50 protein-coding genes and 4 rRNA genes (2 of these 54 only partly in view) are annotated in these 56,575 nt (G+C 58.5%); 22 read left to right on the forward strand and 32 right to left on the reverse strand.

The genetic code is table 11. From position 1 onward, the window contains the following. A protein-coding gene (coxB, locus tag ACY4LX_RS01560; protein WP_123408477.1) for a cytochrome c oxidase subunit II crosses the window boundary here: on the reverse strand, positions 1-501 show its 5' end (the start). It extends 627 nt beyond the left edge of the window; the window shows 501 of its 1,128 coding nt (coding positions 1-501); the start codon lies at positions 499-501; its stop codon lies beyond the left edge, outside the window. Positions 502-873: 372 nt separating this feature from the next. Between coxB and ACY4LX_RS01565 the strand changes: the two genes are divergently transcribed. Continuing rightward, on the forward strand, positions 874-1,524 hold the full coding sequence (locus tag ACY4LX_RS01565) for a hypothetical protein (RefSeq protein WP_149661908.1): 651 nt from the start codon (positions 874-876) through the stop codon (positions 1,522-1,524). A 97-nt stretch (positions 1,525-1,621) separates the two neighbouring features. Here the strand turns inward: ACY4LX_RS01565 and ACY4LX_RS01570 are convergent, their stop codons facing one another. The 3 genes from ACY4LX_RS01570 to ACY4LX_RS01580 all read right to left on the reverse strand — a co-directional run bounded on the left by ACY4LX_RS01570 (position 1,622) and on the right by ACY4LX_RS01580 (position 5,274). Further along, positions 1,622-3,148, reverse strand: a complete 1,527-nt coding sequence (locus ACY4LX_RS01570) for a SulP family inorganic anion transporter (RefSeq protein WP_149661907.1) — start codon at positions 3,146-3,148, stop codon at positions 1,622-1,624. A 91-nt stretch (positions 3,149-3,239) separates the two neighbouring features. Beyond that, on the reverse strand, positions 3,240-3,971 hold the full coding sequence (locus tag ACY4LX_RS01575; protein ID WP_149661906.1) for a carbonic anhydrase: 732 nt from the start codon (positions 3,969-3,971) through the stop codon (positions 3,240-3,242). 244 nt (positions 3,972-4,215) lie between these two features. Beyond that, a complete protein-coding gene (locus ACY4LX_RS01580) occupies positions 4,216-5,274 on the reverse strand; it encodes a PA0069 family radical SAM protein (protein ID WP_149661905.1) in 1,059 nt (352 codons plus the stop codon). A 393-nt stretch (positions 5,275-5,667) separates the two neighbouring features. On the opposite strand from ACY4LX_RS01580, the gene ACY4LX_RS01585 reads away from it, so the two are divergent. Then, positions 5,668-5,973, forward strand: a complete 306-nt coding sequence (locus ACY4LX_RS01585) for a hypothetical protein (RefSeq protein WP_149661904.1) — start codon at positions 5,668-5,670, stop codon at positions 5,971-5,973. 60 nt (positions 5,974-6,033) lie between these two features. Here the strand turns inward: ACY4LX_RS01585 and ACY4LX_RS01590 are convergent, their stop codons facing one another. From ACY4LX_RS01590 to ACY4LX_RS01600, 3 genes are read right to left on the reverse strand one after another with little or no spacing between them, the layout of a single operon-like run. Further along, complete coding sequence (locus tag ACY4LX_RS01590; protein WP_463258989.1) at positions 6,034-7,338, reverse strand: c-type cytochrome; 1,305 nt, start codon at positions 7,336-7,338, stop codon at positions 6,034-6,036. Between the two features lie 12 nt (positions 7,339-7,350). Then, positions 7,351-9,135, reverse strand: coding sequence for a GMC family oxidoreductase (locus ACY4LX_RS01595; protein ID WP_149661902.1), 1,785 nt, complete (start codon positions 9,133-9,135; stop codon positions 7,351-7,353). 3 nt (positions 9,136-9,138) lie between these two features. Further along, a complete protein-coding gene (locus tag ACY4LX_RS01600; protein WP_463258990.1) occupies positions 9,139-9,879 on the reverse strand; it encodes a gluconate 2-dehydrogenase subunit 3 family protein in 741 nt (246 codons plus the stop codon). A gap of 305 nt (positions 9,880-10,184) precedes the next feature. On the opposite strand from ACY4LX_RS01600, the gene ACY4LX_RS01605 reads away from it, so the two are divergent. Beyond that, positions 10,185-10,832: a phosphatase domain-containing protein gene (locus tag ACY4LX_RS01605; protein ID WP_463258991.1), complete on the forward strand. Its 648-nt coding sequence runs from the start codon at positions 10,185-10,187 to the stop codon at positions 10,830-10,832. Between the two features lie 49 nt (positions 10,833-10,881). On the opposite strand, the gene ACY4LX_RS01610 is transcribed toward ACY4LX_RS01605, so the two are convergent. Together ACY4LX_RS01610 and prlC are read right to left on the reverse strand one after the other, a co-directional pair. Then, positions 10,882-11,169, reverse strand: coding sequence for a YheV family putative zinc ribbon protein (locus ACY4LX_RS01610; RefSeq protein ID WP_149661899.1), 288 nt, complete (start codon positions 11,167-11,169; stop codon positions 10,882-10,884). After that, positions 11,166-13,244: an oligopeptidase A gene (gene prlC / locus ACY4LX_RS01615; protein ID WP_463258992.1), complete on the reverse strand. Its 2,079-nt coding sequence runs from the start codon at positions 13,242-13,244 to the stop codon at positions 11,166-11,168. The genes ACY4LX_RS01610 and prlC overlap by 4 nt, the downstream gene beginning before the upstream one ends. 62 nt (positions 13,245-13,306) lie before the next feature. Here prlC and ACY4LX_RS01620 point away from each other — a divergent pair, with 62 nt between their 5' ends. The 3 genes from ACY4LX_RS01620 to ACY4LX_RS01630 all read left to right on the forward strand — a co-directional run bounded on the left by ACY4LX_RS01620 (position 13,307) and on the right by ACY4LX_RS01630 (position 15,175). Further along, positions 13,307-13,852: a gamma carbonic anhydrase family protein gene (locus ACY4LX_RS01620; RefSeq protein ID WP_149661897.1), complete on the forward strand. Its 546-nt coding sequence runs from the start codon at positions 13,307-13,309 to the stop codon at positions 13,850-13,852. A gap of 28 nt (positions 13,853-13,880) precedes the next feature. Further along, positions 13,881-14,531, forward strand: a complete 651-nt coding sequence (locus ACY4LX_RS01625; RefSeq protein ID WP_463258993.1) for an HAD family hydrolase — start codon at positions 13,881-13,883, stop codon at positions 14,529-14,531. Positions 14,532-14,716: 185 nt separating this feature from the next. Beyond that, positions 14,717-15,175, forward strand: a complete 459-nt coding sequence (locus ACY4LX_RS01630) for an REP-associated tyrosine transposase (RefSeq protein ID WP_463258994.1) — start codon at positions 14,717-14,719, stop codon at positions 15,173-15,175. Between the two features lie 105 nt (positions 15,176-15,280). Here the strand turns inward: ACY4LX_RS01630 and ACY4LX_RS01635 are convergent, their stop codons facing one another. After that, positions 15,281-16,372, reverse strand: a complete 1,092-nt coding sequence (locus ACY4LX_RS01635; protein ID WP_463258995.1) for an aminopeptidase — start codon at positions 16,370-16,372, stop codon at positions 15,281-15,283. A 60-nt stretch (positions 16,373-16,432) separates the two neighbouring features. Between ACY4LX_RS01635 and ACY4LX_RS01640 the strand changes: the two genes are divergently transcribed. After that, positions 16,433-16,855: a PA0061/PA0062 family lipoprotein gene (locus ACY4LX_RS01640; RefSeq protein ID WP_463258996.1), complete on the forward strand. Its 423-nt coding sequence runs from the start codon at positions 16,433-16,435 to the stop codon at positions 16,853-16,855. A 40-nt stretch (positions 16,856-16,895) separates the two neighbouring features. Further along, on the forward strand, positions 16,896-17,315 hold the full coding sequence (locus tag ACY4LX_RS01645) for a PA0061/PA0062 family lipoprotein (protein WP_463258997.1): 420 nt from the start codon (positions 16,896-16,898) through the stop codon (positions 17,313-17,315). Positions 17,316-17,320: 5 nt separating this feature from the next. On the opposite strand, the gene ACY4LX_RS01650 is transcribed toward ACY4LX_RS01645, so the two are convergent. Beyond that, a complete protein-coding gene (locus ACY4LX_RS01650) occupies positions 17,321-17,560 on the reverse strand; it encodes a DUF1161 domain-containing protein (RefSeq protein WP_463258998.1) in 240 nt (79 codons plus the stop codon). A 174-nt stretch (positions 17,561-17,734) separates the two neighbouring features. Then, on the reverse strand, positions 17,735-18,166 hold the full coding sequence (locus ACY4LX_RS01655) for an OsmC family protein (RefSeq protein WP_008152515.1): 432 nt from the start codon (positions 18,164-18,166) through the stop codon (positions 17,735-17,737). A gap of 240 nt (positions 18,167-18,406) precedes the next feature. Here ACY4LX_RS01655 and ACY4LX_RS01660 point away from each other — a divergent pair, with 240 nt between their 5' ends. After that, positions 18,407-19,408, forward strand: coding sequence for an LLM class flavin-dependent oxidoreductase (locus tag ACY4LX_RS01660; protein ID WP_133835140.1), 1,002 nt, complete (start codon positions 18,407-18,409; stop codon positions 19,406-19,408). A 64-nt stretch (positions 19,409-19,472) separates the two neighbouring features. On the opposite strand, the gene ACY4LX_RS01665 is transcribed toward ACY4LX_RS01660, so the two are convergent. Together ACY4LX_RS01665 and ACY4LX_RS01670 are read right to left on the reverse strand one after the other, a co-directional pair. Next, the gene (locus ACY4LX_RS01665; protein ID WP_463258999.1) at positions 19,473-19,697 is read right to left on the reverse strand and encodes a DUF1161 domain-containing protein; all 225 of its coding nucleotides are present in this window, start codon (positions 19,695-19,697) and stop codon (positions 19,473-19,475) included. 122 nt (positions 19,698-19,819) lie between these two features. Next, entirely contained in the window at positions 19,820-20,035 is a 216-nt protein-coding gene (locus ACY4LX_RS01670; RefSeq protein ID WP_054047931.1) for a dodecin, read from the reverse strand. 157 nt (positions 20,036-20,192) lie between these two features. Here ACY4LX_RS01670 and ACY4LX_RS01675 point away from each other — a divergent pair, with 157 nt between their 5' ends. After that, on the forward strand, positions 20,193-20,519 hold the full coding sequence (locus ACY4LX_RS01675; RefSeq protein ID WP_008027738.1) for an ElaB/YgaM/YqjD family protein: 327 nt from the start codon (positions 20,193-20,195) through the stop codon (positions 20,517-20,519). Here the strand turns inward: ACY4LX_RS01675 and ACY4LX_RS01680 are convergent. Beyond that, on the reverse strand, positions 20,516-21,409 hold the full coding sequence (locus ACY4LX_RS01680) for a LysR family transcriptional regulator (protein WP_149661889.1): 894 nt from the start codon (positions 21,407-21,409) through the stop codon (positions 20,516-20,518). The two genes, ACY4LX_RS01675 and ACY4LX_RS01680, sit on opposite strands and share 4 nt — an antisense overlap. Positions 21,410-21,521: 112 nt before the next feature. Between ACY4LX_RS01680 and trpB the strand changes: the two genes are divergently transcribed. The 3 genes from trpB to ACY4LX_RS01695 all read left to right on the forward strand — a co-directional run bounded on the left by trpB (position 21,522) and on the right by ACY4LX_RS01695 (position 24,146). Then, positions 21,522-22,742, forward strand: coding sequence for a tryptophan synthase subunit beta (trpB, locus tag ACY4LX_RS01685; protein ID WP_149661888.1), 1,221 nt, complete (start codon positions 21,522-21,524; stop codon positions 22,740-22,742). After that, positions 22,742-23,554, forward strand: coding sequence for a tryptophan synthase subunit alpha (gene trpA / locus ACY4LX_RS01690; RefSeq protein WP_123408454.1), 813 nt, complete (start codon positions 22,742-22,744; stop codon positions 23,552-23,554). Before trpB ends, trpA begins: the two co-directional genes overlap by 1 nt. A 121-nt stretch (positions 23,555-23,675) precedes the next feature. After that, positions 23,676-24,146: an anti-virulence regulator CigR family protein gene (locus ACY4LX_RS01695; protein WP_463259000.1), complete on the forward strand. Its 471-nt coding sequence runs from the start codon at positions 23,676-23,678 to the stop codon at positions 24,144-24,146. Positions 24,147-24,258: 112 nt separating this feature from the next. On the opposite strand, the gene ACY4LX_RS01700 is transcribed toward ACY4LX_RS01695, so the two are convergent. From ACY4LX_RS01700 to ACY4LX_RS01745, 10 genes are all read right to left on the reverse strand, one after another. Beyond that, positions 24,259-26,187, reverse strand: a complete 1,929-nt coding sequence (locus ACY4LX_RS01700) for a DUF7844 domain-containing protein (protein WP_463260668.1) — start codon at positions 26,185-26,187, stop codon at positions 24,259-24,261. A 29-nt stretch (positions 26,188-26,216) separates the two neighbouring features. Beyond that, positions 26,217-26,537, reverse strand: a complete 321-nt coding sequence (locus tag ACY4LX_RS01705) for a DUF2388 domain-containing protein (RefSeq protein WP_149661885.1) — start codon at positions 26,535-26,537, stop codon at positions 26,217-26,219. A gap of 27 nt (positions 26,538-26,564) precedes the next feature. Beyond that, positions 26,565-26,882 (reverse strand): DUF2388 domain-containing protein, encoded by a 318-nt coding sequence (locus ACY4LX_RS01710; protein ID WP_149661884.1) that lies wholly within the window; start codon positions 26,880-26,882, stop codon positions 26,565-26,567. Positions 26,883-26,989: 107 nt separating this feature from the next. Then, positions 26,990-27,307: a DUF2388 domain-containing protein gene (locus ACY4LX_RS01715; protein WP_149661883.1), complete on the reverse strand. Its 318-nt coding sequence runs from the start codon at positions 27,305-27,307 to the stop codon at positions 26,990-26,992. 312 nt (positions 27,308-27,619) lie between these two features. Continuing rightward, positions 27,620-27,835 carry a DUF1127 domain-containing protein gene (locus ACY4LX_RS01720; RefSeq protein WP_030129620.1) on the reverse strand — a complete coding sequence of 72 codons (216 nt, stop codon included), beginning with the start codon at positions 27,833-27,835 and terminating at the stop codon, positions 27,620-27,622. A gap of 319 nt (positions 27,836-28,154) precedes the next feature. Then, positions 28,155-29,648 carry an acetyl-CoA hydrolase/transferase family protein gene (locus ACY4LX_RS01725; RefSeq protein WP_463259001.1) on the reverse strand — a complete coding sequence of 498 codons (1,494 nt, stop codon included), beginning with the start codon at positions 29,646-29,648 and terminating at the stop codon, positions 28,155-28,157. Between the two features lie 179 nt (positions 29,649-29,827). Beyond that, positions 29,828-31,264, reverse strand: coding sequence for an NAD(P)(+) transhydrogenase (Re/Si-specific) subunit beta (locus ACY4LX_RS01730; protein WP_463259002.1), 1,437 nt, complete (start codon positions 31,262-31,264; stop codon positions 29,828-29,830). Beyond that, entirely contained in the window at positions 31,264-31,587 is a 324-nt protein-coding gene (locus ACY4LX_RS01735) for an NAD(P) transhydrogenase subunit alpha part 2 (protein ID WP_007947884.1), read from the reverse strand. The genes ACY4LX_RS01730 and ACY4LX_RS01735 overlap by 1 nt, the downstream gene beginning before the upstream one ends. Before the next feature lie 15 nt (positions 31,588-31,602). Then, complete coding sequence (locus ACY4LX_RS01740) at positions 31,603-32,724, reverse strand: Re/Si-specific NAD(P)(+) transhydrogenase subunit alpha (protein ID WP_463259003.1); 1,122 nt, start codon at positions 32,722-32,724, stop codon at positions 31,603-31,605. A 435-nt stretch (positions 32,725-33,159) separates the two neighbouring features. Next, positions 33,160-34,059, reverse strand: coding sequence for a LysR family transcriptional regulator (locus tag ACY4LX_RS01745; protein ID WP_463259004.1), 900 nt, complete (start codon positions 34,057-34,059; stop codon positions 33,160-33,162). 157 nt (positions 34,060-34,216) lie between these two features. Here ACY4LX_RS01745 and ACY4LX_RS01750 point away from each other — a divergent pair, with 157 nt between their 5' ends. The 7 genes from ACY4LX_RS01750 to ACY4LX_RS01780 all read left to right on the forward strand — a co-directional run bounded on the left by ACY4LX_RS01750 (position 34,217) and on the right by ACY4LX_RS01780 (position 44,686). Continuing rightward, positions 34,217-35,398, forward strand: a complete 1,182-nt coding sequence (locus tag ACY4LX_RS01750; RefSeq protein ID WP_133835126.1) for an acyl-CoA dehydrogenase — start codon at positions 34,217-34,219, stop codon at positions 35,396-35,398. A 13-nt stretch (positions 35,399-35,411) separates the two neighbouring features. Continuing rightward, positions 35,412-36,632 carry a CaiB/BaiF CoA transferase family protein gene (locus tag ACY4LX_RS01755; RefSeq protein ID WP_463259005.1) on the forward strand — a complete coding sequence of 407 codons (1,221 nt, stop codon included), beginning with the start codon at positions 35,412-35,414 and terminating at the stop codon, positions 36,630-36,632. 642 nt (positions 36,633-37,274) lie between these two features. Then, positions 37,275-38,813, forward strand: a 16S ribosomal RNA gene (locus ACY4LX_RS01760). A gap of 313 nt (positions 38,814-39,126) precedes the next feature. Next, a 23S ribosomal RNA gene (locus tag ACY4LX_RS01765) occupies positions 39,127-42,018 on the forward strand. 152 nt (positions 42,019-42,170) lie between these two features. Continuing rightward, positions 42,171-42,286 (forward strand): 5S ribosomal RNA (gene rrf, locus ACY4LX_RS01770). A 107-nt stretch (positions 42,287-42,393) separates the two neighbouring features. Beyond that, positions 42,394-42,509, forward strand: a 5S ribosomal RNA gene (rrf, locus tag ACY4LX_RS01775). The 16S, 23S and 5S rRNA genes sit together here, the layout of an rRNA operon. Before the next feature lie 296 nt (positions 42,510-42,805). Beyond that, positions 42,806-44,686, forward strand: a complete 1,881-nt coding sequence (locus tag ACY4LX_RS01780) for a methyl-accepting chemotaxis protein (RefSeq protein ID WP_149661508.1) — start codon at positions 42,806-42,808, stop codon at positions 44,684-44,686. Positions 44,687-44,743: 57 nt separating this feature from the next. Here ACY4LX_RS01780 and ACY4LX_RS01785 read toward each other — a convergent pair whose 3' ends face one another. The 5 genes from ACY4LX_RS01785 to ACY4LX_RS01805 all read right to left on the reverse strand — a co-directional run bounded on the left by ACY4LX_RS01785 (position 44,744) and on the right by ACY4LX_RS01805 (position 51,825). Beyond that, positions 44,744-45,211 (reverse strand): SRPBCC family protein, encoded by a 468-nt coding sequence (locus tag ACY4LX_RS01785; protein ID WP_463259006.1) that lies wholly within the window; start codon positions 45,209-45,211, stop codon positions 44,744-44,746. A 22-nt stretch (positions 45,212-45,233) separates the two neighbouring features. Continuing rightward, positions 45,234-48,644 (reverse strand): amino acid adenylation domain-containing protein, encoded by a 3,411-nt coding sequence (locus ACY4LX_RS01790; RefSeq protein WP_463259007.1) that lies wholly within the window; start codon positions 48,642-48,644, stop codon positions 45,234-45,236. A 13-nt stretch (positions 48,645-48,657) separates the two neighbouring features. Further along, on the reverse strand, positions 48,658-49,587 hold the full coding sequence (locus tag ACY4LX_RS01795; protein WP_463259008.1) for a diiron oxygenase: 930 nt from the start codon (positions 49,585-49,587) through the stop codon (positions 48,658-48,660). After that, the gene (locus ACY4LX_RS01800; protein ID WP_149661512.1) at positions 49,584-50,360 is read right to left on the reverse strand and encodes a DUF3050 domain-containing protein; all 777 of its coding nucleotides are present in this window, start codon (positions 50,358-50,360) and stop codon (positions 49,584-49,586) included. Before ACY4LX_RS01800 ends, ACY4LX_RS01795 begins: the two co-directional genes overlap by 4 nt. Positions 50,361-51,123: 763 nt before the next feature. Next, positions 51,124-51,825 carry a GntR family transcriptional regulator gene (locus ACY4LX_RS01805; RefSeq protein WP_149661513.1) on the reverse strand — a complete coding sequence of 234 codons (702 nt, stop codon included), beginning with the start codon at positions 51,823-51,825 and terminating at the stop codon, positions 51,124-51,126. 266 nt (positions 51,826-52,091) lie between these two features. Here ACY4LX_RS01805 and lapG point away from each other — a divergent pair, with 266 nt between their 5' ends. Both lapG and lapD read left to right on the forward strand, forming a co-directional pair. Continuing rightward, the gene (lapG, locus tag ACY4LX_RS01810; RefSeq protein WP_463259009.1) at positions 52,092-52,784 is read left to right on the forward strand and encodes a cysteine protease LapG; all 693 of its coding nucleotides are present in this window, start codon (positions 52,092-52,094) and stop codon (positions 52,782-52,784) included. Between the two features lie 14 nt (positions 52,785-52,798). Next, entirely contained in the window at positions 52,799-54,745 is a 1,947-nt protein-coding gene (gene lapD / locus ACY4LX_RS01815) for a cyclic di-GMP receptor LapD (RefSeq protein ID WP_149661515.1), read from the forward strand. 155 nt (positions 54,746-54,900) lie between these two features. Here lapD and ACY4LX_RS01820 read toward each other — a convergent pair whose 3' ends face one another. Together ACY4LX_RS01820 and ACY4LX_RS01825 are read right to left on the reverse strand one after the other, a co-directional pair. Beyond that, a complete protein-coding gene (locus tag ACY4LX_RS01820; protein WP_054050336.1) occupies positions 54,901-55,239 on the reverse strand; it encodes a hypothetical protein in 339 nt (112 codons plus the stop codon). A 148-nt stretch (positions 55,240-55,387) separates the two neighbouring features. Next, positions 55,388-56,575, reverse strand: the 3' portion of a protein-coding gene (locus ACY4LX_RS01825) for a retention module-containing protein (RefSeq protein WP_463259010.1). It continues 11,895 nt past the right edge of the window; 1,188 of the gene's 13,083 nt are visible here — the last part of the coding sequence; its start codon lies off the right edge, out of view; it ends in the stop codon at positions 55,388-55,390.

Below are 56,575 nucleotides of genomic sequence, written 5' to 3' on the forward strand. Positions count from 1 at the left end.
GTCGACCTCGAGCAAGTAGTGCTCGCCCTTGGCCTCCTTGTTATGGATCTGGTCCTGGGGCGTGGCCAGGTTGCTGAAGAACTCGACGTCCTGGCCCAGGTATTTGTAGTGCCACTTCCACTGATAGCCGGTGATCTGGATATCGATATCCGGCTCACTGGCGTCGTACATCTTGATCAGGGTCGCCGTCGCGGGAACCGCCATGGCCACCAAAATGATGAAGGGCACGATGGTCCAGAGGATTTCGACGGTGGTGCTTTCATGAAATTTGGCGGCCACCTGCCCGGTCGAGCGGCGGTGGACCATCATCGACCAGAACATGGCGCCGAAGACGATGATGCCGATCACTACACAGATCCAGAAGATGGTCATGTGCAGGTCGAATACTGCGTGACTGATTTCAGTCGCTCCCGGCGCCATATTCACAGTCCAGGCCGCTTGTGCCTGGCTGAAAATTGACCACAACAGGAGGCCCATCCAGACGTGTGGATGTCGCATCATTGCGGGTTCCCCTTATCGTTCTTGTTATCCCGCCGGCTTTCACCAACGGCAAGGGAGCGGCTTTTTCAGACTACGAACTTGAATTGCCGAGCCTTGCTGCGTGTGCAGTCGGGCGTCATCAGCTAACTCCATTCCCACCCGAGTATAGACAGCGACCGCTACCTCGCAACGTGAGGGCGTAAATGATCTGAAACAGCTGGGACTTGCGTTCAAGGGCACGAATGGAGAAGGATGCAGACGAGTGGTGGCAAAATAGATATAACTTCGAAGTATCAAGGATGAAATAATTATGACAAATGCGTCTTAGGAAATTTCCTACGCCAGCTAAGTTATGTCTTCCCTATTTCACAGCCTTTGTTTCCTGGAGTTTTCATGAACACCGCCGCATTGCGCGAGCAGATCCAAAAAGCCCAACAACACGAGGCCGAGACCGGCCTGTTAACTCGTCAACTGGAAACCCAACTGCCTCACCTGCACGCTGCCATCCAACTCCCGGATGTCGATGCCAAGGGCGTGATGACCCGTTTTGTGACGGCTTATATAGAACAAGTGCCGGACCTGTTGGACGCAGCCAATGATGTCGCACGGGAAGCGGGCATCGAATCGCAGATCAAACCGGTGCTGAAAATCGCCGAGCAGTTCTTCCTCCAGCCGCCAGCGATCATGACCGGGCATATCGGCCTGGACAGCCTGCTGGACGAAGCCTATCTGGCGCATCGGTTGGTCGAAGAGGTCAATGACCTGTACATCAAGCATTTTGGCCAGCCACTGATCCCCTTGGACATGACTGTCGCCAACCTGATTGCCCACCAACTGATCGGCGAGGAATTTGCCAACCAGCTGGATGAGGCGGTGCATCACGCCGTGGACGAGATGCTTAACGAAGACAGTTTCGCGCTGGAATCGGTGGAGGCCTACCGCGAGAAACTCAACAGCCCGGACACCGGTGCTGCGTGGAAACGCTGGCCGTGCCTGTCGCGCCAGTTGGGCGTGGGCCTGGAGCTGGATCAGCCCGCCGCCTAAACGACACATCCCCCTGTAGGAGCAAGGCTTGCCCGCGATGGCGTACTCAAGTACGCCAAAAGCTTCGCGAGCAAGCTTCGCTCCTACAGGTTACGTATTACCCGGCAGAACCTACGCCGGATGTGGTCCGTAAACGCCCTTCCAACCGACGCTTCAACCCCCGCGCTTCAATCACCAATTTCGAGCCCTTGGCCGCATTTGCCCGGCCCCACTCCTCAAGTAACTCCAGACACGAATGGTCGATGTAGCTCAGGTTATTGAGCGGCACATGCACCGTTGCGCCCGCAGGAATGGTCCCCAGTACCTGAGTCAGCGCCGGCACCTTGAGAAAGGTCGCCGCACCGATCAAACGCAGCTCCATTTCGCCGTCCTTGGGCAGGTCGATCAGGCTGATTTTCAGCCGTGACGCTTTCCAGGCCAGTTTGGCCAGGGTCAGGCCGAAGCCGATCAGCACGCCGGTCAGCAGGTCGGTGAAGATGATCGCCAATGCGGTCGCCGCATAGGTAAACATCGGCATCCGGCCGTAACGGCCCAGGCCGCGAAAGGCCTTGAGGTCCACCAGTTTGAACCCGGTGTAGACCAGCACTCCCGCCAGGCTCGCCACCGGAATGCTTTGCAGCACGCTGGACAGCAACAGCACGAACGCCAGCAACCACAGGCCATGGAAAATGGCCGAGTAGCGGGTTGTTGCACCGGCCTGGACGTTGGCCGAGCTGCGCACGATCACGCCGGTCATCGGCAGTGCGCCGAGCAAACCGCAGAGCATGTTGCCCACGCCTTGTGCCGACAATTCCCGGTCGAAGTCCGAACGCTCGCCGCTGTGCATGCGGTCCACGGCGGCAGCCGAGAGCAGGGTTTCGGCGCTGGCGATAAAGGCCACGGCGAACGCGGCGATCAGGATCGTCGGATCGGCCAGGTTGAGCAGGTCCGCCGGTTTCAGCCAGTCGATGGCTTCCGCCAGATTGGCCGGGACTTCCACGCGTTTGACCTGCAAGGCGAGCATCAGGCTGGCAACCGTCGCCAGACCGACACCCAGCAAGGCACCGGGCACGAACCGCAGGGAATGAGGGCGGAATTTTTCCCACAACCACATCACCGCAATCGTCGACAGCCCGAGCAAACCTGCCTGCCAGCCAAAGGACGGCAAGGCCTGGAGCACCGCCGCCGGAAAAGCCGCCAGGTTATCCAGCCCGGACGGTTTGGGCACGGCATCGAGCATCACATGCACTTGTGACAGCACGATCAACACGCCAATCCCGGCGAGCATGCCGTAGACCACCGCTGGTGCCGTCACCCGAAACCAGCAGCCCAATTTGAAGCGCCCGGCCAGCAGTTGCAGAAAACCCGCCAGTAGCAGGATCGGTCCGAGCATGGCGACACCATGCTGGCGCACCAGCTCGAACACCAACACCGCCAGACCCGCCGCCGGGCCGCTGACTTGCAGCGGTGAGCCGGCAATCCAGCCTACGACCAGGCCACCGATGATCCCGGTAATCAGGCCTTTGGCCGGCGGCAACCCCGAGGCGATGGCGATGCCCATGCACAAGGGCAGGGCCACCAGGAACACAACCACCGAAGCCAACAGCTCCCGTGGCAGAACAGCTTTCAGTTGCGCAGCACGCATAGGGAATCTCCCGAAGTTTTCTTCAGGCATGGCAAAGCCTGGCTGCTCAATCGGCAGCCTCGGCTCAACCACGCTGGGGATTTAGGAGGTTTTAGAAGCGCGCTTTAGGCGTCGCCACCGGAATCGGATGACTGCCATCCAGGGGCAGGAAACAGCCCTGATCGGCGTCATAGGCTTTGATTTCGCTGGTTTCGATGCTGTAGACCCAGCCATGGATAAACAGCTGACCGTTGGCCATGCGCGAGGCCACCGATGGATGGGTGCGCAGATGCTGCAACTGGGCGATCACATTCTCTTCGGTGAGGATGTGCATGCTTTCGCTTTCGTTAGCGCAATTGCAGTTTTCCTGGACCATGGTTTTCGCCACTTCGGCGTGCCGCAGCCAGGCTTTGACGGTGGGCATTTTTTCCAGGCTTTGCGGGTTGAGCACCGCGCGCATGGCGCCGCAATCGGAATGGCCGCAAATGATGATGTGTTGCACGCCCAAGGCCAGCACCGCGTATTCGATGGCCGTGGAAACGCCGCCGTTCATTTGCCCATAAGGTGGCACAACGTTGCCGACGTTACGGGTCACGAACAAATCACCCGGGGAGCTTTGGGTAATCAACTCCGGCACGATGCGCGAATCGGCGCAGGCGATGAACATCGCCCGTGGGCTCTGGGCCGTGGCGAGTTTCTTGAAGAGTTCTTCCTGCTGCGGAAAGACTTCGTGATGAAAATGCAAAAAGCCGTCAACGATATGCTTCAGCGCTGCATCGGCGGATTCCGCCTCGGGAAGCGCTTGCGCCGACGCAGCCAGCGGCTGTTTATCCTTGTCACTCATGATTCATCCTCTTTGACGGAGTTGGGGGAAGTTTCCCGTTTTGTCCGATATGAAGCCAGTGGCTGTTTAAAAAACGTCCAGGTCGAAGATCTCGACCCATCAGTCACTCGATGAACAAGGTAACTGCTGAAACTTAACTCAAACTGAATCAAACGCTCTAGAACGTGTGTTCCAGGTCACAAAAAACGTGACCGGCGTAATGGCGCAGTGCCTTTTACCCTACTCAACCTTAGGCCAATTGTCCTTAAATCAACGACATTTGGCGACCCGGCGGACAGAAGGCATCGCAGTCCAGATTAAACCCTTCGCGCCGATTGAGCCCCAGGCGTTTGATGGACTTGGCGAAGCGTTGGGCCAACAGGTCGGCGAACGGTCCTTCACCGCGCATCCGCGCACCGAAACGGCTGTCGTACAGCTCCCCCCCTCGACTCTGGCGGATCAGGCTCAGCACATGCGCCGCACGCTGCGGGTAGTGGGCGGCCAGCCATTCCTCGAACAGCGGCGCGACCTCCAGCGGCAGGCGCAACATCATATAGGCCGCGCTCTGGGCCCCGGCCGCGTGGGCTTCGGTGAGCAGGCTTTCAAGCTCGCTGTCATTGATCATCGGAATCATCGGTGAGCACAAGACCCCCACCGGAATCCCCGCTTCGCGCATCACCCGAATGGCCCGCAACCGCGCCTTGGGTGCCGCCGCGCGAGGTTCGAGGATGCGCTTGAGTTCATCGTCCAGGGTGGTGAGGCTGATCATCACCGCCACAAGGCGCTGTTCGGCGAGCTCAACCAGCAGATCCAGGTCGCGCAGGATCAGCGAACCCTTGGTAATGATGGTCACCGGATGCCGGTAACGCAGCAGCACTTCCAGGGTTTGCCGGGTGATCTTGTGTTCGCGCTCGATCGGCTGATAAGGATCAGTGTTGGAGCCCAGGTTGATTGGCGCACATTGATAGCCGCGTTTGGACAGTTGCTCCTCCAGCACGTCGGCGGCGTTGGTCTTGGCGATCAGCCTGGTTTCGAAATCCAGCCCCGGCGACATGTCCCAATAGGCATGGCTGGGTCGCGCGTAGCAATAGATGCAGCCATGCTCGCAGCCGCGATAGGGATTGATCGAACGGTCGAAGGGCAGGTCCGGCGAGTTATTGCGGGTGATGATGGTTTTCGCCGTCTCGATACGCACTTCGGTGCCCTGGGTGACCGGCGCTTCCTGATACCAGCCGTCATCCTCGGCCACCGAACGGTTCGGCGCGAAGCGGTTGTGCGGGTTGGTGGCGGTGCCGCGACCGCGAGGGGGCAATGGCGTGTGCATTAGATGATCCTGCGATGCTGTATGCACATACAGTATCGCAGGAGGCAATCGGCGACCAGTGCCGTTCGGCGTCCGGAGCGACGCCGTTTTCAAGTTAACAAGCGTTTCAGAGCTTGAGGTCCCTCATTGATCTGGAGGATTTTGCAATGACCCTGTAGGTCGGTTCATCTTTATGGTTGAACGGTTTTACCTTGAATACTTCGGTAACTTGCTCTTCTTTAAGTGCTGAAGATCTAATGATTAAATCGGTTAGGCTAAAGTTGTACTGGTGGCTATAAGCCCCGATTTGGTGAAATCACGAAACATATAATCAGTTGTCTGCCCGCTGATAGTCTAATTAAAATCCGCAGCACACGGATTCTCGTGTTTAACTTAATTAAATGGAATTAACCCATGTCGTTTTTTAATCAGCGCGGTATCTTTTTGCAGTTAATGGCCCCAAGTATTGTTAGCCCGAACGAGGTACAAGTCTCGATGCAACTTGCCCGCAAAGAAATGGGCTGGGACGCGGTCAATGAAGAACAGACCGAATCTCTGGTGGATTCCATCACTGTTACTGCGGTGTCCGGCGATGCCGGCCAGTCCTTCAGTATCAACACTGTCCCAAGCGATGTAGACGGTGACGGTGATATCGATGGCGCTGACAAGGCAAAGCTGTTGGCTCTGGCCAAGGCATACGCGGCCATCGTCAATCCTTGATACGCGGTTAGTTGATCAACCTGCATGATCACTCATGCAGGTTTTTATGCGCGTGACGATTTAGTTATGTTGCGTAAGTTGGCCAAGGTCATCGCTGGATGTTGTTTTCATATCGTCTTTGCGCAACTCCGCCACCTCGCCGGGTTTAACTATCGACCCTTTATTTCCCCAACTCGTACGGATGAAAGTTACGACTTCCGCCACTTCCTGATCCGACAAGCGCCAGGCAAACCCAGGCATGGTGAAGGTTGACGGTGCTGTATGCGTGGCCGGTAACGTACCGCCCTTGAGTACGATGTGAATCAGCGACGTCGCATCTTCCGACTGCAACACCGGGTTGCCCGCCAGCGCCGGGAACACCCGCGTATAGCCATGGCCGTCCGTCCGGTGACAGGCAGCGCAGTTGTCGATGTACACCGAGGCGCCCGGCTTGCTGTCATCACCCTTCCACAGTGCCTGGGCGACTTGCTTGTCGTACTGGTGCGGCTGGTCGTTAGGGTCGTTGGCTGGCAGGGACTTGAGGTAGCGGGCAATCGCGGTCAGGTCGGCGTCGGTCATGTATTGCATGCTGTGGGTCACCACATCGCTCATGCCGCCGAATACTGCACTGCGGTCGCTGCGCCCGGTCTTGAGGAATTGCACCAGTTGCTCTTCGCTCCAGCTACCGAGGCCGTCCTTGTGGTCGCCCCGCAGACTTTTCGCGATCCAGCCTTCCAGCGGCGCGCTGCCTGACAGAAACGTGCTGCCTTCGCTCGCATTCAGGGATTTTTCCTGCATGGTCAGGGCGCGCGGCGTATGGCAGGCGCCGCAATGTCCCAGGCCTTCCACCAGATACGCCCCACGGCTGACGACCGCATCGGCGCCGGGCGCTGCCTGGTAATCCGCCACGGCCGGGGCGAACAGCCAGCGCCAGCCCATCAGCGGCCAACGCATGCTCAACGGCCAGGGAATGTCGCTGGTCTTGTTCTCCTGGGCCACTGGCGCCACGCCGTGCATGAAGTAGGCATACAAGGCCTGCATGTCGGTTTGGTTGACGCTGGCGTAGGACGGATACGGCATCGCCGGGTACAAGGTGCTGCCGTTTTTGGCCACACCGTGGCGCACCGCTTTGTCGAAGTCTTCGAAGCTGTAGTCCCCGAGGCCGGTTTTGTCCGGGGTGATGTTGGTGGAGTAGATCGTGCCGATCGGTGTTTCCATCGGCAAGCCGCCGGCGAACGGCTTGCCGTCCTTGGCGGTGTGGCAGGCCACGCAGTCGCCGGCCCGGGCCAGGTATTCGCCTTGTTTGATCAGATTTTGATCAACTTCTGCGGCGCAGATCGAGCCACTGCCGAGCAGGGCGAAGGTCGCGATAACGAGTGCTTTCATGGTGATCGCTCCTTAAGCCTGAACCAGCGGGCCGGGGTTTTTCAGGTACTGCTCGCGGATCGCCCGGGCCGACCAGTAGGTCAACGCCGCCACCAGACCTGTAGGGTTGTAGCCCAGGCCTTGTGGGAAAGCGGATGCACCAGGGACGAATACGTTGTGCACGTCCCAGCTCTGCAAGTAGCGGTTCAGCGCACTGGTTTTCGGGTCGGTGCCCATGATCGCGCCACCGTTGAGGTGAGTGGTCTGGTAGGCCGCGGTGTTGAAGTGATCACCGACCTGTTTGCCGATCACCGCGATGGCTTTGGGGCCCATGGCTTCGGCGATCTTGCCCATTTTCTCGACCATGAAGCGGTTCATCTTGATGTCGTTTTCCTGCCAGTCGAAGGTCATCCGCAGCAGCGGCAAGCCGTAGGAATCGCGGTACACCGGGTCGAGATCGAGGTAGTTGCCACGGTAGGACTGATGCGCACCGTGGGCGTCCATCGACACCTGGTGGGTGTAGTAATCGGCGGTGGCGCGTTTCCAGGCACTGCCCCAGGCCGGTGTGCCCGGCGGGTTGGAGGTCCCGGCGATCGGTCGGCTGCCGGCCTGGTTGACCCACATCGGCGAACCACCGACGAAGCCATGAGGGCCGTGATCGAAGTTGTCAGCGTTGAAATCATCGATCGCCACGCCATTGCCGCCGGCTCCGATGAAGTTATTGGTGTGGGTGTCCTTGTCAAAGAACGCCTTGATCGTGGCCATGTTCTGGTAGGCGAAGTTCTTGCCGACCACGCCTTCGCCACTGATCGGGTCGTACGGCTTGCCAATGCCGGACAGCAGCATCAAGCGCACGTTGTGGAACTGGAAGGCGCCGAGGATCACCAGGTCGGCGGGTTGCTCGATCTCCCGGCCCTGGCCATCGATATAGGTCACGCCGGTGGCTTTGCTCTTGGTGCTGTCGAGATTGACCCGCAGCACGTGGGAGTTGGCGCGCAGTTCGAAATTCGGCAGCGGCTTGAGCGCCGGCAGAATGTTCACGTTGGGCGATGCCTTGGAATACATGTAGCAGACGTAACCGCTGCAAAAACCGCAGAAGTTGCACGGGCCCATCTGTGCGCCGTAGGGATTGGTGTACGGGCCGGAGGTGTTGGCCGACGGCAGGTTGTAGGGTTTGTAACCCACGGCTGTGGCGGCTTTCTGAAACAGTTGTGCGGAAACGGTGTTCTTCTGCGATTCCAACGGGAAAGGGTTCGAGCGATCCGGCGCGTAAGGGTTGCCGCCCTTGCCTTCACCGACCAGCTGACCGTTCACCGTCCAGGCCTGGCCCGAGGTGCCGAACACTTTCTCGGCGTAATCGAAAAACGGTTCCAGTTCTTCATAGCTGACGCCGAAGTCCTGGATGGTCATGTCCTTGGGGATGAAGTGTTTGCCGTAGCGTTCTTCGTAATGGCTGCGCATCCGCAGCTCAATCGGATCAACCCGAAAGTGCACGCCGGACCAGTGCAGACCCGCGCCGCCCACGCCATTGCCGGGCAGGAACGCGCCGAGCTGGCGGTTCGGCAAGGCGATGTCATTCACGCTATGGCGAATGGTCACGGTTTCTTTGGAGATGTCCTGGAAGAGTTTTTTCCGCACACTGTAGGTGAGTTCGTCGATCACCTGGGGATAGTTGCCGTCGGGGTAAGTGTCCTGCATCGGCCCGCGCTCCAGCGCCAGCACGTTCAGGCCCGCTTCTGTCAGCTCTTTGGCCATGATCGCGCCCGTCCAGCCAAAACCGACGATCACTGCGTCGACCTTCTTCATTACCGTTGCCATGGCTTATGCCCTCTCGCCGCGAATCGAAACTGCCGGGAAGGGGTATTGCTCGTTGCGTTCCACCCAATCCATGAAATCGGCGCGGGCGCCGGGGAAGCCGATCATGGTCCAGCCGACCATGCCTTTGTTGCCGCCGTGGATCGGGTCGCAGAAGAACCCTTCCTTGGTGTTTTGCAGCAGCAGGTTGAAGAAAATTTTCGACGGCACGCTGGCGAAATCGGGTTTTCCGGCCTCGAGTTGCTTGAGCAAATCATCTCGGGTAGCGCTGTCTTGCTCAGCAAATACTTTACCGTTGAAGGTTTTCGACCAAGCGTCCGTGGCGGCGATGCCCAGGCGATAGATCTCTTTGGGTACGAGTTTGCTCTGCCAGCCCATTTCCGCCGGGGCCTCGGCATTGAACGGACCCTGCATGAACCACAACGCGCCGGCGGCGTACGGGGTGTTCATCTGGCGATCGATGTATTCCGGCACGCCGGCTTCCAGGGCGCCGGGGCCTTGGGCATCGTTCGGGATCAGTTGAGCGACGGCGGCCTTGATGAATGCCCATTCTTCGGCGGTGAAGTAGCTGGGTTCATAGGTGCTGGCGCCGACGGGCGTCTTGCCGGGACTGGCAGGCGCCGCTTCGGGTGCGGCGAGCAGGACGGAACTGCCCAGCGCGGTGCTGGCGACGGTGACCACCGGGATCAAGGTCAGGGATTTGCGCAAAAACTCACGCCGGGGGTTGTCTCGATCTTGATCAGACATGGGGGTGCACCTCATCAGGCATTGATGGTTTTTTAGCCGTTTCGTGGAGCGGCTTTTCGTTTTGGCAGGAATGGGGACGATGGTTAATGAGTAAACTTCCCGCACTTCTGCAAACTTTGGTAACAAATGGTAGCAGCCTAAGTATCAAGAAAAACCGATTCAGCCTAAATAAACCGGGCTTTTGCGACGAAAGTCGCCTGCGGTACGATGGATTCACGATTCTTTGACAGGCGGCTCACGGCCCTTTGACCGCTCAAAGCCGAAGCTGACTGTCATCAATCCGCTTCCTCCTGCACGGTCCCAGCATGTCTAAAACCCGTCTTATCCCTGCGATGTGCCTGTCGCTGGTTGCCTTTTTCAACCTGTCGCTGGCCATGGCCGACGATGCCGTTTCACCTCGGCCTGCGGAATGGGCGCAGTCGGTGGAGACGAAGTACAACCTCTTTCAGATGTCCCCGACCCTTTACCGCAGCGCCTTGCCCGATAGCGCAATAGTGCCGCTGCTGGAAAAGCTCAAGGTTGGAACCGTTATCAACTTCCTGCCTGAATCGGACTCCCGCTGGCTGACCACGCCCGGCATCAATCAGGTCCAACTGCCTTACCGCACCAATCACGTGGATGACGCGCAGGTACTCGCCGCCCTGCGCGCGATTCAGACCGCTGAGGCCAAAGGCCCGGTGCTGATGCATTGCAAACACGGTTCTGATCGCACTGGCCTGATGGCCGCGATGTATCGGGTAGTGGTGCAGGGCTGGAGCAAGGAAGACGCGCTGAAAGAAATGACCGAAGGTGGTTTTGGCGACAGCACCCACTTCAGGGATGGCGTTCGCTACATGATGCAGGCCGATGCCGACAAACTGCGCACCGCACTGGCCAATGGCGATTGCAGCACCAGCCCGTTCGCCATGTGCTCGATGAAGAGCTGGTTCAAGTCGGCCAACGTCGAGAAGTAGTCAAGCGGCCCACCGTCCACACCCTTGCGGCATGGACGGCGGTATCGACTCAGTGTGGCTCGTCAGGCTTTTTCTTCAGCTTCGGGTTCGGGAAGAATTGCACTGCCTGAACCTTGGCATCCGGCGCTTTTAGCGCCGAAACGTTGACCCGCGTGCCCAATTCCTTGGGCACCGACAGGCCTTGTTCATTGAGCGTGTCGGAATAACCGCAGGCCACGCACTCACGGTGCGGGACCTCGTCTTCGTTCCACATCATCAATTTGTCCGGCTCGCTGCACGCCGGGCAGACCGCCCCGGCGATAAAGCGTTTTTTCGTGATCACAGGCCCCTCGCTCATGCTGCCGCGTCCTCACTCAGGCCGCTGTGGCGCAAGAGTGCGTCAATCGATGGCGCACGGCCACGGAAGTCGACGAACAGCACCATCGGTTCCTGAGAACCACCGCGGGCCAGGATCGCTTCGCGGAAGGCGCGGCCGGTTTCGGCATTCAGTACGCCGTCTTCTTCGAACTTGGAGAAAGCATCGGCCGACAGCACTTCCGCCCACTTGTAGCTGTAGTAACCCGCCGCGTAACCGCCGGCGAAGATGTGGGCGAAGCTGTTCGGGAAGCGGTTGTAGGCCGGCGGACGCATCACCGAGACTTCGTCGCGCACGCCTTCGAGCACTTGCGCCACACTTCGACCGTCGCCATGGGTTGCATGCAGTTCGAAGTCGAACAGCGAGAACTCCAGTTGGCGGACCATCATCAGGCCGGACTGGAAGTTCTTCGCTGCGAGCATTTTGCCCAGCAGGTCCTGGGGCAGCGGTTCGCCGGTTTCGTAGTGACCGGAAATCAGCGCCAGGCCTTCCGGCTCCCAGCACCAGTTCTCCATGAACTGGCTTGGCAGCTCGACCGCATCCCACGCCACGCCGTTGATGCCGGACACGCCAGCATGCTCGACGCGGGTCAGCAGGTGATGCAGGCCATGGCCGAATTCGTGGAACAGGGTGGTGACTTCATCGTGGGTCAGCAGCGCAGGCTTGCCGCTGTCGGCCGGGGTGAAGTTGCACACCAGATTGGCCACCGGGCTTTGCAGCACGCCTTCAGCGGTGCGACGACGGTCGCGGGCGCCGTCCATCCAGGCCCCGCCGCGCTTGTTGGCGCGGGCGTAGAGGTCGAAGAAGAAGCGGCCGACGTGCTGGCCGTTTTCCTTGATCTCGAACAGGCGAACATCCGGGTGCCAGGTGTCGAAGCCTTTCTGCTCGGCGATTTCGATGCCGTACAGACGCTGAACGATGGCGAACAGCCCGCCCAGCACTTTGTCGATCGGGAAGTAGGCGCGCAGGGCTTCCTGGGCAACGCTGTAGCGTTGTTCACGGAGTTTTTCACCGTAGAAACCGCTGTCCCAGCTTTGCAGGTCCGGGCAGCCTTGTTCGGCGGCGTAGGCCTTGAGCTGTTGCAGGTCCTGGGCGGCGAACGGTTTGCTGCGCTTGGCCAGGTCACGTAGGAAACTGAGTACCTGGTCGCTGGATTCAGCCATTTTGGTCGCCAGACTCAGCTCCGAGAAGCTGGCGAAACCCAAGAGTCTCGCAAGCTCCTGACGCAGGTCGAGGATTTCTTCCATCACCGGGCCGTTATCGTTCTGACCGGCATTCGGGCCTTGGTCCGACGCACGGGTGCAGTAGGCGGCGTAGACTTCTTCGCGCAGGGCGCGGTCGTGGGCGTAGGTCATCACCGCGTAGTAGCTCGGGAATTCCAGGGTGATCAGGAAACCTTCCAGGCCTTTGGCCTGTGCCGCAGCAGCCATTTGCGCCTTGGCCGAATCGGTCAGGCCGGCAAGCGCGGCTTCGTCGGTAACGTGTTTGGTCCAGGCCTGGGTGGCGTCGAGCAACTGGTTGGAGAAGCGGCTGCCCAGCTCCGACAATTTGCTTTGCACGTCGGCGTAACGCTTCTGTTCGGCTTCCGGCAGATCGATACCCGACAGGCGGAAGTCACGCAGCGAGTGTTCCAGGACGGTTTTCTGCGCCACATCGAAACCGGCGGCTTCCGGGCTGTTGGCCAGGGCTTCGAAGGCCTGGAACAGTTCGCGGTTCTGGCCCATCTCGGTGGAATAGGCGCTCAGGGCTGGCAGGCAGGATTCGTACGCTTCACGCAATTCGGCGCTGTTGCACACGGCATTCAGGTGGCTGACCGGGCTCCAGGCGGCGCCCAGGCGATCATTGAGTTCGTCCATCGCCAGCACCAGGCCGGCCCAGGTCGGTTGTGTGGCCTGGGTTTTGAGGATCTCGATGATGGCGGCGCGGTTGTCAGCCAGGATCTGTTCAATGGCCGGTTGCACGTGCTCGGCGCGGATCGCCGAGAACGGCGGCAGGTCGTAGGACTGCAAAAGAGGGTTGTTCACGCTCACGGTTGGCACCTTGGCTGGAAGAAACATGCGGCCATCTTAATTACAATCGACGCTCACCGCAGCTATCAGCGACAGAGAGAGAACCTATCGTGACCCTTCGCAAGTATCTGAACCACACGCCACTACTGGGCAAAGGCGCTTTTGTCGATGGCTCGGCGGTGGTGATCGGCGACGTCGAAATCGGCGATGACAGCTCCGTCTGGCCGCTGACGGTGATCCGCGGCGACATGCACCGCATCCGCATCGGTGCACGCACCAGCATCCAGGATGGCTGCGTGCTGCACATCACCCATGCCGGGCCGTTTAACCCGGATGGCTTTCCGTGTTTGATCGGGGATGACGTGACCGTCGCGCACAAGGTCATGCTGCATGGCTGTTCGGTGGGCAATCGGGTGTTGATCGGCATGGGCAGCATTGTCATGGATGGTGCGGTGGTCGAGGACGATGTGATCATCGGCGCCGGCAGCCTGGTGCCGCCGGGCAAGCGCCTGGAAAGCGGTTTCCTGTATGTCGGCAGCCCGGTGAAACAGATCCGGCCATTGACTGACAAGGAACAGGCCTTTTTCACCTACAGCGCGGCGAACTACGTGAAGCTCAAGGACCTGCATCTGGCTGAAGGCTACGACCAGCTCTGAACCGTCCCACTATTGACCAGGATTTTTCATGCATTACCAAACTGTTCTGTTCGACCTCGATGGCACCCTCACCGACCCGCGCGAGGGTATTACCCGTTCGATCCAGTTCGCCCTGGCCAAACTGGGCATCGATGAACCTGACCTGACCAAGCTCGAACACTTCATCGGCCCGCCGCTGTTGCAGGCGTTCATGCAGTTCTATGAGTTCGACGAGCCCAAGGCCTGGGAAGCGGTGAACTTCTATCGCGAGCGTTTCAAAGTCACCGGCCTGTATGAAAACCGCGTATTCGACGGCGTTACACCGCTACTGGAAACCCTGAGCGGGCAAGGGCGGCAGCTCTACATTGCCACCTCCAAACCCTGGGTGTTTGCCCGGGAAATCGCCCGGCACTTCGACTTCGCCAGGCACTTCAAAGTGATTTACGGCAGCGAACTGGATGGCACCCGCACCAACAAAGTCGAACTGATCGCCCATTTGATCGCCGAAGAAGGCCTCGACCCGGCCAACACCTTGATGATTGGCGACCGCAAACACGACTTGATCGGCGCCCGCAGCAATGGCCTGGACGCAGCGGCAGTGGGTTACGGGTTTGGCAGCCGGGAAGAACTGAGCGCCGAAGCACCGGCGTATCACTTTGAAACGCTGGAAGAGATGCATCGGGCGTTTTTGCGGCGTTAATCAATACGCCTTCGCGGGCAAGCCTCGCTCCTACAGGAAGTTCATTACATTGGTGTATCACCTGTAGGAGCGAGGCTTGCCCGCGAAGGCGTCCCAGCAGACACATCCTGACCAACTGTCCTCACTCCGATCCCTTCTGATCGTCCTAGGCTAAAAACCAAGGCCACGATCAAGGAGGATCATCATTGCCAGAGCTCAAACATGCCCATCGATTGCGCAACGGACGCTATTCGGAAACTGGGCAGATTTATCTACTGACAGCCGTAGTGCTCAATCGAGAACCGCTGTTCCACGACTTCAAGTGTGGGCGTTTGGTGGTCGACGCCTTTAGAACGGCTGAGCGAGAAGGCTTCGCGGACTCACTGGCCTGGGTCGTCATGCCGGACCATTTCCATTGGCTGATCGAGTTACAAAACACTCAACTGCCCACGTTGATGGCTCGGACCAAATCACGCATTGCAGTGACGCTGAATCGTGCGATAGGGCGCCAAGGTCCCGTTTGGCAACACGGGTATCACGATCGCGCAATCCGAAAGGAAGAGGATTTGCAGGCTGTTGCTCGATACATCGTGCGCAATCCGATACGCGCGGGATTGGTTTCGAAGGTTGGGGATTATCCGTTGTGGGATGCGATTTGGTTGTGATTTCAAAGACGCCTTCGCGGGCAAGCCTCGCTCCTACAGGTTCACGTCGATTTCGAAATCAACGCAAAACCCGTAGGAGCGAGGCTTGCCCGCGAAAGGGCCGGATTAGCCACCGCCAATTCCTGACCCTGCCAACGATTTCAACGCCGCCTTACGCTCAAGCACCGGCAACCCACCCAACCGCTCCACCTCGGCATAAAACCTCACCCAATCCCCATCAACCTGCTTGAACAACGCCGCAAACGCCGGCACCCACTGGTCATACAAACCAAATGGCAGCAGCTTGGCGTTGTTCATTGGCGCATTGATCCATGCGTCATAGCGTTTATCCCCAGCCCATTGGCTATCACGCATCGTCCGATAATCACGGCGTAACCGTTCGAACTCCGCGGCTTTGCGTTGGCGCATCTGCTCGGCAGCCAAGGGTTGTGCGTAGAGGCGTTCCAGGCGTGCGCGGGTGTCCAGAATCAGTTGAGTGAGCTGATCACGCTGTTGCATCAGTGCGCCATTGTCCGGGGCGAGCCCACGACTGGCGCGCCATTGGCGAGTGCCTTCCTGCTCGACAAATGTGGCAAAGGATTCGTTGAACTCAGTGTCGTCCTTCACATAAAAACGTTGATGGGCCAGCTCATGAAAGATCAGCGTGGCCAGCCGCTCGTCGCCCCAGTTCATCATCGAACTGATGATCGGATCGTTGAACCAACCCAGCGTCGAGTAGGCCTCGACCCCGCCAATTGACACGTCCATCCCCTTCAGTCGCTGCAATGCCGCTTTGCCCCTGGCCGCGCTCTGGGTGTAGTAGCCGCGATAGGCGACGCACCCGGCGATGGGAAAGCAATGGTTTTGCGCCTTGAGGGAAAATTCCGGCGTGGCGAAGACATTCCAGACGACGTACGGCCGGCCAATGTCGGCGTACAGACGGTAACTTTGGTTGTCCGGCAGGTGCAGATGCTCACTGGCGAATACCCGGGCCTTTTGCGACTGGGCCAGATGCGCACGCAGTTTTGGATCGCGTTGGGGATCGGCAATCACTTGGGAAACCGGCTCCCGGGCTCGCAGCAATTGCAGCTGACCCTCGGCCAATTGGCCGTAGTAGCTGACGCTGGTGCAACCGTTGAGCAACAAAAACAACACACCCGGAAACAAAACGCGCAAAACGCGATCAAGTAACCCAAGGCTTGGAAGCGGCCTGATCAAAATAAGAACATCCCTGGAAAGTCTGCCCACAAGACTATCCCGCCACACTGGAGCTCCGCTATGCGCAAGTTGATGCTGACAGGGGGCCTGCTGACGCTGGCCGGCTGTGCCGGATTCGGAATGCCCGACCCGGACCCGAACCAGGCGTGGATCGACCTGAACTCAAAACAGGAAGATGCCGCGCTGCAGGCGTTGAAGGTCGATGACAAGGCCGCCACCGACAAACGCTTCTTCGAAGTGCAGCCCGGCAGCCATGAATTGAAGGTTCGCTACCAATTCGCGGTGCAGCCCACCAACATCGGCACCGACGCCGAGCCGCTGTGGCGCGATTGCCAGTTGAACGTGAAATTCAAGGATTTCAATGCCGGTGAGCGTTATCAACTGCAAGCGGGGAATATCGGCTTCCGGCCGTGGGCCAAGCTCTACGACCAGCAGCGCAAAGTGATCGGGCAGGGCACACCGGCAGGCTGCCAACGCACGTGATCGGCGTTATGCTGAATGCCCAATCCTCGGGACATTCATCATGCGCAGGTTCTTGCTATTGCTCAGTGCGGGCTTTATCGCCGGTTGCGTAAGCCCGTTGCCCAGCGTCAATCCGCAGATGGCGTGGATTGACCTCGCGACCCCGACGCCGGGCGGCAAATTACTGATGGCGGAGCGCTTGGATAATCAGCGCCTGACTGATGGGCGATTCTTCCAGGTAACGCCTGGCAGCCACGAACTGACGGTGCGTTTCGATTTTGAAACGTTCGCCGGAGGGCTGGGCATGCTGAGCGATCCGCAGGAGCGGCTGTGTTATATGACCGTGCCGTATGATCACTTTGAAGCCGGCCAGCGCTATCGCCTGGAGGGACGCTCCCTGTCCTTTACCCCGAGCGCCCGACTGGTGAACGCCAAGGGCCAGATTGTGTCCACGGAGCGGCAGATCAACTGCGTGCCCTAGGCCAATCAGCGATCGTTCTTTTGGTAGATGATGGCTTTTCTGCCGTTCTCACAGGTGCCAACGACCATGGCGATGTCGTGCTTTTCAGCTTCTTTTCTCGTGACAATCTCCAGGGTGTAGGAAGGCACGGCCTTGGCCTGGATCTTCACTTCAATCTCATTCTTGAGCGCTTCACATGATTTCGGTTTCGCCAGGGCCGAGGTGGCCAGCGCGCAACAGATAATCGCCAAGGCAAAACGTTTCATGGTTGAAGCTCCTTGAAGCAGCGCGCAGGGTGCTGCGCTTCAGACTGCTGTCATTTATTCGAACATCATTGTGCCTGCCGGGTTTTGTTCTGAGACAAAAAAGATCGCAGCGTTCACCAGCCCCAAGTCATCTGGAGCTGCCGAAGGCTGCGATCTTTTCGTCTCGACGCCGATTTAGCTGACTAGCGTGGCATCCAGGCTGATCTTCGCATTCAGCACCTTGGACACCGGACAGCCTTCTTTGGCCTTGTTGCTCAGCTCTTCAAACTGCGCCTGGGTCGCCCCTGGGATTTTCGCCTTAAGGATCAGTTTCACTGCGGTGATCGCAAAACCACCGTCTACCTGATCCAGCGTGACCTCGGCATTGGTATCGATGCTGTCAGCCTTGAGGCCGGCATCGCCGAGGATCATCGAAAACGCCATGGAGAAACAGCCCGCATGGGCCGCGCCGATCAGCTCTTCGGGATTGGTGCCCTTGCCGCCCTCGAAACGTGCCTTGAAGCCGTAGGGCGCTTCTCTGAGGACACCGGTTTCCGTGGAAATCGAGCCGATGCCGGTTTTCAGATCACCTTCCCAATGAGCCGATGCTTTCTTCGTGATAGCCATGTCTGCCTCCTCAAGATCCGGCGCGGAATGTCGCGCCTTCGTGGTTTTCGGTTGCTAAGGGTTCTGAGGATAGAAGACTTGGCAAAGTTCATCTTGTCGGATCAAACCGCTTATCCGGCAGGCAAATTCAGGTCTGCTATTGAAACTCGGGTATATGCCCTCATTGCATAGGGAACGCCTTTAGACTCGGCAGGTTTTCGTTCGTGAAAAAACCTGCGCCCCCATTGGAGAAGCAGGTTTATGAAACGACTGTCCGATATCAAATACTCCACCCTCGACCTGGTGCCCGTGCGCGAGAACGGCAGCGCGGCCCAGTCGCTGCGCAATTCCCTGGACCTGGCGCAGCATGTTGAAAAATTTGGCTACACCCGCTTCTGGGTCGCCGAACACCACAACATGGATGGCATCGCCAGTTCCGCGACCTCGGTGCTGCTCGGCTATCTGGCGGGCGGCACCTCGACCATTCGTGTCGGTTCCGGCGGCGTGATGCTGCCCAACCACGCGCCTTTGGTGATTGCCGAACAGTTCGGCACCCTGGAAAGCCTGTACCCCGGCCGTATCGACCTGGGCCTGGGCCGCGCACCGGGTTCCGATCAGATGACCGCCCGCGCGTTGCGTCGTGAGCGCTCCGGCAGCGCCGACGAATTCCCGGAAGACGTGGCAGAACTGATGCGCTACCTCGGCCCACGCACGCCGGATCAGCGGATCATCGCGATGCCGGGGACCGGCACCAACGTCCCCGTCTGGTTGTTGGGTTCGAGCCTGTTCAGCGCGCAACTGGCCGGTGAGCGCGGTTTGCCCTACGCCTTCGCCTCGCATTTCGCACCGCGTTTCATGCACGAGGCGATTCGCGTCTATCGCAATCATTTCAAGCCTTCGGCGGTGTTGGACAAGCCCTACGTGATGCTCGGCGTGCCACTGGTGGCGGCCGACACCGACGAACAGGCCGATTACCTGGCAACGTCGGTCTACCAGCGGATTCTTGCGCTGATGCGTGGCCAGAGCCTGGTGCAGCGTCCGCCGGTGAAAACCATGGACGGCCTGTGGCTGCCCCATGAGAAAGAAGCGGTCGGCGATTTCCTAGGCCTGGCCATGGTCGGCAGCCCACAGAAAATCCGCGCCAAACTGGAGGTGCTGATCGAGCAGACCCAGGCTGACGAGCTGATTTTCACCAGCGACCTGTATGAACATGCCGATCGCGTGCATTCCTACGAGTTGCTGGCGCAGGTGATGAAGGGCTGACGCTCAAACTGCGGGCATAAAAAAGCCGACGCTCATACGTCGGCTTTTTCATTTTTGAAGGAAATCAGCCACGCTTGTAGACGATTTCCTTGGAGCCTTTTTCGCACGTGCCGACGACTTTTCCGTCGGCAGCAGCGCCTTTTTCGACAATTTCCAATGTGTAATTCGACGCGCCTTTGGCATCGATTTTCGCTGCGATTTCGGTTTTGAGCTCTTCGCATGGCTTGCCATCCGCAAAGGCTGTTCCTGCAAGGCTCAACAAACCTACTGCCAAAATAAACTTCTTCATCGGTTGCATTCCCTGGTCGGATCAATAGGGGCCCCCGGCATTCAGCCAGGTGCACACATGTAGCGCTTTGCCATTCCCTATGGCACTCGGCCAGCGCGCAAGTTCAGAAGACTAGCTCAAACTCAGCTGCTGGCAATCCGGAACCCGACTTTCAACGTCACCTGGAAGTGCGCAGCCTTGCCGTCCTTGATGTGCCCGCGGGTTTCGGTCACTTCGAACCATTCCAGATGCTTGAGGCTTTTGCTGGCTTCGGCCAGCGCGTTGTTGATTGCATCTTCGATGCTGGTAGGGGACGAGCCGACCAGCTCGACTTTTTTGTAGGTGTGATGGTCAGTCATGGCGTTCTCCTTGGGGTATGAAATACAGCCTAGCAGTGATTTTTCGTATTACTTCTGTCGGCCATTCCCACAGCAAAGTTCAGATTTACTGCACTTTCTCAAACCCCTGAAGTCCCAACCAACACACGCTACTCATCACCAATGAAGGAGAGCCACCATGGCCAACACCTCTTTACGTAAAGCCTCATTGCAAAGCATGGAAGCCGAGATCGAGAGTCTTCTCAAGTCGCTGGAAAACCTGAAGGACGACGCCTCGGACGAGTCGCGTAAAACCCTCAAGGCGTTGAAAGCCAATGCCGAGAGCGCGCTGAAACATTCGCGTCATCTGCTCAGCGATGCTTATGAAGAAGTCAAAGTGAAAACCCGCGAAACCGGGATCGCCACTCGAGACTACGCCCAGGAACACCCTTGGACGACAGCCGGTGTCGCGGTTGGCGCACTGGGTTTACTCGCGGCCTACCTGTTGTGCAAACGCGGCGACTAATCCGCTTGGCGCAGCTCGTTCTTGAGCCACTGCGCCAGTTGCCGAGCGCGCCCGTCCGCGGCGCGCTTGGGTAGCCAAAGCGCCAGTTGCGCCGGGGTTTCACAAAAACCCCAGGGCGCAACCAGGCGACCGGCCTTCAAATCCTCGGCCACCAGTGGTTCAGGGGCAATCGCCACACCCAACCCTGCCACCGCCGCTTCCAGCAAATAATACAAATGCTCGAAACCCTGCCCGAACTTCAACGCCTTGGCGTCGAGGCCGCTTTGCTGTGCCCAGCTCGGCCAAGCCTGAGGGCGCGATGTTGTGTGCAACAGCGGCTCGGTCATCAGCGCACTGGCTGGCGCCTGTTGTAGCCGTTCGTAACCGGCGAAGCGAGGGCTCATGACCGGGCCGATGCGTTCACTGGCCAGTTCGTAGACCTGCATGTCCGCCGGCCAGGGTGGCTCGGCAAATACCAGCAAGGCGTCCAGCCCCGGCCGCCGAGGGTCAAGATCGCCTTCCCCGGCCGACAGGTGCAGGCGCAGGTCCGGCAAGTCCGCATTCAATCGTCCCAGGCGCGGAATGAACCAGCGCGCGAGCAAACTCCCGGAGCAGCCAAGCACGAACGGTGCATCGGCGGTGCTTTGGGTCAATTCGGCGCATACAGTGCGCAAGCGCTCGAACGCTTCAGTGCTGGCATCGCGCAAACGAATGCCGGCATCTGTGAGTTTAAGGCCGCGCCCGTCCTTGATGAACAGGCTGACGCCCAAGTGTTCTTCCAGCACCTTCAGTTGCCGGCTGACCGCGCCATGGGTGACGTGCAGCTGTTCGGCAGCCTGGCTGACGCTGTTCAGGCGGGCAGTGGCTTCGAAGGCCCGAAGGGCGTTCAGCGGAGGGAGGTCGTGGCTCATGGGATCTGTGAGTTTTCCTGACAGGTTGCGGCGATCTTATCGGTTTTCAGGCCGGGACGTCAGGGGTAGAGTGAGCGTCATTGTCATCACACGAATCCCACTGGAGCGACCCATGACCCAGACTAATCTGCGCAACGGCCCCGACGCCAACGGCCTGTTTGGCTCGTTCGGCGGCCGTTACGTCGCCGAAACCCTGATGCCGTTGATCCTCGACCTGGCCCGTGAATACGAACTGGCCAAGGAAGATCCTGCCTTCAAAGAAGAATTGGCCTACTTCCAGCGCGACTATGTCGGACGTCCAAGTCCTCTCTATTACGCTGAACGCCTGACCGAGTTCTGCGGCGGCGCGAAGATTTACCTCAAGCGCGAAGAGCTGAACCACACCGGCGCGCACAAGATCAACAACTGCATCGGCCAGATCCTGCTGGCGCGGCGCATGGGCAAGAAACGCATCATCGCCGAGACCGGCGCCGGCATGCACGGCGTGGCGACCGCCACCGTGGCCGCGCGTTTTGGCCTGGATTGCGTGATCTACATGGGCACCACTGACATCGAACGTCAGCAGGCCAACGTGTTCCGCATGAAGCTGCTGGGCGCCGAAGTGATCCCGGTCGTGGCCGGCACCGGCACCCTGAAAGATGCAATGAACGAAGCCCTGCGAGACTGGGTGACCAACGTCGACAGCACCTTCTATCTGATCGGCACTGTTGCGGGTCCACACCCTTACCCAGCGATGGTTCGTGACTTCCAGTCGGTGATCGGCAAAGAAACCCGTACTCAGTTGCAAGACCAGGAAGGCCGCCTGCCAGACAGTCTGGTGGCGTGCATCGGCGGTGGTTCCAATGCCATGGGCCTGTTCCACCCGTTCCTGGATGACAAGAGCGTCGAGATCATCGGCGTTGAAGCCGCCGGCTACGGTATCGAAACCGGCAAACACGCGGCCAGCCTGAACGGCGGCGTACCGGGCGTGCTACACGGCAATCGCACCTTCCTGTTGCAGGACGACGACGGTCAGATTATCGACGCCCACTCGATCTCCGCCGGCCTCGACTATCCGGGCATCGGCCCTGAACACGCCTGGTTGCATGACATCGGCCGCGTCCAGTACACCTCGGTGACCGACGACGAAGCCCTCGACGCGTTCCACAAATGCTGCCGCCTGGAAGGGATTATTCCTGCGCTGGAAAGCGCCCATGCCCTGGCCGAAGTGTTCAAGCGCGCACCGAAGCTGCCGAAGGATCACCTGATGGTGGTCAACCTGTCCGGCCGTGGCGACAAAGACATGCAAACCGTGATGCACCACATGGAACAATCCAAGCAGGAGAAACACTGATGAGCCGCCTGCAAACGCGTTTTGCTGAACTTAAAGAACAGAACCGCGCTGCGCTGGTGACCTTCGTCACCGCCGGCGATCCGAGCTACGACACCTCGCTGGCGATCCTCAAAGGCTTGCCGGGCGCTGGTGCCGACGTGATCGAATTGGGCATGCCCTTCACCGACCCGATGGCCGACGGCCCGGCAATCCAGTTGGCCAACATCCGCGCCTTGGGCGCCAAGCAGAACCTGGCGAAAACCCTGCAAATGGTTCGCGAGTTCCGTGAAGGCAACACCGAGACGCCGCTGGTGCTGATGGGTTATTTCAACCCGATTCACATGTATGGCGTGCCGCGTTTCATCGCGGATGCCAAAGAGGCTGGTGTCGATGGTTTGATCGTGGTCGATCTGCCGCCGGAACATAACGGTGAGCTGTGTGACCCGGCTCAGGCTGCGGGCCTGGACTTCATCCGTTTGACTACGCCGACCACCGATGACGTGCGCTTGCCGACCGTGCTGAACGGCAGCTCCGGCTTCGTCTATTACGTGTCGGTTGCGGGTGTGACCGGTGCGGGTGCGGCAACGTTGGAGCACGTCGAGGAAGCGGTGGCGCGTCTGCGTCGCCATACCGACCTGCCGATCAGCATCGGTTTCGGTATCCGTACACCGGAGCAGGCAGCGGCTATCGCTCGTCTGGCGGACGGTGTGGTGGTGGGTTCGGCGCTGATCGATCACATCGCCAATGCCTCGACGCCGGACCAGGCCATCGACGGCGTGCTGAGCCTTTGCGCCGCGCTTTCCGAGGGCGTGCGTAAGGCCCGGGTCAGCTGAAGGTAAAGTTCTTGATACAGAGGAATTAGCGCCTCGCCGCACACACTAATCAGCAAGACCGAGGGATTCAGAACATCGTTCTGAATCCCTTTTTGCTGTATGTGCAGTGAGGAAACCCCCGATGAAAATGCCGAAACGTCTGATTGCCAGCCTGGGCGTACTGATGCTCAGTGCGACCCCGTTGCTGCACGCCAGCGCCGACCAGCGCGACGATCACGACCACGGCGGCCCGCAGCAGGGCCAGTACGATAACCGCGGCAACGATCATGGTGATAATCGTGGCAATGATCACCGTGGCCCGCAGAACAACCATCGCGGCGGCCCTCCGCCACGGGACTTTGGCCCGGTGCGTCAGAGCATTCACGATAATCACGGCTATTTCGTGCGCGGTGCGCCGCCACCTCCGGGTATTCGCCTGGAACGTGGTCGGCCGTTGCCTCATGGGTATTACGGTGAGCGTCTGGATAATCGCGCGTTGTCGCATCTGCCGAATTACCAGGGCTACGAATGGCGTCGTGCCGGTGGCGACATTGTGTTGATCGCGGTGGGGACAGGGATTGTTTATGAGATTCTGGATAACGTGTTGAATTAAGGGCGTGTTCGGCACAGCGCATTGCGCGTTGTGCCGCAAAAAAGATCGCAGCCTTCGGCGGCTCCTACGCACCTTTGGGCGCTGCCGAAGGCTGCGATCTTTTGCTTTTCTATCAGGGCAGCTCCAACCCGCCCGCCGCCTTATGCAACGCCCGCAAATGCTCGCCAACCTGCTTCAGGTTGGCTTCATTGGCCGCAATCTCCGCCGCACGGCTCGGTTCCAGCAATGCCCGCACTTCCTTGTCCAGATCCCCGGTCAGCGATTGCAGCTGTTTCTGGCGCAGGCTGCTTTCCGCCTCCAGTCGCGCCGACTCGCTTGGCTGGGGCAAACCATAACCGCCGGAGCCGAGCAATTCGGCGGGGCGACTGAGGAAGCCGCTGTTGGCGAGAATCTGCTGCAAGGTCGCGTTGGCCTTGTCCATGCCGCCGTTCTTCAGTTCGCGAGCCCCCAGATAGCGCTGCTTCACTTCATCCTGAGCCAACTGGAGCTGGCGACGGAAACTGGCCTGCTCCAGCAACAGCAACGCCGCACTGGTGCGCAGGTCCGCCTGGTCGATCCATTGCCGACGTTCTTCAGCGCTCAATGACAGCCAGTCTTCGACGGTGGTCTGTTTGATCGGCAAGTGCTTCTTCAGCACTTCGAACATCGCTTGATAACGATCGCGGAAGGAGTCGAAGCGATAGCCCAGGCGCAAGGCCTCGCGCGGGTCGTCGAGTACGCTGGTGTCCGCCAGTCCGCGACCTTTGAGCACTTCCAGCAAGCCGTTGGGCATGATGCTGTCCAGACCCGTCAGTTGCGCGTTATTGCTGCCGCTGCGCAGCAGTTTCAGGCTTTCCACTGCGCAGTTGTTGGACAGGAAGAAGTAGTTGCCGTCGTAGCTCCAGTGCATCTCCGCCGCGTGTTCCACCACTTCCTCGATCTCGGTGCGCGACAGGTTCAATGGCACCGAAGCGAGGCTGCGCAGTTCGGTCTTGGTGTATTCATCGATGACTTGGGCCAGGGGCAAGACAAACAGGCGCGACGGGTATTTGCCGACGAGGCCGTCCCAACTCGACAGCTGCACGTCACCGACGAAAGCGCGGTAGGACAGCACCAGGTGCTGATCCAGGTCCAGTCGGCAATCCGGCCCGCGTGGACGGCCCGGCGCGCAGATCACCAGGCGCAACATGCTGTGGCCCCAGCGGCTGACCCAGTTCTGGTTAGCTTCAGCCAGCAGATAGTCCACGGCGTAAACCCGTTTCGGGTCGACCTGACCCAGCGGCGTTTTGGCGAAGTCGTTGCCGGCATTCAGGAAGGCGAAGGTTTTGGCGCAAGTGTCCTTGGCGGCAGGCGCCCAGCCGAAATGTTCCTTGTAGTAGCGGTACAGCGCGGGACGACGGCAGGCATAGCTTGGGTCGAGGAGGAAATACTCCATGTTGACCGCCACGAACTCCTTGGGATTGGTCGTCTCGTAGAGGTCCGGGCTGCGGGCGACTTGCCGGTTGTGCGCTTCGCGTTCGCCACGACGGCCGACGTATTGCGGCCAACCGGCCAGGTCCAGCAGTCGTGGGTCATCACTGAGGGTAAAGCGGCGTGCTGTCTGGCCGCGGCATTGATCGGGAATGCCGATCAGCCCTGAGCTGCTGTTGCGTCGATTGCAACGCTGGATCAGCGTGCGCTCGGCGTCTGGCCACAGGCGCGCGCGGTCATAAATATGGGTGAGTTCGTGCAGGACCGTGGCGAGCATTTCCCGGCGCACGGTGCCGTGGGGGCGATACGTCTTTTTTGTCGCGGCGCTGCCGTCGGTGAGGCTGGCGAGCAGATTGCGATTCAGATCGAGCTCGGACACCAGGGACGCCTGGCCGTAGGCGTTACTGGGCATGTCGTCGGTCCAGCCGACATCGATGCGCCGATCCAGCTGCTCGACGAAACGCGGCGGCAGCGCCTGCATGGCTTCATCAAGCAGCGCCTGGCTGGCCTGCACTTGCGCGGGGCTCAGACCGTCGGTCTTGAGGCGTAGTTGCAGGCTGGCCTGGGCGGTGTTGCCGAGCAGCAACACCATCCCGGCCAGCAGCCAGACGCTAAGCGACCTCACAGTGCGAGGATGGCTTCGGCGAGAACCTGGTCACTGGCATCGCGGGCTTCCGGCACGCGGGTGCGCAAGGTATTGAAGGCCGCTTCCAGGTGGGCACCACGAATATCACCATCGCTGGCGATGAAACTGGCCGCATCGTCATGGGCTTCGCGGACGATTTTCGAATCGCGAATGGACGTGGTGGTATCGGACGTGAAGTCGAGCGTGCGCTGGGTGGCGCGAATGAGGATATTACTGGTGGCAACCAGGGTGTGTGCCTGGGCCACGTCGGCCAACAACAGCAGGCCAAGGGTGGCAGCAATCAGCGGGCTACGCATGGAACGACTCCGGAGGAACGATGATAACTATTGGACGAGAATTGCCTGTGCCAGTTCAAGGTCGCTGGCATGAAGTTTTGGCTGGGTCCGACGCAGGTAAACCAGGGCGGATTCCAGTTGCGCTCCTCGCAGTTGGCCGTCACTGGCGATGAAAGCCGCGGCGTCATCCTGAGCGGCGATCAGCAGTTTATGGTCGAAGGGCGCGGAGGTCACCATGCTTGTGGCGTAGCCACTGACGACAGTGCCTTGTGTAGACAGGTTGAAGGCATCGAAGGCATGGGCCGAGCCCGACCAGGAGGCCGCAATAATCACTTGCGTGAGTAACAGATTTGAAAGAAACCGCATGGGACTCGATAGCTGAAAGCGAGTCCCAAGGCTAGCGCAATGCCCGGACTAGAGCCAGCGCCGAAACATGGGGACACGATGGGCGTGCCCCGTCGTTCAGCTGACGTTCAGATCGCCAGGATGGCTTGGGCAATCTGTGCATCAGTAGCGTTCAACTGAGGCAATTGGCGGTGAATCTCATCGATTGCACTTTCCAGTTTCACACCACGAATGTCACCGTTGCTGGCGACAAAGCTGGCGGCGTCATCACGAGCAGCACGTACGATTTTGTTATCGCGCAGTGAAGAAGAGGCGTCGGAGGTCGCATCGGAACTGGATTTGAGGGCGCCGACTACGGCGTCGGTGGTCACGATAAAACTGGAGGCGTGGGCATTGGCAGCCACGGCGAGCAGGGCTGCGGCGCTCAGCAGACGAAGACGGGACATGGGGTAGCTCCTTTGGATAAACCGATTGAGAGGTGGCGCAGTGTCTGGTTGATCAGACGCCTGTTGGGAAGCGTTCGCCACGTTCTGATTGGATATTAGGCCGGTGAGGATGAATTCGAATAGCCCATCGAGATGAAACGGCCGCTCTTATGGAGGTGTACTGCTACATTTTCGTAATTGTAAAACTGTACCTGTATGGCTTTTTCCGGGTCCTGAAACGACAAAACCCGTCGTGGTTTCCCACGACGGGTCTTGTTTGTTCAATTCGGGTGCTGGCGGTGGACCCTACAGGTCAGGGCCAGCGACGCTAACTTAGCGCCAGAACGGCTTGCTCAGCTCTTCGTAGCGTTGTGCTTCGCTAATCCCGGCATCAGCCAGCAGACGCGAATCCAGACGAGCCAGTTGATGGCGGCTGGTAATGCGGCGCTGCCACAACATCAGGTTGGCGATAACGCGAAGAGGCATGGAAGCCTGGGTTTTTGCAGCAGTGTCTTCGAAGAACAGTTCGGAACTGAGTGTACGTTCCATGGTTAGCATCCTTCCGCTTGTGGCGGGATTAGGTAGTGGTTTAACTGATGCCAATGATCCTCTCGTTTGGCCAGACTCCCTAGATACAGTTCACTTGTATTGTGAGAGACCAGTTAACTGTTTACAGGGGGTGTACTGGTCGAAATTGAGGCAACTGTACCTGTCGGCACTAATAAGGTGCATTTTCCACCGAGGCGTTAGGAAATGTAGGCAAAAGCCGTAGGAAACGACCAGTACAGCAGTACAGTTTTTTACAGAAGAGTGTGTTGCACGTACCAGCTGACGCAACTGTGTGTGCGTCAGCTGTGTTTTTGTTCAATCAGGCCTTAAGCATCCGCCCGGTTTCTTCCAGGTTGATGTGCCAGCTCAGGGCATCGCGCAGGATGTGCGGGGTGTGGCCACCGATTGCACAGGCCGCCGTGAAGTAGTCATTCAGGGCTTCGCGATAGTCCGGGTGCACGCAGTTGTCGATGACCACCCGAGCCCGCTCCCGTGGCGCCAGGCCCCGCAGGTCGGCCAGGCCGATCTCGGTCACCAGGATGTCGACGTCATGTTCTGTATGGTCAACGTGACTGACCATCGGCACCACGCTGGAAATCGCGCCACCCTTGGCGATCGACTTGGTGACAAAGATCGACAAGTGCGCGTTGCGCGCGAAGTCCCCCGAACCACCGATGCCATTCATCATCCGCGTGCCGCAGACGTGGGTGGAATTGACGTTGCCGTACAGGTCGAATTCCAGCGCCGTGTTGACGGCGATGATACCCAGGCGCCGAACCACTTCCGGGTGGTTGGAGATTTCCTGAGGACGCAGCACCAGCTTGTCCTTGTAATGCTCCAGGTTGCCGAACACATCGGTATTGCGTCGTGCCGACAACGTGATCGAACTGCCCGATGCAAAGCTCAGTTTGCCGGCGTCGATCAGGTCGAAGGTCGAATCCTGCAACACTTCGGAGTACATGGTCAGGTCTTCGAATGGCGAGTCGATCAAGCCGCACATCACCGAGTTGGCGATGGTGCCGATCCCGGCCTGCAGCGGACCGAGCTTGTTGGTCATGCGCCCGGCCGCGACTTCCTGCTTGAAGAAGTCGATCAGGTGATCGGCGATGGCCTGGGTGTCGGCGTCCGGCGGCAGCACAGTGGAAGGCGAGTCAGATTGGTTGGTGATCACGATTGCCACGATCTTGTCCGCAGGGATCGGGATTGCAGTGCTGCCAATCCGGTCATCGACCTTCACCAGTGGAATCGGCGTACGGGTCGGGCGGTAGGTCGGGATATAGATGTCGTGCAAACCCTCCAGATTCGGGTTGTGCGCCATGTTGATCTCGACAATCACGTGCTTGGCGAAGATCGCGAAGCTCGCCGAGTTGCCCACCGACGTGGTCGGCACGATATGGCCCTGCTCGGTGATCGCCACGGCTTCAATCACCGCGATGTCCGGCCGCGTGAGTTGCTGGTTGCGCAGCATCTCGACGGTTTCCGACAGATGCTGGTCAATGAACATGACTTCGCCGGCGTTGATCGCCTTGCGCAGGGTGCTGTCTACCTGGAACGGCATGCGCCGCGACAGGACGCCAGCTTCGGTCAGTTGTTTATCGAGGTCGTTGCCCAGGCTCGCGCCGGTCATCAGGGTGATTTTCAGCGGGGTGATTTTGGCGCGTTCGGCCAGTGCGTGGGGCACCGCCTTGGCTTCACCGGCGCGGGTGAAACCGCTCATGCCGACGGTCATGCCGTCCTCAATCAGAGCGGCAGCGTCAGCGGCGCTCATCACCTTATCCAACAACGAAGGCAAGCGAATACGATCACGGTACATGGATTGTTATCTCGGGCAACGAAAGCAAGGTACGCAGTCTAGTGATTTGAAAAACATCCGTCCCGCTACCATGGTCGAATGCCAAGCCCTGATTTAGAGCCTTTGGTCGGGTTTCACGGGAATAAAAAAACCCCAGCCTACTAAAGGCTGAGGTTTTGGGTATTGCGTTGGAGCAGGTTTTACTCGACAGCTTTAACCATGTCTTCGATGACTTTCTTGGCGTCGCCAAAAACCATCATGGTTTTGTCGAGGTAGAACAGTTCGTTGTCCAGACCGGCATACCCGCTGGCCATCGAGCGCTTGTTGACGATGATGGTCTTGGCCTTGAACGCTTCGAGAATCGGCATGCCGGCAATCGGCGATTTCGGATCGTTCTTGGCGGCCGGGTTGACCACGTCGTTGGCGCCCAGCACCAGCACCACGTCGGCCTGACCGAACTCGGAGTTGATGTCTTCCATCTCGAACACCTGGTCGTAAGGCACTTCGGCCTCGGCCAGCAATACGTTCATGTGGCCAGGCATCCGACCGGCCACCGGGTGGATCGCGTACTTCACGGTCACGCCGCGGTGGGTCAGCTTCTCGGTCAGCTCTTTGAGCGCGTGTTGCGCCCGTGCTACCGCCAGGCCGTAGCCTGGAACGATGATCACGGTGTCGGCGTTGGTCAGCAGGAAGGTCGCATCGTCAGCCGAACCGGATTTCACCGGACGCGCTTCTTTCGAACCTGCCGGACCCGCCGCGTCCGCGGTGTTGCCGAAACCGCCGAGCAACACATTAAAGAAGGAGCGGTTCATCGCCTTGCACATGATGTAGGAGAGGATCGCACCCGACGAACCCACCAGCGAACCGGCGATGATCAGCATCGAGTTGTTCAGCGAGAAGCCGATACCCGCCGCTGCCCAGCCGGAATAGCTGTTGAGCATCGAGACAACCACCGGCATGTCCGCGCCGCCGATCGGGATGATGATCAGCACACCCAGCACGAAGGCCAGGGCCAGCATCAGTGCGAAAGCGTTGAGGTTGCCGGTCAGCATGAAGGTGACGCCCAGTGCCAGCGTTGCCAGGCCCAGCACCAGGTTTAGTTTGTGCTGGCCACCGAACTGTACCGGTGCGCCCTGGAACAGGCGGAACTTGTACTTGCCCGACAGCTTGCCGAAGGCGATTACCGAACCGGAGAAAGTGATGGCACCGATGGCCGCGCCGAGGAACAGCTCCAGGCGGTTACCGGCAGGAATCGCATCACCCAGTTGCTTGACGATGCCCAGCGACTGCGGCTCAACCACGGCAGCAATGGCAATGAACACCGCCGCCATACCGATCATGCTGTGCATGAAGGCGACCAGTTCCGGCATCTTGGTCATTTCGACGCGCTTGGCCATGATCGAGCCAGCGGTGCCGCCGACCAGCAGGCCAACGATGACGTAACCGATGCCGGCAGTGGCCAGCTCAGCGCCCAGCTTATAGATGAGGCCGACAGTGGTGAGGATCGCCAGCGCCATGCCGAGCATGCCGTAGACGTTGCCGCGCCGCGACGTGGTCGGGTGCGACAGACCTTTGAGGGCCTGGATGAAGCAGATCGACGCGATCAAGTAGAGCGTCGTGACAAGGTTCATGCTCATTACTTGGGCGCCTCTTCTTTTACGACTTTCGGGGCTTTTTTCTTGAACATCTCAAGCATCCTGCGGGTGACCAGGAAGCCACCGAACACGTTTACCGCTGCCAGGGCCACGGCGAGGGTGCCCATGGTCTTGCCCAGTGGTGTCACGGTCAAAGCCGCTGCCAGCATGGCGCCGACGATGACGATCGCGGAAATGGCGTTGGTCACCGCCATCAATGGCGTGTGCAGTGCAGGTGTAACGTTCCAGACCACGTGATAACCGACATAAATCGCCAGCACGAAGATGATCAGGTTGTAGATACCGGGGGAGATAAGCTCTTCCATCGTCTGAATCCCTGCTTAGGCGTTTTTGCGGATGACTTGGCCGTCGCGGCACATCAGGCACGCGGCGACGATGTCGTCTTCGAGGTTCACTTCGAACTGGCCTTCTTTGTTGAAGACCAGCTTCAGGAAGTCCAGCAGGTTGCGGGCGTACAGCGCCGAAGCGTCTGCCGCGACTTCACCAGCCAGGTTGGTCGGGCCACAAATGGTTACGCCATTCTCGACGACGACTTGATCGGCCACGGTCAGCGGGCAGTTGCCGCCCTGGGCGGCGGCGAGGTCGATGACTACCGAGCCTGGCTTCATCTGCGCCACGGTTTCCGCGCTCAACAGTGTCGGTGCCTTACGGCCCGGGATCAGTGCGGTGGTGATGACGATGTCGGCTTGTTTGGCGCGTTCGTGCACGGCCAGGGCCTGACGTTGCATCCAGCTCGCGGGCATAGGCCGCGCGTAGCCGCCGACACCGACAGCGCATTCGCGCTCTTCCTCAGTCTCGTAAGGCACGTCGACGAACTTGGCGCCGAGGGATTCGATTTGCTCTTTTACCGCCGGACGTACGTCAGACGCTTCGATCACTGCGCCCAGGCGTTTCGCCGTGGCGATCGCCTGCAAGCCCGCCACGCCAGCGCCGAGAATCAGCACGCGCGCCGCTTTCACGGTACCCGCAGCGGTCATCAGCATCGGCATGAAGCGTGGGTAATAGTGAGCGGCGAGCAGCACGGCTTTATAGCCGGCAATGTTCGCTTGCGAGGAGAGCACATCCAGGCTTTGAGCGCGGGAGGTACGCGGCGCTGCTTCCAGTGCGAACGCGGTAATGCCGCACTCGGCCAGTTTGGCGATGGTTTCATTGCTGAACGGATTGAGCATCCCCACCACAACGGTGCCGCTTTTAATCAGCGCCAGCTCGCTGTCGCTGGGGGCGACCACCTTGAGAATCAGCTCGGCACCAAACGCATCGTTGGCGCTGCCAATGGTCGCGCCTGCCGCTTCATAAGCACTGTCGACAACGCTGGCTTTGACGCCGGCGCCGCTTTGTACAGTGACCTTATGACCCTGGCCGATCAACTTTTTGATGGTTTCCGGGGTTGCAGCAACCCGTGTTTCACCCGTCTGGGTTTCGAGAGGAACACCAATGTGCACGTCAAATCTCCTGCGTGATCTTATTGAGTAAACCCAGGCACTTCGGATGGTGCGGCTGGGGCGGCCGATCAGCACGATCCCGCCAAATCAGGGCGGGGCGCGGCATTTTGCAGGCGAACTTTGTGCCCTTCAAGGGATTATGACGGGTGACGGAAAATTAACTACAAGTCACCCCGTGACCGAATGTCGCAACCAACCGGTTCAATCCCTTGCAGGCCGTGCCTTGTAAGGAGTCTGGTCGAAATTGAAGAATTTCCACATCGGCGCGGTGAATGAGTGGTCATTGCTTCGAAATAGAGGCTCAAGGCCACGTCTTCAGGCGCTTGTGGGACGTTTGTACTGCTTGTCGGTACAGTCTATGGATATGCGACAAATACTTATATCTGTAGTGTTTTTAAATTACTGACTACGAGGTCAGTTAATCAGCTCTGACCTTTATCCTTCTAGGTTGTAGCTGTGTGCCTGGTTTACCAGCCAGTCGCGAAAAGCCCTTAAAGACGCCGATTCGACCTTCCGTTCAGGAATCATCAGGTAATACGCCTTGATGCTCGATAGCGCCTGCGGATTGGCAATCACCAGGCGCTTCTCCGCCAATTCACGCTGGATCAGAAACGGCGGAATCAGTGCGATCCCCATGTCGTGCATGGCTGCCTGGGCGAGCATGGAGAATAGCTCGTAACGCGGGCCTGTCATGTCACGGGGGATATTTAGATTCTGAAAGTTGAACCATTGGCGCCAGGCATAGGGGCGGGTGGTTTGCTGCAACAAGGGTAATTCCGCGATTTCAGTGGCTGTCAGATTTGTCTTATTGCCCAGTAGGGCGGGGCTGCACACCGGCATCGGGTTTTCTCCCATCAGTCTGTGGGATTCGGTACCTGACCAGTCCGCATCGCCGAAATAGATCGCTGCATCGAATTCGGTGTCGGCAAACAGAAAGGGGCGGGTGCGGTTGGTGAGGTTGACGGTCACCTCGGGGTGCTTGTGCTGAAAATCTTTGAGTCGCGGCAGCAGCCATTGGGTGCCGAAGGTCGGCACCACCGCGAGTTCGATCACGTTGGCGCCTTGCTGGCCCATCACTGACAACGTGTCCCGCTCAACCGCATCGAGTTGCGTGGCCACCCGACGGCTGTAGGAAAGTCCGGCTTCGGTCAGCTTCACGCCGCGCCGGGAGCGTCGGAACAGTTCGACGCTGAGGAACTCCTCCAGGCTGGCGATCTGTCGGCAAATCGCTCCTTGGGTGAGGGAAAGTTCCTGTGCAGCCTTGGTAAAGCTCTCATGGCGCGCTGCCGCTTCGAAGCTGATCAGGGCGGTGGTGCTGGGGATTTTCCTGCGCATGTACGTGAACCTCACTAATACATCGCATTAATGACCTTGCGCGATGCTTCGGAGTGAGAAATTAGCACAACAGTATGCGAAATCCTCGTTTGCCGTGACGCCGAACGGGGCCTAGGATCAGTTCACGTTATTTGACCCGATTCGAGAGGACACACTCATGGGCGGTAAAGCTAGCTTCAACTGGATCGATCCCCTGCTGCTGGATCAACAGCTCACCGAAGAAGAGCGCATGATTCGCGACACCGCCGAGCAGTTCGCTCAGCAGAAACTCGCGCCGCGTGTTCTGGAAGCTTTCCGCCATGAGAAGACCGACATCGCGATCTTCCGTGAGATGGGCGACGTGGGTTTGTTGGGCGCGACCATTCCTGAGGAATACGGTGGCAGCGGCCTGAACTACGTCAGCTACGGCCTGATCGCCCGTGAGGTCGAGCGCGTCGACTCCGGCTATCGGTCGATGATGAGCGTGCAATCTTCGCTGGTGATGGTGCCGATCAATGAGTTCGGTACTGAAGCGCAAAAGCAGAAGTACCTGCCGAAACTCGCTTCGGGCGAGTGGATCGGTTGCTTCGGTCTGACAGAGCCGAACCACGGTTCCGACCCGGGCGCGATGATTACTCGTGCACGAAAAGTGGAAGGCGGCTACAGCCTGACCGGCAGCAAGATGTGGATCACCAACAGCCCGATCGCCGATGTGTTCGTGGTCTGGGGCAAGGACGACGCCGGCGACATCCGTGGCTTCGTACTGGAGAAGGGCTGGAAAGGCCTGAGCGCTCCGGCGATTCACGGCAAGGTTGGCCTGCGTGCGTCGATCACGGGCGAAATCGTCATGGACAATGTGTTTGTCCCTGAAGAAAACATCTTCCCGGATGTCCGTGGCCTGAAAGGTCCGTTTACCTGCCTCAACTCCGCACGTTACGGCATCTCCTGGGGCGCGCTGGGCGCCGCCGAGTTCTGCTGGCACACCGCGCGTCAATACACCCTGGATCGTCAGCAGTTCGGTCGCCCATTGGCCGCCACTCAGTTGATCCAGAAGAAGTTGGCCGATATGCAGACTGAAATCACCATGGCGCTGCAAGGCTGCCTGCGTCTGGGTCGCATGAAGGATGAAGGCACGGCTGCGGTCGAGATCACTTCGATGATGAAGCGCAACTCCTGCGGCAAGTCCCTGGACATCGCGCGCATGGCTCGCGACATGTTGGGCGGCAACGGCATCTCCGATGAATTCGGGGTGGCTCGCCACCTGGTCAACCTGGAAGTGGTGAATACCTACGAAGGTACGCATGACGTGCACGCGCTGATCCTGGGTCGCGCGCAGACCGGCATCCAGGCGTTCTATTAATAGGAGAACGGCAATGGGCGCGCTTTCGCATTTACGGGTACTGGATTTATCGCGGGTGCTGGCCGGGCCTTGGTCCGGGCAGATCCTAGCGGACCTTGGCGCTGAGGTGATCAAGGTCGAGCGCCCGGGCAATGGCGACGACACGCGCGCCTGGGGGCCTCCGTTCCTGAAAGACGCCTATGGCGAGAACACCAGCGAGGCCGCTTATTACTTGTCGGCCAATCGCAACAAGCAATCGGTGACCATCGACTTCACTCGGCCTGAAGGCCAGAGGCTGGTGCGCGAGCTGGCAGAGAAGTCGGACATTTTGATTGAGAACTTCAAGGTGGGCGGTCTGGCGGCTTATGGGCTGGACTATGAATCGCTCAAGGCGATCAACCCGAATCTGATTTATTGCTCGATCACCGGGTTTGGTCAGACCGGGCCCTACGCCAAGCGTGCGGGCTATGACTTCATGATCCAGGGGTTGGGTGGCTTGATGAGCCTGACGGGCCGGCCTGAAGGTGATGAGGGTGCCGGGCCGGTGAAAGTCGGTGTAGCGCTGACGGACATTCTGACCGGGCTCTATTCGACGGTGGCGATATTGGCGGCGCTGGCGCATCGGGATCATGACGGTGGCGGTCAGCACATTGATATGGCATTGCTGGATGTGCAGGTGGCATGCCTGGCTAACCAGGCGATGAACTACCTGACTACCGGCAATGCGCCGAAGCGCTTGGGGAATGCGCACCCAAACATCGTGCCTTATCAGGACTTTCCTACGGCGGATGGCGATTTCATCCTCACCGTGGGTAACGACGGGCAATTCCGCAAGTTTGCCGAGGTGGCGGGGCAGCCGCAGTGGGCGGATGATCCGCGTTTTGCTACCAACAAGCTGCGGGTGGCCAATCGGGCGGTGCTGATTCCGCTGATTCGTCAGGCGACAGTATTCAAGACGACGGCTGAGTGGGTGTTGCAGCTGGAGCAGGCTGGCGTGCCGTGCGGGCCGATCAATGATTTGGCGCAGGTGTTTGCTGATCCGCAGGTTAAAGCACGTGGGTTGGCTATTGAACTGCCTCATGTGCTGGCCGGGATGGTGCCCCAGGTGGCGAGTCCGATTCGTCTGTCCGAGACGCCTGTGGAGTACCGCAATGCGCCTCCGCTATTAGGGGAACATACGCTGGAGGTTCTGCAGCGGGTATTGGGTTTGAGCGCTGGTGCTGTGGCTGCTCTCAAGCAAGACGGAGTGCTCTGAAGGTTTCTTCTATATAGAGGGAGCGGGTTTGCTCTTCTATATATAGCGCGAGCGGGGTGTTTTCCGGCTTTCTGCAAGTTATTGATAGAAAAGCCAAATCAGTGCTTGACGGCAGATTCTGGAAGTCTATAATTCGCCCCACTTCCGGCGCAGTCGAAACGGAAAACTCCTTGGTAAACAAAGAGTTACGCAGTTTTCGGCAGCGAGTTGCTTCAGGTCATCGAAGCCCAGAAGGAGTTGATAAGGCAGTGTGTTGTCGCCTTGTTAACGGTTCGATCTTCTCGGTCGAAAGCGGAGTAAAAGAGGTGTTGACAGCAGCGAGTAACGCTGTAGAATTCGCCTCCCGCTAACGAGAGATCGGAGGCGCAAGTGGTTGAAGTTGCAAAGGAAACTTTGAAAACTTCTGAAAATAACCGCTTGACAGTAACTGGCGCTGCTGTAGAATGCGCGCCTCGGTTGAGACGAAAGATCTTAACCCACCGCTCTTTAACAACTGAATCAAGCAATTCGTGTGGGTGCTTGTGGAGTCAGACTGATAGTCAACAAGATTATCAGCATCACAAGTTACTCCGCGAGAAATCAAAGATGTAACCAACGATTGCTGAGCCAAGTTTAGGGTTTCTTAAAAACCCAAAGATGTTTGAACTGAAGAGTTTGATCATGGCTCAGATTGAACGCTGGCGGCAGGCCTAACACATGCAAGTCGAGCGGCAGCACGGGTACTTGTACCTGGTGGCGAGCGGCGGACGGGTGAGTAATGCCTAGGAATCTGCCTGGTAGTGGGGGATAACGCTCGGAAACGGACGCTAATACCGCATACGTCCTACGGGAGAAAGCAGGGGACCTTCGGGCCTTGCGCTATCAGATGAGCCTAGGTCGGATTAGCTAGTTGGTGAGGTAATGGCTCACCAAGGCGACGATCCGTAACTGGTCTGAGAGGATGATCAGTCACACTGGAACTGAGACACGGTCCAGACTCCTACGGGAGGCAGCAGTGGGGAATATTGGACAATGGGCGAAAGCCTGATCCAGCCATGCCGCGTGTGTGAAGAAGGTCTTCGGATTGTAAAGCACTTTAAGTTGGGAGGAAGGGCATTTACCTAATACGTAAGTGTTTTGACGTTACCGACAGAATAAGCACCGGCTAACTCTGTGCCAGCAGCCGCGGTAATACAGAGGGTGCAAGCGTTAATCGGAATTACTGGGCGTAAAGCGCGCGTAGGTGGTTCGTTAAGTTGGATGTGAAATCCCCGGGCTCAACCTGGGAACTGCATTCAAAACTGTCGAGCTAGAGTATGGTAGAGGGTGGTGGAATTTCCTGTGTAGCGGTGAAATGCGTAGATATAGGAAGGAACACCAGTGGCGAAGGCGACCACCTGGACTAATACTGACACTGAGGTGCGAAAGCGTGGGGAGCAAACAGGATTAGATACCCTGGTAGTCCACGCCGTAAACGATGTCAACTAGCCGTTGGGAGCCTTGAGCTCTTAGTGGCGCAGCTAACGCATTAAGTTGACCGCCTGGGGAGTACGGCCGCAAGGTTAAAACTCAAATGAATTGACGGGGGCCCGCACAAGCGGTGGAGCATGTGGTTTAATTCGAAGCAACGCGAAGAACCTTACCAGGCCTTGACATCCAATGAACTTTCTAGAGATAGATTGGTGCCTTCGGGAACATTGAGACAGGTGCTGCATGGCTGTCGTCAGCTCGTGTCGTGAGATGTTGGGTTAAGTCCCGTAACGAGCGCAACCCTTGTCCTTAGTTACCAGCACGTTAAGGTGGGCACTCTAAGGAGACTGCCGGTGACAAACCGGAGGAAGGTGGGGATGACGTCAAGTCATCATGGCCCTTACGGCCTGGGCTACACACGTGCTACAATGGTCGGTACAGAGGGTTGCCAAGCCGCGAGGTGGAGCTAATCCCAGAAAACCGATCGTAGTCCGGATCGCAGTCTGCAACTCGACTGCGTGAAGTCGGAATCGCTAGTAATCGCGAATCAGAATGTCGCGGTGAATACGTTCCCGGGCCTTGTACACACCGCCCGTCACACCATGGGAGTGGGTTGCACCAGAAGTAGCTAGTCTAACCTTCGGGGGGACGGTTACCACGGTGTGATTCATGACTGGGGTGAAGTCGTAACAAGGTAGCCGTAGGGGAACCTGCGGCTGGATCACCTCCTTAATCGACGACATCAGCTGCTCCATAAGTTCCCACACGAATTGCTTGATTCATTGAAGAAGACGATAAGCCAGCCTTTAAGGTGGCTTGTGTTGTTAGAGTTTAGAAATGAATATTCTGAAATGAATATTGATTTCTAGTCTTTGATTAGATCGTTCTTTAAAAATTTGGGTATGTGATAGAAAGATAGACTGAACGTTACTTTCACTGGTAACGGATCAGGCTAAGGTAAAATTTGTGAGTTCTCTTAATTGAGAAATTCGAATTTTCGGCGAATGTCGTCTTCACAGTATAACCAGATTGCTTGGGGTTATATGGTCAAGTGAAGAAGCGCATACGGTGGATGCCTTGGCAGTCAGAGGCGATGAAAGACGTGGTAGCCTGCGAAAAGCTTCGGGGAGTCGGCAAACAGACTTTGATCCGGAGATGTCTGAATGGGGGAACCCACCTAACATAAGTTAGGTATCTTAAGCTGAATACATAGGCTTAAGAAGCGAACCAGGGGAACTGAAACATCTAAGTACCCTGAGGAAAAGAAATCAACCGAGATTCCCTTAGTAGTGGCGAGCGAACGGGGACTAGCCCTTAAGTGGCTTTGAGATTAGCGGAACGCTCTGGAAAGTGCGGCCATAGTGGGTGATAGCCCTGTACGCGAAAATCTCTTAGTCATGAAATCGAGTAGGACGGAGCACGAGAAACTTTGTCTGAATATGGGGGGACCATCCTCCAAGGCTAAATACTACTGACTGACCGATAGTGAACTAGTACCGTGAGGGAAAGGCGAAAAGAACCCCGGAGAGGGGAGTGAAATAGATCCTGAAACCGTATGCGTACAAGCAGTGGGAGCCCACTTTGTTGGGTGACTGCGTACCTTTTGTATAATGGGTCAGCGACTTATTTTCAGTGGCGAGCTTAACCGAATAGGGGAGGCGTAGCGAAAGCGAGTCTTAATAGGGCGTCTAGTCGCTGGGAATAGACCCGAAACCGGGCGATCTATCCATGGGCAGGTTGAAGGTTGGGTAACACTAACTGGAGGACCGAACCGACTACCGTTGAAAAGTTAGCGGATGACCTGTGGATCGGAGTGAAAGGCTAATCAAGCTCGGAGATAGCTGGTTCTCCTCGAAAGCTATTTAGGTAGCGCCTCATGTATCACTGTAGGGGGTAGAGCACTGTTTCGGCTAGGGGGTCATCCCGACTTACCAAACCGATGCAAACTCCGAATACCTACAAGTGCCGAGCATGGGAGACACACGGCGGGTGCTAACGTCCGTCGTGAAAAGGGAAACAACCCAGACCGTCAGCTAAGGTCCCAAAGTTATGGTTAAGTGGGAAACGATGTGGGAAGGCTTAGACAGCTAGGAGGTTGGCTTAGAAGCAGCCACCCTTTAAAGAAAGCGTAATAGCTCACTAGTCGAGTCGGCCTGCGCGGAAGATGTAACGGGGCTCAAACCATACACCGAAGCTACGGGTATCACTTAGGTGATGCGGTAGAGGAGCGTTCTGTAAGCCTGTGAAGGTGAGTTGAGAAGCTTGCTGGAGGTATCAGAAGTGCGAATGCTGACATGAGTAACGACAATGGGTGTGAAAAACACCCACGCCGAAAGACCAAGGTTTCCTGCGCAACGTTAATCGACGCAGGGTTAGTCGGTCCCTAAGGCGAGGCTGAAAAGCGTAGTCGATGGAAAACAGGTTAATATTCCTGTACTTCTGGTTATTGCGATGGAGGGACGGAGAAGGCTAGGCCAGCTTGGCGTTGGTTGTCCAAGTTTAAGGTGGTAGGCTGGAATCTTAGGTAAATCCGGGATTCTAAGGCCGAGAGCTGATGACGAGTGTTCTTTTAGAACACGAAGTGGTTGATGCCATGCTTCCAAGAAAAGCTTCTAAGCTTCAGGTAACCAGGAACCGTACCCCAAACCGACACAGGTGGTTGGGTAGAGAATACCAAGGCGCTTGAGAGAACTCGGGTGAAGGAACTAGGCAAAATGGCACCGTAACTTCGGGAGAAGGTGCGCCGGTGAGGGTGAAGCATTTACTGCGTAAGCCCATGCCGGTCGAAGATACCAGGCCGCTGCGACTGTTTATTAAAAACACAGCACTCTGCAAACACGAAAGTGGACGTATAGGGTGTGACGCCTGCCCGGTGCCGGAAGGTTAATTGATGGGGTTAGCTAACGCGAAGCTCTTGATCGAAGCCCCGGTAAACGGCGGCCGTAACTATAACGGTCCTAAGGTAGCGAAATTCCTTGTCGGGTAAGTTCCGACCTGCACGAATGGCGTAACGATGGCGGCGCTGTCTCCACCCGAGACTCAGTGAAATTGAAATCGCTGTGAAGATGCAGTGTATCCGCGGCTAGACGGAAAGACCCCGTGAACCTTTACTATAGCTTTGCACTGGACTTTGAATTTGCTTGTGTAGGATAGGTGGGAGGCTTTGAAGCGTGGACGCCAGTTCGCGTGGAGCCAACCTTGAAATACCACCCTGGCAACTTTGAGGTTCTAACTCAGGTCCGTTATCCGGATCGAGGACAGTGTATGGTGGGTAGTTTGACTGGGGCGGTCTCCTCCTAAAGAGTAACGGAGGAGTACGAAGGTGCGCTCAGACCGGTCGGAAATCGGTCGTAGAGTATAAAGGCAAAAGCGCGCTTGACTGCGAGACAGACACGTCGAGCAGGTACGAAAGTAGGTCTTAGTGATCCGGTGGTTCTGTATGGAAGGGCCATCGCTCAACGGATAAAAGGTACTCCGGGGATAACAGGCTGATACCGCCCAAGAGTTCATATCGACGGCGGTGTTTGGCACCTCGATGTCGGCTCATCACATCCTGGGGCTGAAGCCGGTCCCAAGGGTATGGCTGTTCGCCATTTAAAGTGGTACGCGAGCTGGGTTTAGAACGTCGTGAGACAGTTCGGTCCCTATCTGCCGTGGACGTTTGAGATTTGAGAGGGGCTGCTCCTAGTACGAGAGGACCGGAGTGGACGAACCTCTGGTGTTCCGGTTGTCACGCCAGTGGCATTGCCGGGTAGCTATGTTCGGAATAGATAACCGCTGAAAGCATCTAAGCGGGAAACTAGCCTCAAGATGAGATCTCACTGGGACCTTGAGTCCCCTGAAGGGCCGTCGAAGACTACGACGTTGATAGGTTGGGTGTGTAAGCGCTGTGAGGCGTTGAGCTAACCAATACTAATTGCCCGTGAGGCTTGACCATATAACACCCAAGCAATTTGCGTCGAAAGAGCAGATTGCGGTGTGTGAAGACGAAACGAACCGAAAGTTCGAAAGACTCACAAACACCGAAAGCTATCACATACCCAATTTGCTGAAGCGAGGCCAGCTGGCCGCGACTCAGTACCCGAATTTCTTGACGACCATAGAGCATTGGAACCACCTGATCCCATCCCGAACTCAGCAGTGAAACGATGCATCGCCGATGGTAGTGTGGGGTTTCCCCATGTGAGAGTAGGTCATCGTCAAGATTAAATTCCGAAACCCCTATCTGCGTATGCAGGTAGGGGTTTTGTTTTAGTAGAAGTCACCTTTTTTGCTGGCACGTTGCTGCGGTAACGGGCTGGTCACAGAATTTCTTGACGACCATAGAGCATTGGAACCACCTGATCCCATCCCGAACTCAGCAGTGAAACGATGCATCGCCGATGGTAGTGTGGGGTTTCCCCATGTGAGAGTAGGTCATCGTCAAGATTGAATTCCGAAACCCCTGTCTGCTAACGCAGACAGGGGTTTTGTCGTTTTGGCGCCGACAAAATCTCAAGCGCCAGCAATGCCGATCCAGACGCTCAAGTACACCGTTCGGCGGGAAACTGGCGTGAATGTCATCCATTTCATACAAACCCCTAAGATTTCTCCTACTCGTGCCGAAAAACTGGTGAGACATGCGTGCACCAAAGTAGAGCGGCCTCAGAAAGCTGCCTGCGCTGTTACATGGAATGTTGCAATCCGGAACGCATCCCCACTTTTTGCATAAGAAGTCCCATGAAATGAATCTCAAGTTCAGCCATAAAATCCTGCTGGCCGCTTCAGGCGTCGTGGTGCTGGCTTTCGCGTTGTTCACTTTGTACAACGACTATTTGCAGCGAAACACCATCCGGCAGAATCTCGAATCCTCCGTGCAGCAAGCGGGCGACTTGACCGCCAGCAGCGTTCAGAACTGGATGAGCGGCCGCGTGCTGGTATTGGAGAACCTGGCGCAGAACGTTGCTCACCAAGGGGCGAATGCCGATCTGCCAGGACTGGTGGATCAACCCGCCTTCACCTCGAACTTCCAGTTCACCTACGTCGGCCAGGCCAACGGTGTATTCACCCAGCGCCCTGACGCGAAGATGCCGGATGGCTACGACCCACGTCAGCGTCCCTGGTACAAACAGGCCGTCGCTGCCGACAAGACCATGCTGACCCCGCCTTACATGGCCGCGGTCGGTGGCCTCGTTGTCACCATCGCCATGCCGGTGAAAAAGAACGGCGAACTGCTCGGCGTTGTTGGCGGTGACCTGAGCCTGGAAACCCTGGTGAAGATCATCAACTCGGTGGACTTCGGTGGTATCGGCCACGCATTCCTGGTCAGCGCCGACGGTCAGGTGATCGTCAGCCCGGACAAAGATCAGGTGATGAAGAACCTCAAAGACATCTACCCAGGTTCCAGCGTACGCATCGAGAAGGGTAATCAGGACGTCACCCTGAACAAGCAGGACCGCATCCTCTCGTTCACCCCGGTGAGTGGCTTGCCGAATGCCGAGTGGTACATCGGTCTGTCGATCGATAAGGACAAGGCCTACGCACCACTGAGCCAATTCCGTACCTCGGCACTCATCGCGATGTTTATCGCCGTGAGCGCCATTGCCGTGCTGCTGAGCCTGCTGATCAACGTATTGATGCGCCCGCTGACCACCATGGGCCGTGCGATGAAAGACATCGCCCAGGGCGAAGGTGACCTGACCCGCCGCCTGGCCGTGGAAAGCAAAGACGAATTCGGCGAGCTGGGCGGTGCGTTCAACCAGTTTGTAGAACGGATTCACGCGTCGATTTCCGAAGTATCCTCGGCGACCCGTCAGGTCCACGACCTGTCGCAACGCGTAATGGCCTCGTCCAACGCCTCGATCATCGGTTCCGATGAACAAAGCGCCCGCACCAACAGTGTGGCCGCCGCGATCAACGAGCTTGGCGCCGCGACTCAGGAAATTGCGCGCAACGCCGCCGATGCTTCGCAGCACGCCAGCGGCGCGAGCGAGCAGGCGGATGACGGTCGTCAGGTGGTGGAGAAAACCATTCTGGCCATGACCGAGCTGTCGCAGAAAATCAGCCTGTCCTGCACCCAGATCGAAACCCTGAATGCCAGCACCGACAACATCGGGCACATTCTGGATGTGATCAAAGGCATCTCCCAGCAGACTAACCTGCTGGCCCTGAACGCGGCCATCGAAGCGGCCCGTGCCGGTGAAGCCGGTCGTGGTTTTGCGGTGGTGGCGGACGAAGTGCGTAACCTCGCCCATCGCACCCAGGAATCGGCAGAGGAAATCCACAAGATGATCACCTCGCTACAGATCGGTTCGCGCGAAGCGGTGACCACCATGAACGCCAGCCAGGTCTCCAGTGAAGAGAGCGTTGAAGTGGCGAACCAGGCCGGTTTGCGTCTGGTCAGCGTGACCCAGCGCATCGGCGAGATCGACGGCATGAACCAATCGGTTGCCGCGGCGACCGAAGAGCAGACCGCGGTGGTGGAAACCCTCAACGTCGACGTCAACCAGATCAATCTGTTGAACCAGCAAAGCGTGGCCAACCTCAATGAAACGTTGAAGGATTGCGATGCGCTGTCGTTGCAGGCCAACCGTTTGAAGCAATTGGTCGACAGCTTCAAAATCTGATCCAACGATGTACAAAAGCCCGCTGCGGATCACCTCCACAGCGGGCTTTTTCATGCCTTACGCAAACAGCTTCAGCACATTGTTCATCGCGTCATCGGCAAACCCCTGCACGAAGTCCTGGAACCCCGGCAGCGCCTCGGCGCCACCCTGGGCCGGTTCGGCGATGATGGTCCAGGTCGCCCGGGACTTGCCTGCCCCCAGGGATTCCACGTTCATCGCCGCCCACAAGTTGGCTACGCCCAGCGTGTTGTAGATGGTCGTCCAGGTCATGCTCAGCGCCTGGTCGTCCCGGGAGTTCAATTGCTCGACCACCAGATTGCCGTCCTTGAAGACTTTCTTGCGCAGGGACGACACGCCTTCGCCGGTCATCTCGATGTGCGACAGCGCGGGGATGAATTTATCGAAGCCGGCAAAGTCGCCGACCACCGCCCAGACTTTTGAAGCGTCCGCCGGCACGTCCACCGAAGACGCCACGTGGCAGCCGTGTGGGTTTTGGATCAGGGTATCGGGTTGCAGGGTTTTCATGGTCTTGCTCCAGTGGGGTGGTTCAGATGAAGTTGATTTCTTTGAGGTAGTCGCAGCCGCGACGCAGCAGCGCCGGGGACTTTTGCGGGTAGTGCGCGCCCATCTGCCGGACACCGGCCTGAGCGTTGTCGTGGCCGATCATCGAGATGTCGCCGATGTCTTCTTCAAAGCCGTTGAGGTAGAACCCCAACACGCCGAACAGCGCGTTTTCGCTATCCACTCGGCCCAGTTGCTGCTGCCAGTCGGCGACGCTGACCATCGAGAACTCCCGACCGGCCTCGCGAAACGAATCCACGTAGGCATCCCAGCTCAGCGGTTCGGGGTTGTGCAGGTTGAACACCGCGTGTTCCGGCTGATAACGGCTGGCATGGAAGGCGATGAAGCGAGCGAGGAAGTCCACCGGCATCAGGTCGAAGTTCAGGGAGAACTCCGGCACCTGGCCGAGCTGGATCGAACCCTTGAGCATCAGCATCAAGCGATTCTTGTGCGGTTGGCAGACGCCGGTAAGGCTGTTGAAACTGATGTTGCCGGGGCGATACAGGTTGACCCGCACCCCCCGCTCGCGCGCCCGCTCCAGGATCCGCTCGCCCACCCATTTCGACAGGTTGTAGCCGTTCTTGATGTAGATCGGTGGCGTCTGTGCGGCGGGCAGTTCCAGCACCCGGCCATCGTCAGAAATCGTGCTGGAGGCCGAGAGCGTCGAGACGAAGTTGAAGATCTTCTTGCTGCGCCCTTCACACAAACGCAGGCACTCGAAAATCGGCTCGACGTTGTCCCGCGCCAGCGACTCGTAATCGAGCACGTGATTGACGTTGGCCGCGTTGTGCACCAGTGCGCCGAACTCTCGATCCAGGCGCTCGTAGACGTCCTGCGCAAGCCCCAGCAACGGACGCGTGATGTCCGCCGCGTAAACCCGCACCCGATGCAGGTCCAGATGCTTCAACCGGTTCTCGCGCAATGCTTGGGCGAAGCGCTCGGCCGCCGATTGCCCGCCGCCATCGCGCACCAGGCAGGCGACTTCAGTGGCGCCCCAGGCCAGCAACGCCTCGACGATGTGCACGCCGACAAAACTGTTGGCGCCGGTGACGATCACCTTATGCACATCGCCCATGCGGCTGACCGGCAACGGCTGGATATCCAGCTCGCGGAAGGCGTCGGCCATCGCTTGTTCGCTCAACACTTCTTCGGTGCCCGAGCCGCGCACCAACGTCGCCAACTTCGCAATCGTCGGCAACTCGATAAAGCGGTTGATCGAAATGCTGCGCCCGAACTCCTCACGCAAACGCAGCAACATGCGCGACAGCAGGATCGAGTGGCCGCCGAGATTGAAGAAACTTTCGTCGGTGGATATGTCGCTGGCCGGCAGCTCCAGCAACTCGGCCCAGATCTCCAGCAGCAACGCTTCATCGGCACTGGCCGGCAACCGACGCGCACTGTTCTCCAACACGGTCACCGGCAGCGCCAGCAGCGCCTTGCGATCAACCTTGCCGTTGCTGGCGAATGGCATGCTCGCCAGTTCGGTCCAGGCAACCGGTTGCATGTAGTCCGGCAGGAACTGCACGGCGTGGGCCTTCAACGCTTCGCGCGCGACGCCGGGCTGGTCCTCCTGGGGCTGGGCGAGGAACGCCAGGATCCGCCGCTGGCTGTCGATGACCACCGCCACCTGCCGGTACAGGTGACTGTCGCGCAGGCAGCGTTCGATCTCTTCCGGCTCGACCCGGAAGCCGCGGATCTTCACCTGATTGTCCCGCCGCCCACACAGCTCGATACCGTCGCCCGTCCACTTCGCCATGTCGCCGGTGCGGTAGGCGCGCAGGCTTTCACCGGTCGGCAGGCTCAGGTCCAGATAACGTTCGGCGGTCTGCTGCGGGTTGTTCAGGTAACCCAGGCACACGCCCGGGCCGACGATGTACAACTCACCGACGGTCTGTTCGGCGACGGGTTGAAAATCCTCATCGAGAATCAGCACCTGACTGTTGGCAATCGGGCCGCCGAGGGTGCGGTTGTTGTCGCCGGGCCGTAGTTGCCGCGCGGTGATCAGCACCGTGGCTTCGGTCGGGCCGTAGAGGTTGTAGAGGTTGCCCTGGCGGGTCAGTTGCTCGATGACGTAGGGTTCGCAGACGTCGCCGCCCGTCATGACATGATCCAGCACCTGCAACTGATCCAGCGGCAGAATGCTCAACAGCGCCGGCGGCAGGAAGGCGTGGCTCAGTTGCTGATGACGGATCAGTTCAACCAGTTGCAACGGATCACGGCGTTGATCATCGCTGGGCACGATCAGCTCGGCGCCCTGCAGCAGCGTCGGGAAAATATCGATCAGCGACGAGTCGAAACTCAGCGACGAGAACTGCAGCACTCGACTCTGTTCCGTCAGCTGTACGTAGTCGGCGTACCACGCGGTGAAGTGCGCGAGATTGGCCTGGCTGAGCAACACGCCTTTCGGGTGCCCGGTGGTGCCCGAGGTGTAAAGCGCCATGCAGGGCGCATCGAGGACGGGGCGTCGACGCATCAACGGTTGATCGAGATCCGCGTCAGCGATGTCGATACGGCTGATGTCCAGGCCCGGAACCTGACCCGCCAGGGGATGCTCGCCATCATGCAACAGCAACACCGCCCCGGCGTTTTCCAGGATGTATTGCTGACGTTGCAGCGGATGGCTCGGCTCCAGCGGCAGGTACACCGCACCGCTGCCCAGAATCGCCAGGATCCCCGCGTACAACGCGCTGCTTTTCGGCAGGCAGATACCCACCACCAACGACCCTTGATGTTGATCGAGCAACGGCTGCAAACGCTGCTGGATCGCACGGCTATGGGCATGCAATTGACGATAGCTGAGCGAGGTGCCGGCGATGTTCAGCGCGGGGCGTTCGGCGCAGTGGATAAAGCGCTGTTCAAGCCGCTCGATCATCGGGATCTGGCCCAGTTGCAGCAGCTCGGGATTCGCCGTGAGATTGAGTTGGTGGACGAAGGCCAAGTGCTCCAGAAACAGCAGGTTTTCCACGCGTTCGAAGTGCGCGGGCGCCGTCGTTTCGGCGAATTGAAAATACTCGGTATCCCGGGAAAAACGGCTGACCAGCAGTGCCACGTGGTCCACCAGATCCGCCACCGCACGCAAGCGCAACGCCTGTCCGTTACCGGAAGGTTCCTCGGCAATCGGTACGCGTGTGAACAGCGTCCTGCCGTAGGTGCACAGCAGGTCCAGAGTTGGCAGGCCCGAAGCCTCACCAACACCCAACTGCAACGTCAATCGCGGCACATCACCGAAGTCGGGAAAGGCCAGGCTGGCATCGTCGATCACCAAATCGACGCTGCCCAACCCTGGCTCGCCGACATCCGTCAGGCGTACCAGTGAATGTCCATGTTGTTCGAGCTCCAGCGCCAGGTCGGTCAAGGCCTGGCTCTGCCCTATAAGCACAATGTCGAGACGTCTCATGATGTTCTCCTCGTTAAACCAGGTAGTCGCTCAAGGCTTCTTGAACGCACGGCGAATCGAGCAGCGAACTGCTGCGGAAGAACCGCACGATGTTGGCGACCAGCGGGTGATGGCGATTGATCGGGAAGGCCAGCCCCGAGACTTCGCTCTTGAGTGCCCGGCGCGCGGTGTCACTGATCTGCAAGGACTCGATCAGGCGAAAGTCGAAGGACTTCTGAAGGTCGTTGGTCAGGTAATGGCCGATGAACACCGGCAGGATCCGGGCGATGCACTGGCGGTCGGCTTCGTTCGCGGTGTGCCAGTAGATGCGCACCAGACGCGCCCAAAAACTCGAGTGGCGACCCTCGTCCAGCAAGTGATCGGCCATCAGCCCCTTGATCGACTGCTTGACCGTGTCGTCCTTGGCGAACGCCGCCACGTCACCCGTCACGGTGTTTTCGGCGATGGCCACGCAGATCAGTTCCACGGCGCTGCGCAGGTGTTCCGGGGCCAGCGCCACCGCGGCCGGAATCGCCCGGCTCAGCTCGATTTCATCCGGCAATTCGATCGGCGTGATGCCGGTCATCGCCACGGTTTGCTGCATGAAATCCATCGCCACCAACGCGTGGTAATCCTCGTCTATCACCACAGTCATGGCGTCGTAGCGGCAGGCGAACGGGAAGGCCACGGTGAAGCGATTCTTGGCGATGCTGCGGGCAGTCTTGTCGACGATCTCGGTTTCGAAAATCACCACGTCGTTGATGAACTTGTAGAGCGTCTGCACCAGGGCGAAGTCCCGTTGGTCCGGGCATTCGCGCAGGAAGGTTTCGCTCAACACCAAGGGTTGGCGGCTCAACGGATAGATCAGCCTGGTGTCGTTCTCCAGCACGCGCCGAGGGCGGGTGCGGATGGTGGCGCGGCTTTCCCAGGCGTCGGCGAAGGATTGGTAGTCGGCAGCGTTCATGCGCTCACCTCACCGACGGATTCACTCATGCTGACGCGCAAGCCATCCCACAGGGCGATGCGGCTTTCCACGGCGGCGATGGCGCTGGCGTACACGTCTTCCTGGCGTTGCGGGTCGCCATCGATCAGCCGGGCGAGGAGTTTTTCCGCTGCGGGGCCGTGGTCTTCGGAGTCGACTTCGATGTGGCGTTCCAGGTAGTAACGGAAGGTCGGCGCCTGTTCGATGCCAATGCCCCAGTCGTCGAGAATCCGCTGGAACATCTGCGGGATCACACTCTCGCGACCATGCAAAAACGCGGCAGCCACACTATGGCCGGGGGCATGCAGCGCGGTGTGCAAGGTGTCGCGCACAAACTGTGCGGCGGCGGGGTCGACGTCCACGCTTTGCAGGGCCACGTCGTAGCTCACGCCTTCCTTCTGCAGCGCCACGAAACGTTCCACCGCCGCGGTACTTGCACCGACTTCGCGCATCGCATCCAGGTACAACTCGAAATGGCTGTAGTGACCATTGGCGGGACGATCATCGGACTCTTCGCCGAGCACAATCTCGTTGATCAGTCGCGCTGCCTGCGGATCTCGCGGCGGCAGCCAGGGCAGTTGAACGCAGGTCAGTTCCTGTTGCAGGCGCTTGGTCAGCGACATGAAATCCCAGACCGCAAAGACGTGGGTTTCCATAAAGCGCTGCAGGATGGAAAGCGAATGTATTTCGCCAAAAATCGGGTGGGCGCTAAGTTCTGCTTTCTTTTGATTGAGACGGTCTTTAGTCGGTTTCATGGGCGAGCCTATAAGTTAGTGGGAATACCAAAGTGGGACGTAATCAATAAGCGACAGTGGGTTAATGTTTTCTGTTGGCGAGCGCGGGCCTCAATCGAATTGATGTGTTTAAGTAATGAAACAGTCTTTGCGGGCCTTGTGGGATCTGGCTTGCGCCTGGATCCAATGTCGGCGGAGAAAAACTAATACATCAATAAAGTTCCCGGCAAGTTATTTTTATATTATTTGAAAGTTCAACTTTCGCGGGCGCGAAAAGTTCCGATAAAACTTCTGGCTCAAGTTTTATTTGGATGAAGTTGCTCCTTCCGGCTTATATAAGTCAGAATCGAATAAGAGAGTGAATGCCTCACTCAGAGCAACTTTAAAACTGCAATCGTTGGTGTGATCTGAGGGGATGGAAGTTGGCCGGGAGTACGCCGTTGACTTCCTTTCCCGTGGCAAGACTCCTTCCGTAGGTTCTTGGTGCGTTGACTGCGCCGTGGCTGCGGCGCGTCATCCGTCATTGTTGGGTTGGCAGGCCCAAGAGTGAGCGTAAATGGCGGCAGCCGCTATCGTTGGTGCGTCATTCGATGACTGCATTTATCGAGCTGGAAGGGGGCGTTGCAGGCGGGACTCAGGACTGGCAGGAACGGCATCGCACGGGCGATCAGAGATAAGTGAACAGGGGATTTGTAAGAAAGTTATTCGCCGAGTCACCCAGGACGGGTATCAGCCAGGCAAGGCGAGCGCAATGGCTCGCCCGCGCGCGGGGTGTCGTACTACTTCAAGGTTTTTTCTGGGCGACAGAGCTGGCGAGGTATTGGGTGATGACCTCGACACCGCGATTGAGGTGATGCTCCAGCAGTTTTACCGCGCGTTCGGTGTCCCGGTCTTCGACGGCTCGCAGCAGGTCCCGGTGATCTTCCTGGGACAGCTTGCCCAGGCCCATCGCTTCGAGGTTGAAGCGCAGGAAGCGCTCTTCTTCGTTCAACCCGTCTTCCACCAGGCGCAATAACCGGCGATTGGGTGCCTTGTTGTACAAGGTCATGTGAAACAGCCGATTGAGCCGACCGAGCTCGGTGTAGTTGTGCTCGGTTTCCAATTCGTCGATGTAGCGGGCAGCCAGTTCGAAATCGGCGGCTTCAAGCAAGGGAATCGAGCGGCGCAGTGCTTCGGATTCAAGCAGGATGCGCAGTTCATAGGTTTCAGCGGCGTCGCCCTGAACCAGCGCGGCGACCACGGCGCCTTTGTGGGCGACCACATTGAGCAACGCTTGCGCCTCGAGCTGGCGCAACGCTTCGCGCACCGGCATGCGGCTGACACCGAACAGGTCGGCCAGGTCTTGCTGGCGCAGGGCGGTACCGCACGGGATGCGCCCGTCGAGAATGGCCGAGCGCAGGGTTTCTTCAATAACCGAACGCGCCAGATGAGCGGGTATCGGCCCGTTGACCTTGATGCTGTTTAACGGATTGGGCTTCTGTGTCACTACTACGCACCCTGAATGACTGAAGTTGTTATTGGATCCAATGGACACTAGTGACTGTTATACACGTTGTCAAACCTTGTAAAAGAACGCTGCAACAATACCTCACGCCCGTCACTTTGTAGGATCTGTCTTGCGCGGCAATCTTTTTATGATCAGCCACATATCAAGTCTAGCGTGGCAACAGTGATTGCACCGTGCCATTGTCTTTTATCGAGCTAACCTTCACCATCAACCGATTCCCACCTGCCTACCCTGGATGCCTTGCATTGGCGGTACGTTTCGCGATCCCTCGGATGATGCGCTGGCTGTGCTGCGCGCTGCTGCTGGCCGGCGTCATGCTGGGCGGGTTGCATGCCGACTGGGATTTTTCCCTGATCAGCCGTCGCGCCCAGGCCATTTACGGGCCGTTGGGCGAGGGGCAGCAACGCATCGATGCCTGGCAGCGTTTGCTGGCGACCCAGAAGCAGGTCGGCGAGATGGAAAAGCTCAGCGTGGTGAACCAGTTCTTCAACAAACAGATGCGCTACGAAGAAGACATCGACCTGTGGCACGAAGTCGACTATTGGGAAACCCCGATCGAAGCCTTGTGGAAAGGCGCCGGCGACTGCGAAGACTACGCCATCGCCAAATACTTCAGCCTGCGCCATCTCGGGGTGTCCAGTGACAAACTGCGCATCACCTACGTCAAGGCGTTGCGCCTGAATCGGGCGCACATGGTATTGACCTACTATTCGACGCCCGAGGCGATGCCGCTGGTGCTCGACAGTCTGATCAACGAGATCAAACCCGCCAGCCAACGAACCGATTTGCTGCCGGTCTACTCTTTCAATGCTGAAGGCTTGTACTTGCCCGGTGCCAAGGGCAACAAGAAAGTCGGCGACACCAAGCGCCTGTCCCGTTGGCAGGATGTGTTGAAGAAAATGCAGGCCGAAGGATTTCCGGTCGAGACGACTAACTAGGAGCACGCGCTCAGATGTCTTTGTTCAAACAGCTGTTGATCGCTATCTGCCTGTTCCTTGTGGTCGCCTTCACTGGCAGCTTCATGGTCAGCCTGGAGAGCTCGCGCACCCAGTACGTCAACCAGTTGCGCTCCCACGCCCAGGACGCCGCCACGGCGCTCGCATTGTCCCTGACGCCCAATATTGATGACCCGGCGATGGTCGAGTTGCTGGTCAGTTCGATCTTCGACAGCGGCTACTACGCGAGCATCCGCGTGGTCGACCTCAAGACGGATCAAACCATCGTCGAGCGCAGCGGCATTCCGGCGGTGAACAACGTGCCGGACTGGTTCGTCAAAATGATCGGCCTGGAGCCGGCCGGTGGTGATGCACTGGTCAGCCGGGGTTGGGAACAAGCGGCGCGGGTCGAGGTGGTCAGCCACCCGATGTTCGCCCTGGCCAAGTTGTGGCAGAGCGCGCTCGGTAGTCTCGGCTGGTTGCTGATCTGCGGCGCGGTGAGTGCGGTGTTGGGCGCGCTGCTGTTGCGTCGGCAATTGAAACCGCTGGACTACATGGTCCAGCAATCCCACGCCATCGCCCGTCGCGAGTTCCTCAGCCTGCCGGAACTGCCGCGCACCCCGGAACTGCGCCGGGTAGTGCAGGCGATGAACCAGATGGTCGAGAAGCTCAAGGCGCTGTTCCAGGAGCAGGCCGAGCGCAGCGAAAAACTGCGGGTCGAGTCGTATCAGGACAACCTCACCGGCCTCGCCAACCGGCGCTATTTCGAAATGCAATTGAACGCCCGGGTGAGCAACCCGGAGCAGGCCAGTTCCGGTTATCTGTTGCTGTTGCGAGTCAAGGACCTGGCCGGTTTGAACCAGCGCCTGGGCGGTCAACGCACCGATGATTTATTGAAAGCGGTGGGCGAGCAATTATCCCGCGAGTGCGCCAAATACCCGGAAACCCAGAACCTCGTGACGCGGATTCGCGGCGGCGAATTTGCCGTGCTGGCGCCGGGCCTGGTGCGCGAAGAAGCGCTGCAACTGGCACAGAACCTCGACAGTGCATTGGCCAGTTTGCACGCGACCGGTGCCACCGATGTGGCGTCGGTGGCGTCCATCGGGTTGGCGCCGTTTGTTCATGGCGACTCGCCGCAAGCGGTGCTCGGCCTGGCGGATCAGGCGTTGGCGCAGGCCGAAGGCCAGGGCGAATCGAGCTGGGCGTGCCTGGACCACAGCGCCTCGGCCAGTGTCGGCGACGACCATCATGCCTGGCACAATTTGCTGGATGTGGCGCTGAATCAGCAGCGCTTCGAGTTGTACTTCCAACCGGTGGTGGCGGCACAAGACACCACACTGGTGCTGCATTACAAGGTGTTGTCGCGCTTGATTGATGATCAGGGTCAGACCATCCCCGCCGGACGCTTTCTGCCGTGGCTGGAGCGCTTTGGCTGGACCGCGCGGCTGGATCGGCTGATGCTGGAATTGGTGCTGGAGCAAATGGCAGGGCATGAAGAGTCCCTGGCGCTGAACCTGTCGTCGGCGACCCTGGCGGATCCGCAGGCGTTGAATCGAGTCTTCGAGATCTTGCGTCAGCACTCGAACCAGGGTGAGCGCCTGACCCTGGAAATCGGCGAAGAGCAATTGCCCGAACAAGCGGTGCTGGAACAACTGACCCGGCGTCTGCGCGAGCTGGGCTTCTCCCTGAGCCTGCAACGGTTTGGTGGGCGGTTCAGCATGATCGGCAACCTGGCACGGCTGGGGTTGGCGTATCTGAAGATCGATGGCAGCTACATCCGGGCGATTGACCAGGAAAGTGACAAGCGTCTGTTCATCGAGGCGATCCAGCGGGCGGCGCACAGCATTGATTTGCCGTTGATAGCCGAGCGGGTCGAGACAGAGGGGGAGCTGTCGGTGATTCGCGAGATGGGGTTGTATGGGGTTCAGGGGCAGTTGTTTGGTGAGCCCAAGCCCTGGAAGTAATCCAAAGATCGTTCCCGCGCTCTGCGTGGGAATGCTTCCAGGGACGCTCCGCGTTCCAGCCTCACTGTCGGCATTGCGCCTGACACCGTTGTGACGCAGAGCGTCACGGGCTGCATTCCCACGCAGAGCGTGGGAACGATCTAAAAAGACCGGGGTTAGATCAACCCCGTCTCATCATCATCAATCAAATGGCTCAACCCACCCAACGCTTCCCGGGCCTGGGTCCGGTCCATCAGCTTGGCCTGGGCGGCGGCCGGCAGGTCGGTGACGCGGATCACGCCTTTGCTGGTCAGCACCTGGATCAAGTCGTCGAGTACCCGGATCATTTCCAGGTCGCTCTGCTTGAGCTGCTTGAGGCTGGTTTCCATCACTTCGTTGGCGTACCAGGCCTGAATCTCGTGATTGTCGGCCGGCAGTGTTTCCGTGGCCTCGGCGTAGGCCGCGGCTTCCACGCGCACCAATTGGCCTTGCGCATCGCGTTGCACGTAAAACATTGAGCATCCCTCAGAAATGGACCAGCGTCATGCTGTCAGCAGCATAGGCCAACTGGTGGCGAGTATGCGGTGCGGCGACGAAATCGTCACCGGTGACATAGGCGCAAACGTGACGGCCGCCCCATAAGGGCGGCCGTTTTACGTTGGATCAGCTGTTGTTGTGGTCGACTTTGATGGTCGGATCGCTGCCGGCAATCAACGAGTGCAGGTTGGCGGTAGACCAGTTGTTACCTTCCAGTTTGATCGTCACGTCCGGCGTCGCCGCCGCGGCATCCGCCGAGTTGAACTTGCCGGCCGAGCTGACCTGCAACGACGACACGCCGTCAACGGTGGAGATCTTCAGGAAGTTGTCGATGGTGCTGCCGGTTTCACCCTGCAACAGATCGCGCAGGTCGATACGATCACCTTCGCTGGCCTTGAAGTCCTTGATCACGTCGCTGCCGGTGTCGCCCGCCTTCCACACGAAGGTGTCGGCACCCGAGCCGCCAATCAGGATGTCGTTGCCCGAACCGCCGATCAGCGTGTCGTTACCGGTGCCGCCGAGCAGGATGTCATTGCCCTTGCCGCCATCGAGCAGGTCGTTACCGCCCGAGCCGAACAGGATGTCATTGCCTGCGCCGCCCAGCAGTGTGTCGTTGCCGTCGTGGGCGCCGGACACGTCGAACGTGGTGTAGTGCTCGGTCACGAACTGATGCACGTTGCTGGTGGTGACTTTGCTGACGTCCACGCCGGTCTGCTGGGCGACGAACGCCTGCATGGCCTGGTAGCCCTCGCCGGCGATGCCGTTGAAGCTCACCAGGTCGCCGAACAGGATGTCGTTACCGTCACCGCCGCTGACTGTGTCGGAACCTGGCAGCGTCGCTTCGGTGTGACCGATGATCGAGTTGGCCAAGTCATTGGGGTTGATGTTGGTTTGCGGCGTTTTGTCCGAGTCGTACGGTCTCAGGTCGGTGAGGCTGACACCACTGTTGAGGCCGATGGCTTCTACGTTCGACAGGTTGCCCAGCAACGCGAAGCTGCTGCTGGCGTTATCGATGGTGGTCTGGGTGGTGCTGCTGCCACTGCCCGCCAGCGCCGACAACTCGTAGGTGCCATCGCCCTGGGCGTGAACGGTGCCGAGGTTGCTGGAGTCCCAGCCACCCCACCAGTTGGCGGTTTTCAGCGTCGCGACGCCCGCACTGTTGATGTTCAGGATGTGCGAGCTGTCGATGGTCGTGGAGAACGTGTCGCCCGGTTTGTAGTTGCTGGTTTTCACCACGTCGTCGAGTTTCACGTTGCTGTACAGCGTCGGGTTGGTCTGCTCGCCGCTCTGGTAGTAGGTCGGCTTGCCGTCGGT

This window comes from Pseudomonas sp. Emmai (genome assembly GCF_055179735.1).

Excerpts from the sequence above, each read along its gene's own strand:
- ACY4LX_RS01565 (WP_149661908.1), top strand. The coding sequence starts at position 874 with ATGAACACCGCCGCATTGCGCGAGCAGATCCAAAAAGCCCAACAACAC.
- ACY4LX_RS01570 (WP_149661907.1), bottom strand. The coding sequence starts at position 3,148 with ATGCGTGCTGCGCAACTGAAAGCTGTTCTGCCACGGGAGCTGTTGGCT.
- ACY4LX_RS01575 (WP_149661906.1), bottom strand. The coding sequence starts at position 3,971 with ATGAGTGACAAGGATAAACAGCCGCTGGCTGCGTCGGCGCAAGCGCTT.
- ACY4LX_RS01580 (WP_149661905.1), bottom strand. The coding sequence starts at position 5,274 with ATGCACACGCCATTGCCCCCTCGCGGTCGCGGCACCGCCACCAACCCG.
- ACY4LX_RS01585 (WP_149661904.1), top strand. The coding sequence starts at position 5,668 with ATGTCGTTTTTTAATCAGCGCGGTATCTTTTTGCAGTTAATGGCCCCA.
- ACY4LX_RS01590 (WP_463258989.1), bottom strand. The coding sequence starts at position 7,338 with ATGAAAGCACTCGTTATCGCGACCTTCGCCCTGCTCGGCAGTGGCTCG.
- ACY4LX_RS01595 (WP_149661902.1), bottom strand. The coding sequence starts at position 9,135 with ATGGCAACGGTAATGAAGAAGGTCGACGCAGTGATCGTCGGTTTTGGC.
- ACY4LX_RS01600 (WP_463258990.1), bottom strand. The coding sequence starts at position 9,879 with ATGTCTGATCAAGATCGAGACAACCCCCGGCGTGAGTTTTTGCGCAAA.
- ACY4LX_RS01605 (WP_463258991.1), top strand. The coding sequence starts at position 10,185 with ATGTCTAAAACCCGTCTTATCCCTGCGATGTGCCTGTCGCTGGTTGCC.
- ACY4LX_RS01610 (WP_149661899.1), bottom strand. The coding sequence starts at position 11,169 with ATGAGCGAGGGGCCTGTGATCACGAAAAAACGCTTTATCGCCGGGGCG.
- prlC (WP_463258992.1), bottom strand. The coding sequence starts at position 13,244 with ATGTTTCTTCCAGCCAAGGTGCCAACCGTGAGCGTGAACAACCCTCTT.
- ACY4LX_RS01625 (WP_463258993.1), top strand. The coding sequence starts at position 13,881 with ATGCATTACCAAACTGTTCTGTTCGACCTCGATGGCACCCTCACCGAC.
- ACY4LX_RS01640 (WP_463258996.1), top strand. The coding sequence starts at position 16,433 with ATGCGCAAGTTGATGCTGACAGGGGGCCTGCTGACGCTGGCCGGCTGT.
- ACY4LX_RS01645 (WP_463258997.1), top strand. The coding sequence starts at position 16,896 with ATGCGCAGGTTCTTGCTATTGCTCAGTGCGGGCTTTATCGCCGGTTGC.
- ACY4LX_RS01650 (WP_463258998.1), bottom strand. The coding sequence starts at position 17,560 with ATGAAACGTTTTGCCTTGGCGATTATCTGTTGCGCGCTGGCCACCTCG.
- ACY4LX_RS01655 (WP_008152515.1), bottom strand. The coding sequence starts at position 18,166 with ATGGCTATCACGAAGAAAGCATCGGCTCATTGGGAAGGTGATCTGAAA.
- ACY4LX_RS01660 (WP_133835140.1), top strand. The coding sequence starts at position 18,407 with ATGAAACGACTGTCCGATATCAAATACTCCACCCTCGACCTGGTGCCC.
- ACY4LX_RS01665 (WP_463258999.1), bottom strand. The coding sequence starts at position 19,697 with ATGAAGAAGTTTATTTTGGCAGTAGGTTTGTTGAGCCTTGCAGGAACA.
- ACY4LX_RS01670 (WP_054047931.1), bottom strand. The coding sequence starts at position 20,035 with ATGACTGACCATCACACCTACAAAAAAGTCGAGCTGGTCGGCTCGTCC.
- ACY4LX_RS01675 (WP_008027738.1), top strand. The coding sequence starts at position 20,193 with ATGGCCAACACCTCTTTACGTAAAGCCTCATTGCAAAGCATGGAAGCC.
- ACY4LX_RS01680 (WP_149661889.1), bottom strand. The coding sequence starts at position 21,409 with ATGAGCCACGACCTCCCTCCGCTGAACGCCCTTCGGGCCTTCGAAGCC.
- trpB (WP_149661888.1), top strand. The coding sequence starts at position 21,522 with ATGACCCAGACTAATCTGCGCAACGGCCCCGACGCCAACGGCCTGTTT.
- trpA (WP_123408454.1), top strand. The coding sequence starts at position 22,742 with ATGAGCCGCCTGCAAACGCGTTTTGCTGAACTTAAAGAACAGAACCGC.
- ACY4LX_RS01695 (WP_463259000.1), top strand. The coding sequence starts at position 23,676 with ATGAAAATGCCGAAACGTCTGATTGCCAGCCTGGGCGTACTGATGCTC.
- ACY4LX_RS01700 (WP_463260668.1), bottom strand. The coding sequence starts at position 26,187 with ATGGTGTTGCTGCTCGGCAACACCGCCCAGGCCAGCCTGCAACTACGC.
- ACY4LX_RS01705 (WP_149661885.1), bottom strand. The coding sequence starts at position 26,537 with ATGCGTAGCCCGCTGATTGCTGCCACCCTTGGCCTGCTGTTGTTGGCC.
- ACY4LX_RS01710 (WP_149661884.1), bottom strand. The coding sequence starts at position 26,882 with ATGCGGTTTCTTTCAAATCTGTTACTCACGCAAGTGATTATTGCGGCC.
- ACY4LX_RS01715 (WP_149661883.1), bottom strand. The coding sequence starts at position 27,307 with ATGTCCCGTCTTCGTCTGCTGAGCGCCGCAGCCCTGCTCGCCGTGGCT.
- ACY4LX_RS01720 (WP_030129620.1), bottom strand. The coding sequence starts at position 27,835 with ATGGAACGTACACTCAGTTCCGAACTGTTCTTCGAAGACACTGCTGCA.
- ACY4LX_RS01725 (WP_463259001.1), bottom strand. The coding sequence starts at position 29,648 with ATGTACCGTGATCGTATTCGCTTGCCTTCGTTGTTGGATAAGGTGATG.
- ACY4LX_RS01730 (WP_463259002.1), bottom strand. The coding sequence starts at position 31,264 with ATGAGCATGAACCTTGTCACGACGCTCTACTTGATCGCGTCGATCTGC.
- ACY4LX_RS01735 (WP_007947884.1), bottom strand. The coding sequence starts at position 31,587 with ATGGAAGAGCTTATCTCCCCCGGTATCTACAACCTGATCATCTTCGTG.
- ACY4LX_RS01745 (WP_463259004.1), bottom strand. The coding sequence starts at position 34,059 with ATGCGCAGGAAAATCCCCAGCACCACCGCCCTGATCAGCTTCGAAGCG.
- ACY4LX_RS01750 (WP_133835126.1), top strand. The coding sequence starts at position 34,217 with ATGGGCGGTAAAGCTAGCTTCAACTGGATCGATCCCCTGCTGCTGGAT.
- ACY4LX_RS01755 (WP_463259005.1), top strand. The coding sequence starts at position 35,412 with ATGGGCGCGCTTTCGCATTTACGGGTACTGGATTTATCGCGGGTGCTG.
- ACY4LX_RS01780 (WP_149661508.1), top strand. The coding sequence starts at position 42,806 with ATGAATCTCAAGTTCAGCCATAAAATCCTGCTGGCCGCTTCAGGCGTC.
- ACY4LX_RS01785 (WP_463259006.1), bottom strand. The coding sequence starts at position 45,211 with ATGAAAACCCTGCAACCCGATACCCTGATCCAAAACCCACACGGCTGC.
- ACY4LX_RS01790 (WP_463259007.1), bottom strand. The coding sequence starts at position 48,644 with ATGAGACGTCTCGACATTGTGCTTATAGGGCAGAGCCAGGCCTTGACC.
- ACY4LX_RS01795 (WP_463259008.1), bottom strand. The coding sequence starts at position 49,587 with ATGAACGCTGCCGACTACCAATCCTTCGCCGACGCCTGGGAAAGCCGC.
- ACY4LX_RS01800 (WP_149661512.1), bottom strand. The coding sequence starts at position 50,360 with ATGAAACCGACTAAAGACCGTCTCAATCAAAAGAAAGCAGAACTTAGC.
- lapD (WP_149661515.1), top strand. The coding sequence starts at position 52,799 with ATGTCTTTGTTCAAACAGCTGTTGATCGCTATCTGCCTGTTCCTTGTG.
- ACY4LX_RS01820 (WP_054050336.1), bottom strand. The coding sequence starts at position 55,239 with ATGTTTTACGTGCAACGCGATGCGCAAGGCCAATTGGTGCGCGTGGAA.